The 57,671-nt window shown below is 58.6% G+C and carries 48 protein-coding genes (1 of these 48 running past the window's edge); 25 read left to right on the forward strand and 23 right to left on the reverse strand.

Features of this window, described 5'->3' with window-relative positions; all coding sequences use genetic code 11:
* Window positions 1-118: 118 nt before the first annotated feature.
* Window positions 119-865: a response regulator transcription factor gene (locus RBB47_RS24340; protein ID WP_305988510.1), complete on the reverse strand. Its 747-nt coding sequence runs from the start codon at window positions 863-865 to the stop codon at window positions 119-121.
* Entirely contained in the window at window positions 846-2,144 is a 1,299-nt protein-coding gene (locus tag RBB47_RS24345) for an ATP-binding protein (protein WP_371932847.1), read from the reverse strand. Before RBB47_RS24345 ends, RBB47_RS24340 begins: the two co-directional genes overlap by 20 nt.
* A 238-nt stretch (window positions 2,145-2,382) precedes the next feature.
* Here RBB47_RS24345 and RBB47_RS24350 point away from each other — a divergent pair, with 238 nt between their 5' ends.
* From RBB47_RS24350 to RBB47_RS24370, 5 genes are read left to right on the forward strand one after another with little or no spacing between them, the layout of a single operon-like run.
* A complete protein-coding gene (locus RBB47_RS24350; protein WP_305988586.1) occupies window positions 2,383-3,267 on the forward strand; it encodes an SMP-30/gluconolactonase/LRE family protein in 885 nt (294 codons plus the stop codon).
* Between the two features lie 7 nt (window positions 3,268-3,274).
* Window positions 3,275-4,327 (forward strand): ABC transporter substrate-binding protein, encoded by a 1,053-nt coding sequence (locus RBB47_RS24355; protein ID WP_371932848.1) that lies wholly within the window; start codon window positions 3,275-3,277, stop codon window positions 4,325-4,327.
* Between the two features lie 38 nt (window positions 4,328-4,365).
* On the forward strand, window positions 4,366-5,847 hold the full coding sequence (locus RBB47_RS24360; RefSeq protein WP_305988512.1) for a sugar ABC transporter ATP-binding protein: 1,482 nt from the start codon (window positions 4,366-4,368) through the stop codon (window positions 5,845-5,847).
* A gap of 5 nt (window positions 5,848-5,852) precedes the next feature.
* Window positions 5,853-6,791, forward strand: coding sequence for an ABC transporter permease (locus RBB47_RS24365; protein WP_371932850.1), 939 nt, complete (start codon window positions 5,853-5,855; stop codon window positions 6,789-6,791).
* On the forward strand, window positions 6,788-7,738 hold the full coding sequence (locus tag RBB47_RS24370; RefSeq protein ID WP_305988514.1) for an ABC transporter permease: 951 nt from the start codon (window positions 6,788-6,790) through the stop codon (window positions 7,736-7,738). The genes RBB47_RS24365 and RBB47_RS24370 overlap by 4 nt, the downstream gene beginning before the upstream one ends.
* A 347-nt stretch (window positions 7,739-8,085) precedes the next feature.
* Here RBB47_RS24370 and RBB47_RS24375 read toward each other — a convergent pair whose 3' ends face one another.
* The 8 genes from RBB47_RS24375 to RBB47_RS24410 all read right to left on the reverse strand — a co-directional run bounded on the left by RBB47_RS24375 (window position 8,086) and on the right by RBB47_RS24410 (window position 16,442).
* Window positions 8,086-9,141, reverse strand: a complete 1,056-nt coding sequence (locus tag RBB47_RS24375) for a sugar phosphate isomerase/epimerase (protein WP_305988515.1) — start codon at window positions 9,139-9,141, stop codon at window positions 8,086-8,088.
* A 40-nt stretch (window positions 9,142-9,181) separates the two neighbouring features.
* On the reverse strand, window positions 9,182-10,231 hold the full coding sequence (mgrA, locus tag RBB47_RS24380; protein ID WP_305988516.1) for an L-glyceraldehyde 3-phosphate reductase: 1,050 nt from the start codon (window positions 10,229-10,231) through the stop codon (window positions 9,182-9,184).
* Window positions 10,228-11,364 (reverse strand): Gfo/Idh/MocA family protein, encoded by a 1,137-nt coding sequence (locus RBB47_RS24385; protein ID WP_305988517.1) that lies wholly within the window; start codon window positions 11,362-11,364, stop codon window positions 10,228-10,230. Before RBB47_RS24385 ends, mgrA begins: the two co-directional genes overlap by 4 nt.
* Window positions 11,365-11,373: 9 nt before the next feature.
* On the reverse strand, window positions 11,374-12,120 hold the full coding sequence (locus tag RBB47_RS24390; RefSeq protein ID WP_305988518.1) for a sugar phosphate isomerase/epimerase: 747 nt from the start codon (window positions 12,118-12,120) through the stop codon (window positions 11,374-11,376).
* 31 nt (window positions 12,121-12,151) lie between these two features.
* Window positions 12,152-13,246 (reverse strand): ABC transporter ATP-binding protein, encoded by a 1,095-nt coding sequence (locus tag RBB47_RS24395; RefSeq protein ID WP_305988519.1) that lies wholly within the window; start codon window positions 13,244-13,246, stop codon window positions 12,152-12,154.
* A gap of 11 nt (window positions 13,247-13,257) precedes the next feature.
* Window positions 13,258-14,139, reverse strand: coding sequence for a carbohydrate ABC transporter permease (locus tag RBB47_RS24400; protein WP_305988587.1), 882 nt, complete (start codon window positions 14,137-14,139; stop codon window positions 13,258-13,260).
* A gap of 49 nt (window positions 14,140-14,188) precedes the next feature.
* Window positions 14,189-15,082, reverse strand: coding sequence for a carbohydrate ABC transporter permease (locus tag RBB47_RS24405; protein WP_305988520.1), 894 nt, complete (start codon window positions 15,080-15,082; stop codon window positions 14,189-14,191).
* 127 nt (window positions 15,083-15,209) lie between these two features.
* Complete coding sequence (locus RBB47_RS24410; protein WP_305988521.1) at window positions 15,210-16,442, reverse strand: ABC transporter substrate-binding protein; 1,233 nt, start codon at window positions 16,440-16,442, stop codon at window positions 15,210-15,212.
* A gap of 184 nt (window positions 16,443-16,626) precedes the next feature.
* Here RBB47_RS24410 and RBB47_RS24415 point away from each other — a divergent pair, with 184 nt between their 5' ends.
* From RBB47_RS24415 to RBB47_RS24425, 3 genes are all read left to right on the forward strand, one after another.
* Window positions 16,627-17,682: a LacI family DNA-binding transcriptional regulator gene (locus RBB47_RS24415; protein ID WP_305988522.1), complete on the forward strand. Its 1,056-nt coding sequence runs from the start codon at window positions 16,627-16,629 to the stop codon at window positions 17,680-17,682.
* Between the two features lie 414 nt (window positions 17,683-18,096).
* Window positions 18,097-18,897: a PstS family phosphate ABC transporter substrate-binding protein gene (locus RBB47_RS24420; protein WP_305988523.1), complete on the forward strand. Its 801-nt coding sequence runs from the start codon at window positions 18,097-18,099 to the stop codon at window positions 18,895-18,897.
* Between the two features lie 14 nt (window positions 18,898-18,911).
* Entirely contained in the window at window positions 18,912-21,812 is a 2,901-nt protein-coding gene (locus tag RBB47_RS24425) for a bifunctional diguanylate cyclase/phosphodiesterase (RefSeq protein ID WP_305988524.1), read from the forward strand.
* A 137-nt stretch (window positions 21,813-21,949) separates the two neighbouring features.
* Here the strand turns inward: RBB47_RS24425 and RBB47_RS24430 are convergent, their stop codons facing one another.
* The gene (locus tag RBB47_RS24430; protein WP_305988525.1) at window positions 21,950-22,966 is read right to left on the reverse strand and encodes a 2Fe-2S iron-sulfur cluster-binding protein; all 1,017 of its coding nucleotides are present in this window, start codon (window positions 22,964-22,966) and stop codon (window positions 21,950-21,952) included.
* Between the two features lie 27 nt (window positions 22,967-22,993).
* Window positions 22,994-24,781: an ethylbenzene dehydrogenase-related protein gene (locus tag RBB47_RS24435; RefSeq protein ID WP_305988526.1), complete on the reverse strand. Its 1,788-nt coding sequence runs from the start codon at window positions 24,779-24,781 to the stop codon at window positions 22,994-22,996.
* 738 nt (window positions 24,782-25,519) lie between these two features.
* On the opposite strand from RBB47_RS24435, the gene RBB47_RS24440 reads away from it, so the two are divergent.
* The 11 genes from RBB47_RS24440 to RBB47_RS24490 all read left to right on the forward strand — a co-directional run bounded on the left by RBB47_RS24440 (window position 25,520) and on the right by RBB47_RS24490 (window position 37,077).
* Window positions 25,520-26,890 (forward strand): V-type ATP synthase subunit B, encoded by a 1,371-nt coding sequence (locus RBB47_RS24440; RefSeq protein ID WP_305988527.1) that lies wholly within the window; start codon window positions 25,520-25,522, stop codon window positions 26,888-26,890.
* Window positions 26,890-27,513, forward strand: coding sequence for a V-type ATP synthase subunit D (locus tag RBB47_RS24445; protein WP_305988528.1), 624 nt, complete (start codon window positions 26,890-26,892; stop codon window positions 27,511-27,513). Before RBB47_RS24440 ends, RBB47_RS24445 begins: the two co-directional genes overlap by 1 nt.
* On the forward strand, window positions 27,510-29,303 hold the full coding sequence (locus RBB47_RS24450; RefSeq protein WP_305988529.1) for a V-type ATP synthase subunit I: 1,794 nt from the start codon (window positions 27,510-27,512) through the stop codon (window positions 29,301-29,303). The genes RBB47_RS24445 and RBB47_RS24450 overlap by 4 nt, the downstream gene beginning before the upstream one ends.
* Window positions 29,300-29,749, forward strand: coding sequence for an ATP synthase subunit C (locus RBB47_RS24455; protein WP_305988530.1), 450 nt, complete (start codon window positions 29,300-29,302; stop codon window positions 29,747-29,749). The genes RBB47_RS24450 and RBB47_RS24455 overlap by 4 nt, the downstream gene beginning before the upstream one ends.
* 9 nt (window positions 29,750-29,758) lie before the next feature.
* Window positions 29,759-30,460: a hypothetical protein gene (locus tag RBB47_RS24460; protein ID WP_305988531.1), complete on the forward strand. Its 702-nt coding sequence runs from the start codon at window positions 29,759-29,761 to the stop codon at window positions 30,458-30,460.
* 2 nt (window positions 30,461-30,462) lie between these two features.
* Window positions 30,463-31,209 carry a hypothetical protein gene (locus RBB47_RS24465; protein WP_305988532.1) on the forward strand — a complete coding sequence of 249 codons (747 nt, stop codon included), beginning with the start codon at window positions 30,463-30,465 and terminating at the stop codon, window positions 31,207-31,209.
* Window positions 31,206-33,041: a V-type ATP synthase subunit A gene (locus RBB47_RS24470; protein ID WP_305988533.1), complete on the forward strand. Its 1,836-nt coding sequence runs from the start codon at window positions 31,206-31,208 to the stop codon at window positions 33,039-33,041. Before RBB47_RS24465 ends, RBB47_RS24470 begins: the two co-directional genes overlap by 4 nt.
* Window positions 33,042-33,180: 139 nt before the next feature.
* Window positions 33,181-33,861, forward strand: coding sequence for a carboxymuconolactone decarboxylase family protein (locus tag RBB47_RS24475; protein ID WP_305988534.1), 681 nt, complete (start codon window positions 33,181-33,183; stop codon window positions 33,859-33,861).
* Window positions 33,862-34,188: 327 nt separating this feature from the next.
* Window positions 34,189-35,178 (forward strand): ABC transporter substrate-binding protein, encoded by a 990-nt coding sequence (locus RBB47_RS24480; protein ID WP_305988535.1) that lies wholly within the window; start codon window positions 34,189-34,191, stop codon window positions 35,176-35,178.
* Between the two features lie 121 nt (window positions 35,179-35,299).
* Window positions 35,300-36,598, forward strand: coding sequence for an SDR family oxidoreductase (locus RBB47_RS24485; RefSeq protein WP_305988536.1), 1,299 nt, complete (start codon window positions 35,300-35,302; stop codon window positions 36,596-36,598).
* Window positions 36,598-37,077 carry a DUF2269 domain-containing protein gene (locus RBB47_RS24490; RefSeq protein ID WP_305988537.1) on the forward strand — a complete coding sequence of 160 codons (480 nt, stop codon included), beginning with the start codon at window positions 36,598-36,600 and terminating at the stop codon, window positions 37,075-37,077. The genes RBB47_RS24485 and RBB47_RS24490 overlap by 1 nt, the downstream gene beginning before the upstream one ends.
* 81 nt (window positions 37,078-37,158) lie before the next feature.
* Here the strand turns inward: RBB47_RS24490 and RBB47_RS24495 are convergent, their stop codons facing one another.
* From RBB47_RS24495 to RBB47_RS24525, 7 genes are all read right to left on the reverse strand, one after another.
* Window positions 37,159-38,670 (reverse strand): BCCT family transporter, encoded by a 1,512-nt coding sequence (locus RBB47_RS24495; protein WP_305988538.1) that lies wholly within the window; start codon window positions 38,668-38,670, stop codon window positions 37,159-37,161.
* A gap of 131 nt (window positions 38,671-38,801) precedes the next feature.
* On the reverse strand, window positions 38,802-40,115 hold the full coding sequence (gene preA / locus RBB47_RS24500) for an NAD-dependent dihydropyrimidine dehydrogenase subunit PreA (RefSeq protein ID WP_305988539.1): 1,314 nt from the start codon (window positions 40,113-40,115) through the stop codon (window positions 38,802-38,804).
* Window positions 40,108-41,499, reverse strand: a complete 1,392-nt coding sequence (locus RBB47_RS24505) for an NAD(P)-dependent oxidoreductase (protein ID WP_305988540.1) — start codon at window positions 41,497-41,499, stop codon at window positions 40,108-40,110. Before RBB47_RS24505 ends, preA begins: the two co-directional genes overlap by 8 nt.
* Before the next feature lie 271 nt (window positions 41,500-41,770).
* Window positions 41,771-42,025 carry a hypothetical protein gene (locus tag RBB47_RS24510; RefSeq protein WP_305988541.1) on the reverse strand — a complete coding sequence of 85 codons (255 nt, stop codon included), beginning with the start codon at window positions 42,023-42,025 and terminating at the stop codon, window positions 41,771-41,773.
* 309 nt (window positions 42,026-42,334) lie between these two features.
* A complete protein-coding gene (locus tag RBB47_RS24515; protein ID WP_305988542.1) occupies window positions 42,335-43,999 on the reverse strand; it encodes a CRTAC1 family protein in 1,665 nt (554 codons plus the stop codon).
* Window positions 43,996-45,423, reverse strand: a complete 1,428-nt coding sequence (locus tag RBB47_RS24520; RefSeq protein WP_305988543.1) for a di-heme oxidoredictase family protein — start codon at window positions 45,421-45,423, stop codon at window positions 43,996-43,998. The genes RBB47_RS24515 and RBB47_RS24520 overlap by 4 nt, the downstream gene beginning before the upstream one ends.
* Window positions 45,420-46,604, reverse strand: a complete 1,185-nt coding sequence (locus RBB47_RS24525) for an ROK family protein (RefSeq protein WP_305988544.1) — start codon at window positions 46,602-46,604, stop codon at window positions 45,420-45,422. The genes RBB47_RS24520 and RBB47_RS24525 overlap by 4 nt, the downstream gene beginning before the upstream one ends.
* Before the next feature lie 350 nt (window positions 46,605-46,954).
* On the opposite strand from RBB47_RS24525, the gene xylF reads away from it, so the two are divergent.
* The 5 genes from xylF to xylA all read left to right on the forward strand — a co-directional run bounded on the left by xylF (window position 46,955) and on the right by xylA (window position 53,113).
* Window positions 46,955-47,986, forward strand: coding sequence for a D-xylose ABC transporter substrate-binding protein (xylF, locus tag RBB47_RS24530; protein WP_305988545.1), 1,032 nt, complete (start codon window positions 46,955-46,957; stop codon window positions 47,984-47,986).
* Between the two features lie 123 nt (window positions 47,987-48,109).
* Window positions 48,110-49,405 carry a sugar ABC transporter permease gene (locus tag RBB47_RS24535; RefSeq protein ID WP_305988546.1) on the forward strand — a complete coding sequence of 432 codons (1,296 nt, stop codon included), beginning with the start codon at window positions 48,110-48,112 and terminating at the stop codon, window positions 49,403-49,405.
* A gap of 24 nt (window positions 49,406-49,429) precedes the next feature.
* Entirely contained in the window at window positions 49,430-50,197 is a 768-nt protein-coding gene (locus tag RBB47_RS24540; RefSeq protein ID WP_371932851.1) for an ATP-binding cassette domain-containing protein, read from the forward strand.
* A 134-nt stretch (window positions 50,198-50,331) separates the two neighbouring features.
* Window positions 50,332-51,783, forward strand: coding sequence for a xylulokinase (gene xylB, locus RBB47_RS24545; RefSeq protein ID WP_305988548.1), 1,452 nt, complete (start codon window positions 50,332-50,334; stop codon window positions 51,781-51,783).
* 10 nt (window positions 51,784-51,793) lie between these two features.
* Complete coding sequence (gene xylA, locus RBB47_RS24550; RefSeq protein WP_305988549.1) at window positions 51,794-53,113, forward strand: xylose isomerase; 1,320 nt, start codon at window positions 51,794-51,796, stop codon at window positions 53,111-53,113.
* Window positions 53,114-53,536: 423 nt separating this feature from the next.
* Here xylA and RBB47_RS24555 read toward each other — a convergent pair whose 3' ends face one another.
* The 3 genes from RBB47_RS24555 to RBB47_RS24565 form a co-directional block, all read right to left on the reverse strand.
* Window positions 53,537-53,680, reverse strand: coding sequence for a DUF2256 domain-containing protein (locus RBB47_RS24555; RefSeq protein WP_305988588.1), 144 nt, complete (start codon window positions 53,678-53,680; stop codon window positions 53,537-53,539).
* 2 nt (window positions 53,681-53,682) lie between these two features.
* Entirely contained in the window at window positions 53,683-55,239 is a 1,557-nt protein-coding gene (locus tag RBB47_RS24560) for a deoxyribodipyrimidine photo-lyase (RefSeq protein ID WP_305988550.1), read from the reverse strand.
* Between the two features lie 82 nt (window positions 55,240-55,321).
* A complete protein-coding gene (locus RBB47_RS24565) occupies window positions 55,322-55,831 on the reverse strand; it encodes an MmcB family DNA repair protein (protein WP_305988551.1) in 510 nt (169 codons plus the stop codon).
* Between the two features lie 132 nt (window positions 55,832-55,963).
* On the opposite strand from RBB47_RS24565, the gene RBB47_RS24570 reads away from it, so the two are divergent.
* On the forward strand, window positions 55,964-56,452 hold the full coding sequence (locus tag RBB47_RS24570) for a hypothetical protein (protein WP_305988552.1): 489 nt from the start codon (window positions 55,964-55,966) through the stop codon (window positions 56,450-56,452).
* A 19-nt stretch (window positions 56,453-56,471) separates the two neighbouring features.
* Here the strand turns inward: RBB47_RS24570 and RBB47_RS24575 are convergent, their stop codons facing one another.
* Window positions 56,472-57,671, reverse strand: the 3' portion of a protein-coding gene (locus RBB47_RS24575; protein ID WP_305988553.1) for a SulP family inorganic anion transporter. The gene runs 585 nt beyond the window's last position; only the last 1,200 of its 1,785 coding nucleotides appear in the window; its start codon lies beyond the right edge, outside the window — the gene reads right to left on this strand; the stop codon is at window positions 56,472-56,474.

Genomic DNA, 57,671 nt, shown 5'->3' on the forward strand with positions numbered 1-57,671 from the left:
CTCCCCCTTGTGGGGAGGGGTTAGGGGTGGGGGTCTCCGGCAAGCTCTTCCTGCATGCACCTTCTGCAGGCGTGTGCCGCGACATAGGGACCGCGCATCCTGGGATCTGCTGCTGACACTAGTTTGAGCTCGCTGCCCCGCTTTTCAACGTCGCCCAGGCCTGGTAATCGAGTTCGGCTGCCTCGATGGCTTTCCCGTTCACAAGGCGCCGCAAAAAGGCAATGCTGACCGCGCGCGAGCGGCTGTTGTATATGGCCGCGCCGTCCGGATCGCGGTCTGAATCCTGGTCGACTCCGAGTTTTTCATAAAGTGCCTGCAGCCGGCTTTGCACGCTGCGCAGAGATATGCCCCGCCGCCGGGAAATTGTTCTGTCCGTCAGGCCAAGAGCGATATCGATCAGGACTTCATACTCCGCATCGGTGAGCCCTTGCAGCCGGTCATCCGCCCGCTGCTGCACGCCTCGCACTGTTCTGTCGATGATGCATTGCTCTTCGACAAAGACACCCTGGAGCGCGAGTTTCAAACGGTCTTCGGACGCTGATTTCAGAATGTAACCGTAAGAAGCCCCCGCCGGCACGATCCTGGAAATGCCGCGCACATAGGCTTCATCGGAGTAGTTCGACCAGAACAGAATGCGGGTCTCCGGTTCCTGGCGCCAGATGGCACGGGCGGCCTCGACACCGGTCCGGTTCGGCATTTGAAGATCCATGACGATCGCGTCCGGGCGGTGTTCGATCGCAAGCGCAATGCCCTCGTCTCCGTTGCGGGCCTCCTGGACGTCAGTGACATCAGGCAGCTCCCGTTCGACCACTTCCCGCAAGAAGGAGCGATGGAGCACATCGTCTTCAACGATCAAAATACGCATTGGTTCGTTCTGGTTCGGAGTTTAGAGGTGTGTTCGGTTCCAAGGCCGGCAGCATGACGCGCACACACGTGCCGGACATCTCTTCACACGGACAAATACTGAAATCGGCCGAAATCAGCGTTGCTCTGGTCCGCATGTTCTCGATTCCGCCCGTATGTTCGGTTTCGCCTTTCGGAAGGCCGCGGCCATCATCGGAGACGGAAAGGCAGAGCTGATCGCCAATCCTGGAATGGCGCACAAGAATTTTGGAGGCGCCGGCATGTTTGATGGCATTGTTTACGGCCTCCTGCGTAATGCGAAACAGGGCGACCTGAAGGGTTTCCTGAAGTCTGTTGCCTTCACCTCCGGTTTCGTCGGCGAATTCAACCGCAATCGGGCGTGGCTGCGAGGCGACGGCCCGTTCCAGCAGGGCCTCGATGCCCTCTTCAAACCCGAACAACTTCAAAACGCTCGGCCGCGCGTCTTCGATGATGCCTCGAAGCTCCTGCAGGCAACCTTCGAGCCGGTCGGTAAGGCCGTTCAGAGCGTCACCCGGTATCTTCGGCGTCATCCGAAGGCGCCTTAATTCGTGGTTCAGCCGCGTCAGGTCGGCCAGCGTCTGATCATGAAGATCCATCCCGATCCGCTGCCGCTCCAGTTCGAGCGCTTCGGTAAGACGCAGCGCGCCTGCGCGCAGGCCTTCCGCGTGGGCATGGATCTCGGCCTGCCGGATCGCTGCCTCTCGTGCGCGTTCACCCTGGTTCAACGCGTGGATATAGGACGACAACAGGTCGGCGACATATTGGGCGATCGTCACGTGGCTGTCCTTATAGACACCGCGCTCGTGACAGGAATAGGAAAGCGCTCCGATCACCTTGCCCTCGACCTGGAGCGGCACGTGCAAGCGGCTGCGCAGTCGGGCGTCGAAAATCGGATCGTTGAACGCGCCGTCGAAATGAAAGCGTTCGTCGCGCTGTGCGTCAGCCGTCAGGATGAAATCCTCCTGGCCCCGCAGGATGCTCCGGATTGGACTTCCCGAGATCGGCACGGGTTCCGGCGCTTCGCCCCAGCCGGTATGTAGGCGGGCTTCATAAGCGACATGCATGTCCCCTTCGCCGGTGAGAATGCAGACATCGATATGGTCGTGTGGGAGGAAGAAGCCGACCTCTTCCGAGACCTTCTGGATCAGCGATTGAAAATCCAATTGGCCGGCAACTGCCCGCGAGATCAGCAGAAACCGCTGCAGCATGGCTTCGGTGCTAATGGCACTTGCTCCGGTAGGTGTGCTTTCGTCCGTCAAGGATACCGGTCTCCGGTTTGTCGCTCCCGCGCTATTCCCGCCAAGTTGGTGTTGAAACCTGCAGCTTTCGATGCGGGTTCCCGCAAAACTCTTGTCGAAACTACAGCATACATTCTGCAAGCTGCATGGAAAGCTCTTCGGCAAGGAAACGGAACTGCACCGGATCAGGTCTCTGAAACCGGTGCTGCCAGGGAGCAAACGGCCATTGCATGACGGGATTGAAATCGCGGACGAGCGGATGCGGGATCTTGTCCTCCCCATCTGCCGCGTTGAGCGCCTTTTCAATGGGTGCCTCTGGGCGGAGGGACCGGCCTATTTCGCAGGTACGGACTGCGTGGTCTGGTCGGACATTCCCAACAACCGCATCCTGCAATGGATCGAAGGCCTTGGAACGCGGACTCTGTCGCATGTCTCCAATTATGCGAACGGCAACACAATAGACCGGGAAGGCCGGCTGGTAAGCTGCGAGCACGGAACCCGTGCGGTCACAAGACGCGAACATGACGGTGCGCGCACTGTTCTTGCGACCCATTTCGGCGGCAAGAAACTGAATTCACCCAACGATGTCGTCGTAAAATCGGACGGATCGATCTGGTTCACGGATCCGCCTTACGGGATCCTGACGGACTATGAAGGCGAGCGTGCGGACCAGGAGCAGGATGGCTGTCACGTCTACAGGGTCGAGCCGGAAACCGGTGAAGTCGAAGCCGTCGTGCGCAGCATGGTGAAACCGAACGGGCTCGCCTTTTCGCCGGACGAGCGAAAACTTTATGTTTCCGACACAGGCGTGTCGCATCTGAAAGGCGGGCCCCACCACATCAAGGTCTTCGATCTCGATGCTGCCGGACGGCCCGAAAACGAGCGCGTTTTCGCTGAAATTTCACCAGGTGTGCCGGACGGATTTCGCCTCGACGAGGACGGCAATATCTGGTCGAGTTCGGGAAATGGCGTTCAGGTCTTTTCGCCCGAAGGGACTTTTCTGGGGCTTATCTCGGTCCCCGAAGCTGTGTCGAACCTGACCTTCGGAGGCCCGAAAAACAACCGCCTCTTCATTACCGCAACGACTTCCCTCTACGCGATTTATGTCGGCGTCAGAGGCGTAAACAGGAGGGAAAATCTCTGAAGGACTGATGCAAGTAACTGATGATAGGGAGGAAATCATGAGAATATGTCAATCGATACTGCTCGCGACCACCGCCTTGGCATTGACTGTTGCCGGGATTCAGGTGTCTGCTGCCGACACATCCGACAAGCGGATCGCCTTGTCCAACAACTATGCCGGCAACAGCTGGCGCCAGGCGATGCTCAAATCCTGGGGCAAGAATGCCGAACAGGCCGTCAATGATGGCGTCGTTGCTGCCGGCGATGCCTTCACGACAGCCGAAAACCAGCCGACGGAACAGGCGGCGCAGATCCAGAACCTGATCTTGCAAGGCTATGACGCCATCGTGATCAACGCTGCTTCGCCGACTGCTCTCAATGGCGCGGTCAAGGAAGCTTGTGACGCCGGTATTGTCGTCGTCTCCTTCGACGGTGTTGTGACGGAACCTTGCGCCTGGCGTATCGCAGTCGATTTCAAGAAAATGGGTGAGATCCAGGTCGACTACCTGTCCGGTCGGTTGGCAGATGGCGGTGAGCTTCTCGAGATCCGGGGCCTTGCCGGCGTTTTTGTCGATGATGAAATTCACTCCGGCATCGAGGCCGGCGTTGCCAATCATGAAAAGTTCAACATTGCCGGGTCGGTTCACGGCGAATGGACGCAGACCGTCGCCCAGAAAGCAGTCGCTGGTATCCTGCCGAGCATGCCGGAAATTGTCGGCGTCGTGACGCAAGGCGGCGACGGTTACGGAGCGGCCCAGGCCTTTGCGGCTGCGGGACGGCCGACACCGATCATCATCATGGGCAACCGCCATGACGAACTGACCTGGTGGAAAGAGCAGAAGGACGCGAATGGCTACGAGACCATGTCCGTTTCGATTGCTCCTGGCGTGTCGACCCTGGCGTTCTGGGTTGCGCAGCAGATCCTGGACGGACAGGATGTGCCCAAGGAATTGATCGTGCCGTTCCTGCAGATTGATCAGGCTGATCTTGAGGAAGGGCTGGCCAATACCGAACCCGGCGGCGTGTCCAATGTCGAATACTCGCTCGACGACGCCAAGGCCTATCTGGCCAGCGTCCAGTAAAGCGCGCCCGTACCGTCCGTTCGAATTCCGGAGGCGCAATGACGACGGAAACTGCAGGCCCTTTGATTTCCCTCGATGGAATTCAAAAGGTTTTCGGGGCGGTACAGGCCCTGAGCGGCGTGGATCTGAAGATCCATGCCGGGGAATGCCTGGGACTTGTCGGCCATAACGGGGCCGGCAAGTCCACCTTGATGAATATTCTGGCGGGTACGCTCGAAGCGAGTGACGGCAATCTGGCCGTCGCCGGCGACGAGCTTGGCAAGGGCTATTCGGTGCAGGATGCCGGCAGGCTGGGAATTCGATGTGTCTTCCAGGAACTGTCGCTCTGCCCGAACTTGTCGGTTGCCGAAAACACCCGGATCATCCACCCCGTGCTGAAGGGCTTCGGCTGGCAAAAACGTGCCGGTGCCCTGATCATGGAACAGCTTGACCTCGTCTTTCCGGGGCACGGGATATCGCCGAACGACATTGTCGGTGACCTGACGATTTCAAAACGGCAAATGGTCGAGATTGCGCGGGCCTTCACGGTCACCGACACAAACATCCGTCTGGTCATTTTGGACGAACCGACGTCTTCGCTCGATGCACGAGTTGCCGATCAGCTTCTCGACTATGTTGGCCGCGTCACGCGACAAGGCATCAGCGTGGTTCTCATTTCCCACCTGCTGGGTGAAATCCTTCAGGTCTCGAACAAGATCTCGGTGATGAAGGACGGCCGAGTCGTCGCCTTCAAGGACGCGGCTGACTTCGACCGGGTCAGTCTTGTCGAGGCCATGGGCAGCACGGTCGTTGCAGGCGCAGCACCGCGCCGCGACCAGAACGCCACGACATCGGCAGGCGAAGAGCGCATTCATATGCGGCCGGCCGGCCAGCCTGACGATCAGAGTATTCGCGCACGGGAAGGCGAAGTCATCGGTTTCGCCGGGCTCGCCGGGCAGGGTCAGACCCAAGCCCTTTTGTCGATTTTCGAAGGCCATGGCGTTCTGCCGTCCGGAGCACAGGCATCCGGTTGTTGTTTCATCGCCGGTGACAGGCAGGTGGACGGCGTTCTGCCGCTCTGGTCCATCCGCAAGAACATTGGGGTCTCGTCTCTGAAAAGGCTGCGATCAGGCGTCCTCATTCAAAACGAACGCGAGCAGGAACTTGCCGACGCCTGGAAAGAGCGCATCGGGATCCGGGCGCCGGACGTGGAAGCGCCCATCTTGTCCTTGTCCGGCGGCAACCAGCAAAAGGTCCTGTTTGCGCGCGCTCTCGGGTCCGCAGCAGATATCGTTCTGATGGACGATCCCATGCGCGGGGTTGATGTCGGCACGAAAAACGAGGTCTACGCGATCATTCGCCAGGAGGCGTCACAGGGACGAACGTTCCTTTGGTACACGACCGAAATGGAAGAGCTGGACTATTGTGACCGCGTCTACGTCTTTCGTGACGGCGTGGTCAGCGAAACCCTGTCCGGCGGCGACATCACTGAGGAAAATCTTTTGCAGGCATCCTTCAAGCAGGTGAGCGGGGCGGCATGACCGGATTGCGTTTCTTTGCCTCTCCCCGCTTCTGGCGGGGCGCGCTACCGGCTCTTTCGCTGACCTTCGTATTGCTGGGCGTCTTCTGGCTTCAACCACGCGCGATGAGCTATTTCGGACTGAACCTTCTGTTCAATCTGGCCATTCCGATCGCGCTGGCGACGATCGCGCAGATGTTCGTGATTGCCGTGAATGACCTTGATCTGTCGATAGGCAGTTTCGTTTCGCTCGTCGCCTGTATCGGGGCGACATGGCTGCAGGAAACACCGCTTCTGGGCATTGCCGCTCTCCTGGGCTGCATTGCTGTTTATGCCTGCCTTGGCGCTCTCATCTACATCAGGCAACTCCCGAGCATCGTCGTCACATTGGGAATGTCGTTTGTCTGGTCGGGATGCGCCGTCCTGCTTCTGCCGACACCCGGCGGCAGCGCACCGGACTGGATTCGCACTTTGGTGACCTACAAGCCACCCTACGTGCCGATGCCCCTGATTGCCGCTGCTGCGCTCGCCTTGATTGTCCATTTCGCACTCATGCGCACATCCTGGGGTGTCTTGATGCGCGGCGTCGGCGGCAACGAGAAGGCCATTACCCGCGCAGGCTGGTCCGTCCTGAAGCTCAAGATGACCATGTACGCGCTGACTGCGGTTTTCGGCATTCTGGCCGGACTGACGCTGGTCGGGCTTGCAACGTCTGCGGATGCGAACATCGCTCTGCGTTACACGCTGCTGTCCATCGCCGGGGTTATTCTCGGTGGCGGCGAATTCGTCGGCGGCCGGATCTCGCCGATTGGCGCTGTCCTCGGCGCAATGACATTGACGCTGACGGCGTCTTTCCTGTCGTTTCTGCGCATCTCCCCCGACTGGCAGATTGGTGCGCAAGGCGCTGTTCTGATTATCGTTCTGGCCTTGCGGGCCGTTGTGAACCGGATGGAGGCACGCCGATGACACCGATCGGAGCCTTTATGCGTCAACACCCATGGAGCTGGTCGTTCCTGGCAGCGTTCCTGACCTGGGCGGCAACGGCCGCTTACATCAGCGGCACGGGTGGTCTCGCGCTGGCGTCGACGGCGCTGTCCTTTTCGACCTTCTTCGTGATGGTCGGGATCGGCCAGATGTTCGTGATCACGCTGGGTCCGGGCAATGTCGATCTGTCTATCCCCTCGACCATCACACTCTCCGCGGTGGTTTCGATGATGGTAATGGGTGGTTCGGACGCGATGATCCTGACCGGCTTCCTGGCCGCGATTGCGGTCGGCCTGCTGGTCGGTCTGTTCAATTATGGCCTGATCAGGGTCCTGAGCATCCCACCCATCATCGCCACCATGTCATCGAGTTTTCTGATCCAGTCGAGTGCAATTGCGCTCGGGCGCGGCGTTAAGATCAAACCGCCCGAAACACTGGAATGGATATCGACCGCAAAAGTTGCCGGTGTTCCCATCCTGTCACTGTGCGTGATTGCGCTGGCGGTCGTGATGGCGGTCGTGTTGAACCGCACTGTCTATGGGCGGTCCGTGACTGCCTTCGGCCAGAACACACGGGCGGCCCGCCTTGCCGGCGTTCCCATCGAGCGCATCCGGTATCTGACCTACTCGCTGTCTGCTGTCATGGCTGCGGTCTGCGGGGTTTTCCTGGCAGGCTTCTCGGGCGGCTCCTCGCTGAATATGGGGGAAGAATACTTGCTTGCCTCAATCGCGGTCGTCGTCATCGGCGGATCTTCGATTGCCGGCGGCAACTCCAACGTCCCCGGTGTCTTCGGCGCGGCACTGTTCCTGTTCCTGCTGGTTGCCATGCTGAACACATTCGGCGCCGCCGCAGGTCTCCGACTGATCCTGACAGGCCTGATCATTGTCGGTGTCGTAACGTTCGCCGGCGGCCGCAGGGAGAGCCGGTAGCTCTCATATGTTCCTTCCAGCAAGGTTTCCTCCGCCTTGCCTTGACCCGGTGTCTGTTTCAGGGCGCCGGGTCTTTTTTGTCAGGTGGTATGAAGTGGCGGTATCCGGTGGAAGGAGCTGACCACGCGCAAAGTATGTGTGAACCCCCACCCCTAACCCCTCCCCACAAGGGGGAGGGGAACCAGGCTGTGTATGACGTAATTCAACTCTGTTCAATCGAACTCAACACTGATCCCAGACCGTCTTCATGGCACGGCAAAATTCCCCTCCCCCTTGTGGGGAGGGGTTAGGGGTGGGGGTATGCAAGAGGCTGAGCTCGCGCACAGCACCACCAAGCGCCCTGAACGTCAGAGCCCGAGCATCTTGCGGATCTGCTCCTGATCCGTGTCGCCGCCAGCGAAGTCGTCAAACGCCTTGTCGGTAACCTCGATGATGTGGCTCAAGATGAACGGGGCGCCTTCGGCGGCACCTTGTTCCGGAGATTTCAGGCAGCATTCCCATTCCAGGACGGCCCAGCTTTCGTAGCCGTACTGGGCAAGCTTGGAAAAGATCCCGGAAAAGTCGACCTGGCCATCGCCGAGCGAACGGAACCGGCCAGCACGATTGACCCAGCCCTGGTAGCCCGAGTAAACGCCCTGGCGCCCGTCGGGGTTAAATTCTGCGTCCTTCACGTGATAGGCGCAGATGCGCTCGTGGTAGATATCTATGAAGGCGAGATAGTCCATCTGCTGCAGCAGGAAATGCGACGGGTCGTAGTTGATCTGGCATCGCGCATGTCCGCCGAGCGCTTCGAGGAACATCTCGAACGTGGCGCCGTCAAAAACGTCCTCGCCCGGGTGTATTTCGTAGCCGACATCGACACCGTGATCCTCGTAGACGTCGAGGATCGGTTTCCATCGCCGCGCAAGCTCGGAAAAAGCCTCCTCGATGAGACCGGCGGGACGCTGCGGCCAGGGGTAAAGATAAGGAAAGGCCAGCGACCCGGTGAAACTCACCGACGCGTCAAGGCCAAGTTTCCGGCTCGCGATCGCCGCTTTCTTCATCTGGTCGACCGCCCATTCCTGACGGCCTGCCGGGTTGCCGTGCAGATGCGCCGGAGCAAACCCGTCAAAGGCAAGGTCATAGGCCGGATGCACGGCGACAAGCTGGCCCTGCAAGTGGGTGGACAGCTCTGTGATCGCGACGCCCGCATCCGCACAAATGCCCTTGACCTCGTCGCAATAGGTTTGGCTCTCCGCTGCCTTGTCGAGATCGAACAGGCGGCTGTCGAAGGTCGGAATTTGCACGCCTTCGTAGCCAAGATCCGCCGCCCACTTTGCAATGGCGGGCAACGAGTTGAATGGTGCGTCGTCCCCGGCAAATTGCGCCAGGAAAATTGCAGGTCCTTTGATCAGTCCGGCCATGACTTCCTCCTCATGTGTCTGGCGCCTTTTGCGCAGGCGTTCATTTGTTGCGCGACGGTCCCTCTCGCTCGGAGGACGCCGCCCACAGGTTAACGTTTGCGTCGCGCGTCGTCGCGTCAATTTCGGCAAGTTCGGCGTCCGTAAACTCGAGATTGCCCAGGGCACCGACACAGTCCCTGACCTGTTCCGCCCGGCTGGCTCCAATCAACGCGGTTGTCACCCGGCCGCGGCGCAGCACCCAGGCCAGCGCCATCTGGGCGAGATTCTGACCGCGGCGCTCGGCAATTCCGTTCAGCGCGCGGATCGTTGCAAGGTTTTCCTCACTGAGGAACTGGTCCTGAAGGGATTTTCCCTGGGTGGCGCGGCTGCCCTCCGGGATCCCCTTAAGGTACTTGCTTGTCAGCATTCCCTGTGCCAGCGGCGTGAAGGCGATTGAGCCAATACCGAGGTCATCAAGCGTATCAAGCAGACCATCCTCTTCGACCCAGCGATTGATCATCGAATAGCTGGGCTGATGGATCAGGCAAGGCGTTCCGAGGTCTTTCAGGATCGCAACGGCCTCGCGGGTGCGCCGGGAATTGTAGGAGGAAATACCAACATAAAGAGCCCGGCCCGAGCGCACGATATGGTCGAGCGCCATCATGGTTTCTTCAAGCGGCGTGTCTGGATCGAAGCGGTGCGAATAGAAGATGTCGACATAGTCGAGCCCCATGCGCTTCAGCGACTGGTCGCAGGAGGCAATCAGGTATTTGCGGCTGCCCCATTCGCCGTAGGGACCTGGCCACATGCCGTAGCCGGCTTTCGACGAGATGATCATTTCGTCGCGATAGGGCGCAAAGTCGGTCTTGAGCAGGTCGCCGAATGCTTCTTCGGCCGAACCGGGGGGCGGTCCGTAGTTGTTTGCAAGGTCGAAATGGGTGATGCCGAGATCGAAAGCGGTTCTTGCGATGTCCCGCTTGCGCTCATGCGGCGTGTCCTCTCCGAAATTGTGCCAGAGGCCGAGCGAGATCACCGGCAGCTTCAGGCCGGATCTCCCGCAGCGGCGGTATTCCATAGTCTCATATCGCGCTTGCGATGCTTGAAAGGTCATGATGTCTCCGATTGAGCCAACAGGTCCTTTGCCGCTTGGGGACCAAGGGCTGCAGGACGCTCGCATGTGGTGAGAATGTCTTTGTACGCGCCCGTCTCGCCGGAAGCGAGGATCGAGGTCATCACATCTACGACATGGAGGGAAAATTCAAGCGAACAGCGGTGCGGCCGTCCCTGAAGGATCGCCAGCGCCATGTCCGCGAGGCCGGCGGTCCTGTAGTTGGCGTGCGAACCGTCATTGGCAACGGAAAACGGGTGCTTCCAGTCTTCCGAAACGGTGATGAAGGAGTCCTTTTCGGTCAGCCGCACTTCGCCGCCGAAGAAATTCGGGTCCGGCACGTGCAGCGTGCCGTCGCGCCCATAGAGCTCCATGTTTGAATGACCGTGCTGCCAGACGTCCCAGCTTGCGCAATAGGTGACTTGGGCTCCGGAGTGGAACTGCATGATCGCATGGATCGTGGTCGGTGTTTCCACCTTGATCTTTTCGCCATGGCGGGGCTGCGAGGTGATGGTCCGGTAGTCGGACCCGGATGAACTCATGGCGGTCACCCGCTTCACCGGGCCGAGCAGTTGGACAAGATTTGAGACGTAGTAAGGGCCCAGATCGAGGATCGGTCCGCCGCCGGGCTTGAAGAAGAAATCCGGGTTCGGGTGCCACATCTCCATTCCCGGGCTCTGGACGAAACAGGTTCCGGACGTTACCCGGCCGACAGCGCCTTCGTCGACAAGGTGACGCGCGAGCTGATGCGCGCCGCCCAGAAACGTGTCCGGAGCCGATCCGACACGAAGTCCTTTTTCAGCCGCCAGTGCGGCGAGTGCTTTGCCCTCTTCAACGCTCAGGACGAAAGGTTTTTCGGAGTAGACATGCTTGCCTGCCTCGAGCACGGTCCTGGAAACTTCGAAATGGGCCGCGGGCACTGTCAGATTGACGATGATGTCGATGTCGCCGGCTGCGAGCAGGCCGTCGACGCTTTCAGCCCTGAGGTTGAATTCCTCGGCGCGTGCCTTGGCGGCCGCTTCGTTCAAATCGGCGCAGGCTCGCACTTCAATGCCACGAAACAGCGGTGCAAGACGCATGTAGGCAGCCGAGATGTTACCGCATCCAAGGATGCCGATGCCAAGTGTGTCAGTCATGTTGAATCCTTAGAATCTCTGGAATGTCTCGATGGAGCGGCTTGCAAACCGTTCGAAATCGGAAGGGTTGTCGTGTTCCATGATGAAGAGATCAACGCCGATCCCGCGCAAGGTCGCCGTAAGCGTCTTCCAGTCCATAACGCCATATCCGACGTCGGCCCAGCCGTCCTCGTCGATGCATTCATCTTCGGGAGCGATATCCTTCACGTGAGCTGCCGTTATCCGCGCTGCGTAGCGTTCGATCCACTGAAGCGGGTCCTGTCCGCCGCGAACGATCCAGGCGATGTCCGCTTCCCATTCGATGGAGGGTGCGCTTTCCAGGAGAATGTCCATCGGCAAACGGCCATCGGTGCAGGCGGCGAACTCGAAATCGTGGTTGTGCCATCCGAACCTGAGGCCTGCGTCCCGGACACGGTTGCCGATTTCCTCCAGCCGATGACCAACCGAGACCCATGCCGCCGGATCTGCAACGCGCTGCTCAGGTGGCAGTGCGGGGCAGAACAGACGGTTCATGCCAAGCGTGCGAGCCGTCTCAAGAACGCCCGCGAAGTCGTCCTCGAACTGTTCCAGCGGGAAGAAATGACCGGACGGCATCGTCAGCCCGTGTTTGTCGAGCAGGCCCTTGAAGGCGGCAGCATCTTCGTAGGCGGCACCGAAGCCCTCCACCTGCGTGTAGCCGAGATTGGCCAGATGCTGGAGAACGGTATCCCAAGGTGTGAAGTTGCGGGCGGAATAAAGCTGAAAGGAAACATTCATGACCGTTGTCCTGAAGGTTGGAGGAAGTCTGTCAAAGTCGGTTTTCGTGTGATTTGTCAAACAGATTTGCGCGTGCCGGGTCGAAGCCGACGACAATGTCGTCACCGTCGCGAATGTTCGCCTGCCCGTCCATCCGGACCCAGAGCGAACGGCCGTCGACTGCGACGCGCGCGAGCGTATCCGAGCCGAGGGGTTCCACCAGCTCAACCTGTCCCGATAGCCGGATCCTGGCGCTCTCGGCTTTCGTCCCGGTGACCATGTGTTCCGGGCGGATGCCGAACCAGGCCGGTCCCTGGACCGCGAGCCCATCACGGAAATCGTAGCCTTCCAGCGGAAAGGCGTGATTGCCGACGGCAAATCGCAACCCGTCGCCGCCCACGATCTCGCCGTCGAAGAAGTTCATTGTCGGTGAGCCGATAAACTCAGCGACATACTTGTTGGCGGGCCGGTTGTAGATTTCGTTCGGCGAGGCGAGCTGAAGGATTTGCCCGCCGCGCATGATGGCAATGCGGTCGGCAAGCGTCATCGCCTCGATCTGATCGTGGGTGACGTAAATCATCGTGTTGCTGAGCTGCTGGTGCAGCTGCTTGATCTCGACCCTGAGATCCGCGCGCAGCTTGGCGTCAAGATTCGACAGGGGTTCGTCAAACAGGAAAACGTCTGCGTCGCGCACCAGGGCGCGGCCGATGGCTGCGCGCTGCCGCTGACCGCCGGAAAGGGCGGCAGGCTTGCGGCTCAAGAGCGGTTCGATCTGCAGGATCTTCGCCGCCCGGTTCACCCGTTCCTCGATCTCAGGCTTCGGCAGTCCGGCATTCTTGAGACCGAAGCTGAGGTTTCCGGCAACGGTCATCTGCGGATAAAGCGCGTAGCTTTGAAACACCATGCCGATGCCCCGCTTGGAAGGTTCCTCCCAGGTCACGTTGCGCTCGCCGATGAAGATCTGGCCGTCGGAGACATCAAGAAGGCCGGCAATACAATTGAGCAGCGTGGACTTGCCACAGCCGGAAGAGCCGAGCAGAACCAGAAATTCACCACGGCCGACGTCCAGGTTGAGATCCTTCAGGACATCGAGTGCGCCGAAACTCAATCTCAGGTTCTTGATGGAGATGCTGTGCTTGGTTTCCATGATCAGTCCCGTCAGCCTTTCACAGCGCCGGCGGCAATGCCGCGGACAAAGAGTTTACCGGAGATGAAGTAGATCGTGAGCGGGACCAGGCCGGTCAGGATCGTTGCCGCCATGTTGACGTTGTATTCCTTCACACCCTGGGTCGAGTTCACGATGTTGTTCAATTGAACGGTCATTGGATAGAGATCCGGCTTGGTGTAGATGACGCCGAACAGGAAATCGTTCCAGATGCCGGTAACCTGCAGGATCATGGCCACGACAAAGATCGGCAGGCTCATCGGAACCATGATCTGGAAATAGATTCCCCAGAAGCCGGCGCCGTCGACACGCGCGGCCTTGAAAAGCTCCTGCGGCACGGAGGCAAAGTAATTGCGGAAGAGCAGCGTGAGGATCGGCATGCCGAAGATCGTATGCACGATCACCAGGCCTGTCAGACTGCCGTAAAGCCCGACTTCCCGAAGCATGATCACGATCGGATAGATCATCACCTGATAGGGAATGAAGGCCCCGACGATCAGGATGGTGAAGAATGTCTCGGACCCTTTGAAGCGCCAGTTGGCGAGTGCATAGCCATTGACGGAGGCAATGGCGATAGAGAGCACCACGGACGGAATTAGAATCCTGACCGAATTGAAAAAGCCTCGTGAAAGACCGTCGCAATTGAGCCCTGTACAGGCCTCCGCCCAGGCCTTGACCCATGGCTGGAAGGTGATCTCCACGGGAGGCGAAAAGATGTTGCCGAGGCGGATTTCCGGCATGCCTTTGAGCGAGGTCACGACCATCACGTAAAGCGGCAGCAGATAATAGAGCGAAACGACGATCAACGTGCCGTAGATCATGATGTTGCGGCGCGAGAGCGTCCGGCCGGGTTTCGGTCCACGCGGCCCGGTCATCTCCTGGCGCGCGGGTGCGAGCTGGATTTCAGCGGCGGTTTTGGTCACGTTACCCACGGCGCTTGCCTCCGAATTCGAGATACGCCCAGGGCACGACGATGATGATCACCGTGAGCAGCATCATGGTGGAGGCGGCAAAGCCCTGTCCAAGGTTCTGCGACAGGAACATAGCGTCATAAACGTATTTTGCAGGGACTTCCGAAGCGATGCCCGGGCCGCCGCCCGTCTGGGCAACGACAAGGTCGTAAACCTTGATGATGCCGGATGCGATCAGCACGATCGCGGTGATGAAGATGCCGCGCATCATGGGGATGACGATAAAAATGTAGGTCTTCCACATCGGTATGCCGTCGATTTTCGCGGCCTTCCAGATGTCTTCATCGATGCCGCGCAGCCCTGCGAGCATCAGGCACATGATCAGGCCGGTTCCCTGCCAAAGGCCAGCGATGAGAATGCCGTAGATAACGATGTCCGGGTCGTAGAGCGGGTCGAAGGAGAAACTCTCCCAGCCGAGACTGCGCACAACATGCTGGATGCCGAAGTCTGGGTTGAGGATCCATTGCCAGGCAAGACCCGTGACGATGAAGCTCAGGGCGAAGGGATAAAGCAGGATCGTCCGGAACGTGTCTTCAAAGCGGATCTTTTGGTCAAGCAACGCTGCCAGCATGAAGCCGATCAGCAGTGAAAAGACAAGCGAAAAGACGCCATAGATCGCTAGATTTTCGATTGAGATCAGCCACTTGCTGCTGCTCCACAGGCGCTCGTATTGGGCCAAGCCGACGAATTTCTCGCGGGGCAGGAGTTTTGAGCTGGTAAAGGAATAGAGCACCGTCCATGCGGTTCCGCCGATGAAAACGACCAGTGCAGTCGTGATCATGGGAATTGCCGCGATCTTGGCACTCAGGTTCCGGTGCCATCTCACCGGTCCAGTTGCTGCAGCCATGTTGCTGTGTCCTTGTCGAAAATGCGGCCTCCAAGGGGCCCTGCGCGCATCGCTGCGCACAGGGCGGGAGGACGCCGCCCGGGTGAGACTTCACGACGACAGTCCGGGCGACGGAGCGGAGCCGGGATCAGTCAGCGCTGCTGATGATCGACGCGAACTGTTTCTGCGCGTCTTCGGCAGACATTTCCGGGTTGTTGAAGAACTCGACAAACAGATCGTTGACCTGCTGGTTGCTGTCAGCGGACATAAGCTGGTCGGTGCCGGGAATGATGTTGCCCTTGGCCAGAATGTCGAGGCCCTTGCGCATGCAGTCATTGGCTGCAGACAGGTCCACGTCTCCACGCACGGGAAGGGAGCCCTTTTTCAGGTTGAACGCGACCTGTGTCTCCGGCGACATCATCACCTTGGCCAGTTCGCCTTGCGCCTTGGTTGTGGCTTCGTCATCGACCTTCGGGAAATAGAAGGCATCGCCACCGGTCTGGATCACCTCGTTGACGCCAAGACCCGGCAAGCAGGTGTAATCCGTGCCGGCGACCTGGTTGGCGACCTGGAATTCGCCTTGCGCCCAGTCACCCATGATCTGGCCCCCGGCCTTGCCGGTGATGACAAGGTTGGTGGCATCGTTCCAAGCCTGGACATTGGAGTCCTTGGACAGTTCGCGGGCGATCGCTGCGGCTTCAAAGACCTTTGCGAGTTCCGGACCGGCTGCGAGGTCTGCGTCCTTGTCGCCGAAAACCTTGGTGTAGGTTTCAGGCCCTGCCAGGGCGGTCAGAAGGGTTTGGAAGGCAAGTGTCGTCTGCCAAGGCTGCTGTCCGATCGCAAGCGGCACGATGCCGGCTTCCTGGAGTTTCGGAGCGGCGGCAACAAATTCGTCCCAGTTGGTCGGAACGGCCAGCCCATTGTCTTCAAAAGCAGCGTTGTTCAACCAGAGCCATTGTGGCGAGTGAATGTTGACGGGCACGCAGTAGATCTTGCCGTCGAGCGTGCAGCTGTCGAGCAGCGACGGCGGAAAGACGATTTCCTTCCAGTTGCCTTCTTCTGCGATATCGGTGAGGTCGCGCATGAGGCCGGCTTCGACCAGTTCTTCCGCCTGGCGGCCATGATTGAATTGCGTGGCGCCCATCGGATCGCCGCCCGTTATCCGGCTGATCATGATCGGACGGGCCGTGCCGCCGGATCCTGCGATCGCACCGTCGACCCATTTGTTGCCGGTTGCGTCAAACGCCTTGGCAAATTCGGCGACAGCCGCGGCCTCTCCGCCGGACGTCCACCAATGGGTGACTTCAAGATCGGTTGCCAGTGCGGCGGTTGTCGCGCAAAGGGCGGTGGTTGCGGCAAAAACTACGCGTAGTGCTTTCATGGTGTCCTCCCATCGAACCCAGATTGTTCGATTGTCGTCGGTGTGCGGCTTTCGCCACGCTTTGTAATCGATTACAATTTGTTGTATCATTCATGTAATCGATTACATTTATCATTCTCGGGAATCGCCCTTGTGTCAACCCGGAATGTGATCAAAGAGACAAACAAACGCTCCGGAGAGTAATTTGGTCCAGAAAAATGCACGTATTCGAGACGTGGCGGAAAAGGCAGGTGTGTCGACGGCAACCGTAAGCCGGGCCCTGAGCAATCCGGAGCTTCTGACCGAGGCAACACGCGAGAGCGTTTTTGCGGCGATCCGGGCGACAGGCTACCGCGTCAACAAGGCTGCGCGTACGCTGCGGACCCGTCAGACCGGTGCCGTACTTGTCCTGGTCCCCAATCTCGGCAATCCGTTTTTTTCGCAGATACTTGCAGGCATAAGCGAAAAACTCGGCGATCACGACACGTCTGTTCTGATTGCAGACACCAATGACCATTCGACCACGGGCAAGCGTCTTGTGGACTATTTTCTGGATTCCCAGATCGACGGCATGATCTGTCTGGACGGCGGGCTTTCCGACTTCGAACTCGGGCAGTTCCGGGACAAAGGTGTCGCCGACCGGATTGTCTTTGCCTGCGAATGGGTGCAGGGCGCAGACCTACCGTCGGTAAGAAGTGACAACGTCCAGGGCGCACGGTTGGCCGTTCGGCATCTGCATCAGCTGGGACACCGGAAGATCGCACATGTCACTGGGCCTTCGGACAATGTCCTGACCCACGCGCGGCGCCAGGGCATGATCGAGGAGCGCTCGCGGCTCGGATTGCCTGTTCGCGACGAGTGGATCATCCGGGGTGATTTTTCGCTGGAATCGGGACGCATGGCCGCGCAGAAGATCATTGCAATGAAAGAGCCGCCGACGGCCGTGTTCTGCGCGTCCGACCAGGTTGCTTTTGGACTGATCTCCACGCTCATGGGCAACGGGATCAACGTGCCTGAAGATATGTCCGTTGTCGGGTTCGACGACATCGAACTGTCGGAACACTACGTTCCGGCGCTGACGACAATCAGGCAAGACAGGCGTGCGCTCGGGGCAAAAGCTGCTTCCTTGTTGCTGGCATGTATCGATCCGCAGGCGAATTCCAAAGCAGACCGGAAAGAGCCGGTCGTTGTTGAGGTTGAACTGGTTGTGCGGCGAAGCGCGGGCTTTGTGCCCGACGAGCACGGTGACGCTGCGAGCTAAAGCCATTTTGCCGTCCGTACCCTGGAGGGTGCAAAATTCAGCCTTGAATTGTGGGCCTATCAGCAAAACTGCCACTGATATTTACGTGCATGACCAGAGCATTCTAATTCTGGGTTGTCTCAAGGCGCATACCCATACATCTGTCTGCACTGCCCGAATGTAGTTCCATGTTTCAAACAGATTGAAAGCTGCCCTTAGGTAATTAGGGGCTGCGAACTAGGTTAATGAATTAACAAAACAAAATCATTTTCAAGAAGTATACATTGATAAGTTGTATCGAAGTTGTAATAGGCTTCGTATTTATTGCATTCATGAATTCTTACAACATGTTAATTGTAAAAAATGGCGGTACTTTAGTTTTTAATTAACTTGGATAGGGCACTTTGATTGTCAAAATAAACACGGGTGGTCAAAATGCGTATACTAGCTTTTGGATTGGCGCTGTCACTTGGCGTCATGGTTCAAACAGAGATTGCCAGCGCGGATTCCGGACTGACTGTCGTTGGTACCGGCGATGGACTTGAGATGCTCAGGGAGATCGGCGACGGCTTCGCAACCCAGCATCCAGAGATTGAAATCGAGATCCCGCCGAGCATTGGTTCCGGCGGTGGCATTGCAGCCGTCAGTTCCGGCGCGGAGCGGCTCGGCCGCGTCGCCCGTCCGCTCAAGGACAGCGAAGTGCAGTTCGGTCTGATTTACCTGCCGATTGCAAAGATCCCGAGCGCGATTTTTGTGCATCCCTCGACCGGTGTGTCCGAGGTCTCGAGCGACGATCTGGTGAAGCTCTTTTCCGGTGAGATCAAGAACTGGTCCGAAATCGGCGGGTCCGACATGCGCGTCAAGCTCGTGCGCCGGGAAGATGCCGACAGCACGCTCCAGGTCCTGCGCGCCTCGATGCCGGGCTGGGGAGATCTGAAGTTCTCACCCCGCTCGAAAACTGCGGTAACGACCCAGGAAGCGATCAACACGGCCATGGATGTGGAAGGCGCAATTGCGTTCGGCCCGTATTCGAAGCCGCTCGAAGAAGGGCTTTCGGTTCTGAAAGTCGATGGAAGTCACCCGACCGATCAGAACTATCCGAGCGCGGTCACGCTGGCCCTGATTTACAAGGATGGGTCAATGGATGCCCAAATGGAAGCTTTTGTCGACTACAGCATGTCGGACAAAGCGCACGAACTGATCGAGAATTTTGGTGGCGTCCCGGTAACCAACTAACGCCCTGGACATAGATGATACGTCACTCGTCACTTCTCTGGCACTACACATACGGCGCTGTTTTCACAGCGCTGTGTGCTTTTGCTGGCCTGATCGGACTGGTGGCGTATCAGCTTGAAGACAGCATGGCGCGGCAGGAAGGGGAACTGCTGAAGCTATCGCATTCCAGGCTCCTCGAAACGCTCACGGCGGACGTGGCCCTTGCCGGAAAACGGCTCGAGTTTCTTTTCGAGGACAGGCTGCGCAGGCTAAGCTCCATTGCGGCTGACGAGAACTTGGTCAGGGCAATCGAGTCGCGGAACAACGTTGCCATTTCCGAATTGCTCGGACCGGCGGCCGAACTGGACGATATCGACGGGATCGTCGTCCTCGATGAAGAGGCCCGGATCATCGGGGCATCTTCCTACGAGACCGATATGGTCGCGCTCGGGTCGGAGATTACAAGTCTCGGATTCTATGACGAGATGAAGCGCTCGCTGCTGGAAAGTTTTCCGGGCGACCCGATTACTTATTCTGAAGTTCTGCCGGTGTCCGACTCGCAGGTTTTCGTTCCCGGCAAGAACGTAAATGCGGTGTCACAAGTGACATTCGTGCCTGTGTTTGATGATTTCGGTTACGTCGTCGGAGGGCTTTTGGCTCAGCGTTGGTTGCGTGAGAACGAGCCGATGCTGATCGACCTGACGACCATCAATTCGTTCGGTCTGGTCATAACGTTCGACGACAACGTGATTTCGAGAGCGGGATTCGATGGACAATATTCGGACCTGAAGACCGCTTCAGACACGTCGAACATCACGGCGAACGGTAGCCACGTGATCAAATGTGGAATGCCGATCACACCGATGACGTTTTGCGCGCTTTTGCCCATCGAACAGCTGACGGAAACGCAAAACGAACTCACCCGGATTGGCACGGAAGAAGAATCAAAACTCCTGAAACGCCTGTTCCTGTTCGGCCTGTTGGCGCTGGCCGCATTTGCCAGTGTCGCATTTCTTCTGTCGCGCCAGATCACCCGTCCGCTGACCAAGATCACCAGGGTTCTGTCAGGCATTGCCGCCGGAGATTTTGAAAACAAGGTTGCGGGAACGGAGCGCCTCGATGAGGTCGGCGACATCGCACGATCAGTCGTATCGCTGCAGCGTTCGGTCAAGGAACGCGACGCGTTGCGCGTCAGGGTCCATGAAAAGAACACCATTTTGAAGTCGCAGGAAGCGAAACTGCGCGAGCAGAATGTTCTGTTTGATGCGGCGTTGAACAACATGTCGCACGGGCTGTGCATGTTCGATTCCAAGGGAAAGCTGATCGTTTCGAACCAGCGTTACACTGAATTGTTTGAGGTGGAACGCGACAAGGTAAAGCCCGGCATGACGTCTTCGGAGCTCTCGGAGGTGCTCGATGTCGATTGCCTCGAGGCGGAAAAACCAAGTCTGCTGGAATCGAAGTTTCCGCACGTTCGTTCAGGAGCAGGCTCGCAAAGCACCGAAATGGTCAAAATCCCGTCGGGCAGGATCGTTCTGACCACCCGCCAACCGCTGACCGACGGCGGTTGGGTCGCAATTTCGGAAGACATTACAGAGCGTCAGGAAGCCCGCGACAGGCTGGCCTTCCTTGCACGGCACGACATTCTTACTCAGCTCCCGAACAGGATCGAATTCAGGGATCAGCTGGAGGCTCTTCTGAATCGACAGCAGTCCCAGGGTGGAGAATTTGCGATCCTTTGCCTGGACCTGGACGAGTTCAAGACGGTCAACGACTCGCTTGGGCACCCGATCGGCGATGAATTGCTGCGCAATGTTGCAGAACGCCTGAAAAACCTGATCAGCGAAAGAGAGCTTGTTGTCCGCCTGGGCGGTGACGAATTTGCGATCCTCTCCGATTTGCCGACCGATCTTTTTGCGGTCGACGAACTTGCGCAATCGGTTATCTGGGAACTGTCGAAGCCGTTCCGCATCGCCGATCATGAAATCGTCATCGGTGTCAGCGTCGGAATTTCGATCGCCAAGGGCAAGGACATTGAGGCCGACGAACTTTTCAAACAGGCGGACCTTGCCCTCTACCAGGCCAAGGAAGACGGCCGGAACACCCACAGGTTCTTCGAAACCGACATGGGTACCGCGGTCAACGAGCGCAGGGAGCTGATCACCGACCTCCGTCATGCGATCGCAAATGACGAATTGGAAATCTACTTCCAGCCGCAGTATTCGCTCGAAAGCCACACAGTCTCCGGGTTCGAGGCTCTGGTGCGCTGGGATCATCCGAAGCGCGGCATGGTTCCCCCCATGGAATTCATTCCGCTCGCCGAGGACACGGGCCTGATTGTGCCGCTTGGAGAATGGGTCCTCAACGAGGCGTGCCGTCTGGCCGCAGGCTGGCCGGATCATCTGCGCGTCGCCGTCAACCTGTCGCCGCGCCAATTGCGCGGACACGGCTTCGGTCCGGTCTTGATCGGCGCACTTGCAAAGTCAGGCCTGCGGGCGGACCGGCTGGAGCTTGAGGTCACCGAAAGTGTTCTGCTGATTGAATCCGAAGAAATCCTGGACGCCTTGCATCAGGCGAAAACACTTGGCGTGAAGGTGTCCATGGACGACTTCGGAACAGGCTATTCGTCGCTCAGCTACCTGCGCCGGTTCCCGTTCGACAAGATCAAGATCGACCAGTCCTTCGTCCGCTCAATGGCGTATTCCGACGAATCCGTTTCGATCGTGAAAGCGGTCATCGACCTGGCCAAGAACCTCAAGATGACCACGACGGCCGAAGGTGTCGAGACCGAGCTGCTTCTGGAAATGCTGAAGGATATCGGCTGTACCGACGCACAAGGATACTTCCTGGGTCACCCGATGCCGGTCTCGCAGATGCAAGACCTCATATACGCTTGCGGCGACAAGGCACCCCTGGCCGTAACGGCTGCTCAATAAAGCTTGAAACTTGTATCTTCCAGATGAGGCAGGTCAGATTGATCGAACCTGACCTTCAAACGCACTGGATGGGCTCAATTGCACCACCGAAGGCCCGGAGGCCGCGCCCGCTGGACGCTGTTGCACCCTACCTGCGGTTAACCGGCAGGCGCAGGTGCAAAAGGTGTCTTTGCCTTGCGCAAGAGACTGTTGGCCAGCAGCTTCAGCCCGCCGCTTTGTTCTGCAACGTAGAAAGGATCGGCGTAGAAAGTTGCCCCAGCCTGCCGGGCGACGTCCCGTGTCGCCTCCACATGCGAGGGCGCGCCGGCTGAATAAATCACATGATCCGGGGTAAGGTCGCCGAGAACCTCGTATGGTCTCGCCGACAGGACCGTATCGTCGTCACCGTCACTTGCTGTCAATGTGATCGGAATGTCGCGGCTTTGCAGCCAGCGCACGGCGTCACGCATATAGAGCCCGCCCCGCGTTCTTGATCCCACGATCAGTCTCACATCACGGCCCGGTTGACCCAGGACTGCCGCAACTGCAATCGACCAGATCGGGGCAAAACCGGTGCCGGTCGACGTCAGGACAAGAGGTTCGGGCTGACGGCGCAAAAACCCGTTGCCAAACGGGCCGCGCAGCTTGACGCTGTGGCCCTTCGCGATGTTGCTGCCAAGCTGCGACGAAACGATGCTGTTGGGATAGACCTTGATGTGAAAGACAATCACATCCTGCTCTGCATCCAGATTCAGTGGCGTGGTCGGGCTGTAATCGCGCGCTGGATACCCTGAAAAGGTGACGCGAAGGTACTGGCCGGGAAGCCATGTAACAGGCCTGACCGTCCGGATACGCACTTCCAGATAGTCTTCCTTGATCGCACGAATGCTCTCGACCGTGCCCTTTGTGTTCTTCACGATGGGCACCGGATCGTAGGAGATCTCCGCGTCTCCTTCCAGCAAAGCCAGACAGCCGAGCACAGTGTTCTTTTCTTCTGTCCCCTGGCCATCAACATTACCTCCGAGGACCCGAACGCGGCAGGTTTCACATTGCCCCGAACAGCAATCATGGGGAAGAACGAGGCGGCCGCCCAAGCCCGCATCGATTAATGTGTCGCCGACATTTGCCTTGATCTTCTTACCGTTGATCGTGACCGTACAGGTGCTCTTCGACATGAGGGTGATCCGTGCTTTGTCTAAGACTTAGTTATTGATTGTCAGGCGCACAGGGCGCGAATGCCGTGTGTGCCGTGTCTGGTTGTGATCGAAGACGGATACCCAGACGAAAAGGCCGTCTTCCATGGCGAGGTCCTGGTCGTGACCCGTATCCATGTCGCGGACAACTTCCAGGGTCCAGTAGCCGTCTTCCCACTTGGCCCCGCCATCAAGGTCCGCGCGGCTGCCCAGATACTCACCGGTGATCAGGACACCGGGAATAATGGTTCCAACAGGGATCTCGGCGTCTTTTTCCGGTGAATAGGGAACGCTTTCCGCGTCGAACATCCACCACTGTGATCCGGCATCGTCTGTTGCCTCAATAGCCAGATCGATGTGGCCCATGAGTTCGCTGGTCTTCACGTGATCTACCGGCAGGCGGAGCACATCGACGGTGCCATGGTAGTTGGACCCGGGCTGTTTCTTGTAATTGTAGACATAAAAGGACTTGCCCTCGTCGGCGCCGTAACCTGCACTGTAGCGCTTGGTGCCGGCGACCTGGGCTTCGTTTGGCTCCAGCGGTGTGCCGAACCACATGTCGTCGACCTTGCCAAGCATGCCGCCGCGAGACGCCTTCCATTGCCAGACATCCATCAGGCTGCCGTCCGTCATGTAGTGCAGGCCGCGTTTGTGGAGCGAGGCGGGTTTGTCGCCGAGGGGTTTGGGGCCCATGTGTGTTGAGCCGCCGCCACCGAAAGCATCTGTCTTGGAAAAGGCAACCGAGAACTTGTCTTCGTAGTAGGCCGTTTCGTCCGAAATGTCGGCCCGGTTGTTGAGCATGCGCCAACCGTTTTCGGTTTTTTCCAGCGGATGGCGTTTCAAGGAGCGGTTGCTGTCGTCCCACCTGAATGCAAACGCGATCTTGTCGCCGACCTGCGCCGCGCGGACTTCCACGGTCGACTCTCCCGTACCGTCCAGCCCGGTTCCCTGGTGCGTTCGCACGAAGACGGGCCGCGCGTTCTGCCAGGCGGCGTCGTCGAGGACGCCGTCAAGTTTCGGCAGCTCCGACGCCTGGGAGACAATCAGGTCTCCGCGCGTGCCGTAGTCGAGAGCAACTGCGCCGGCAATCACCACGGCACCGAGAGCTGAAGACTTGAGAAGCGGATGGCGGCTCATGCCGGCAAACTGCCGCAAGGGCTGCGGCCGGAACAGGCGTAGCAACTGAGCCAGACCGCCATAGAAGTAGTGCAGAACGACATGCACCACGATGTAGGTCAGAACGGTAAGTGCCGACACATAGTGGACCGTTACCCAGATGCCGCCGTGGCCGAGATAGAGCAAAACGCCGGTTGCGGTGAGCACAAGAATGGCAGCAAACAGGATCCAGTAGGCAATCACGTTGATTGCCGCAATTCGAAGCTTGTTGCTTGCCGGCAGGGTCAGCACCACGACTTTCTTGGACGAGATGCGGCGCTTGAGGCGAGCCGCCGTCATATAGGTTGCGTAGGCGAAAATCAGGGCCAGCACGAAAACGGCCGAGACATAGTGCCAGGTCCATATTTCGCCTTGGGGCAGGATCGGGTCGAGCAGAATGGCGAAGCGCGACCCTTCCGCATCGGAGGACAATCTGAGACCCGTCAAGAGACTGGCGACGATCGCGACAACAAGCGTCCAATGAAGGAGAATCGTTCCGATATCGCTTCGCACGACGGCTTTTGGGGCTTCCGGTGATCCGAAAGTGCCGGAACCGCCTCGGGAATGACCGGGCGCTGCGGGATTGGATTTGTTTGGCGGGGGGGTGAGTTCAAGCGTGTGTTCTGTCGCCTGGTCCGTCAAAATGCCCTCCAATTGTTGCGTTGCCTAGCACCAAGGTTGTTGTCCGTTTGTGCGCAATTTACTAATTGAAGTTTAATTTTTTAAGTTAAAAAAACATCAATTCAAGCGAAAAATGTAGAAAAAACGATGAATTGAGGCGCGCAAGTGAAATGAAAGACACAACAATGAATACATTGAAGTGCTTCAAAAACTTAGAAATTTGCGGCAATAACCTAAAATTGTAGGATAGGTTGTATTATAGTCTATTTTCTATCCGTCGGGCTTGTCAGCGCACTCGAGCAGCTCTTACGCGAAGCGAAACATAGTTAATTTCAATACTGTTAAAATTTTCTGACCGAAGCGCAGCCGCTGCAAGGTCCGTTGCATAAGAAAGGAAATGCAGTTCCGAGTTGGCTGATGTCGATCCGAGCCGTCCCCAGAACAGCTTGCCGGTAGATCTTATTTCCGGGCGTGACCGTGCTGGTGGATCCGCAAACCCACCTGTCAAATTTACCGCTGCGTCGAAATGGCCATAGCGCCAATGATCAAAGTCATACGCACGTAACCTGTTATCCTCTAACATCATTCTGGCTTGGGATCCGTACCCAAGACTGGCTCGGTGCAGTGCGGCAGGTTCAGGTTGTGCATTGCCAAAGAACCCGCATAAGATACCGGGTCGAGGTAAAGCCACTGCCAGGTCGCGCCAAGTGTGGAAATTGTGCAGACCATTGAACGTGTTCCATTCCCAAGAGGGCAATCATGCTCGTCTCCCATACCCGTATTGTTGATATCGTCGGCGACATCATTCGAATTCAGGTGTCATCGTCCAAATCGGAGTCGGAGGGACGACCGTGCCTCGGGGATCTTGCCGTTGTCGAAACAGGAGACGGCGCGACTTCCCTGGCTCAGGTTATCAACATTGACGCGGACATGGTCTCGCTGCAGGTCAATTCCGGCACGAAGGGCCTTGCCAACAACGCGTCCGTCCGGTTTCTGGGCGAAGCGGCCAAAGTGACCTATTCGGACAACATATTGGGCAGGGTCTTTGACGGTGCCGGACATCCGATCGATCAGGGCCCCGATCTTGCGAGTGATCCGATGGTCCCGATCGGTGGCCCCTCCGCCAACCCGATGAAACGTGTTCTCGCGTCTCGGATGATCCGCACTGACGTTCCCATGATCGATATCTTCAACTGCCTCGTGGAGAGCCAGAAGATCCCGATCTTTTCCGTTTCCGGTGAGCCCTATAACGCATTCCTGGCGCGCATCGGTATCCAGGCCGATGCCGATATTGTGGTGTTCGGCGGCCTGGGACTGATCTTCGACGACTATGCTTTCTTCCGCAAACAATTCGAAGACGCGGGCGTGTTTCCGCGTACGGTGATGTTCATCAACCAGGCGTCTGATCCTGTCGTGGAACGCCTTCAGGTTCCCGACATGGCGCTTGCTGTCGCCGAAAAATTCGCGGTCGAGGAAGGCAAGCGCGTTCTGGTGCTGCTGACCGACATGACAGCATTTGCCGACGCCATGAAAGAGGTCTCGATCGCCATGGAGCGTGTGCCCGCCAACCGCGGGTATCCAGGCGATCTCTATTCACAGTTGGCACGCAGATACGAAAAAGCCTGCGATTTCAAAGGCTCAGGGTCGGTGACCATTCTGACTGTAACGACCATGCCGGGCAACGATGTGACACATCCGGTCCCGGACAACACCGGTTACATCACCGAAGGCCAGTTCTATCTTCATAGCGGCGTGCTTGATCCGTTCGGCTCGTTGTCGCGTCTGAAGCAGCATGTCATCGGCAAGGTGACGCGCGAGGATCACAACCAGATCATGAACACGATGATCCGGTTCTATTCCGGCGCCCGGGACGCCGAGCAGAAACAGTCCATGGCGTTCGAATTATCCGATTACGACCGCCAGCTTCTGAAATTCGGAGCCCTGTTCCGCGAACGCTTCATGGATATCGAAGTCTCCAAGCCGCTCGAAGAAGCGCTGGATCTGTGTTGGCAGACGCTTGCGGAGTGTTTCGAGCCGGAGCAGCTTCTGATGAAGCAGGGCCTGATCGACAAGTATTTTCCGAAAAAGACAGGATCGGCGGACGGCCCCGATGAGGAGGCGGCCGCCTGATGGCCAAGCTCGCGCTCAACAAGTCCTCTCTTGCCAGGGAAAGTTCGCAGCTTGCCGAGTACAAGCGCTTCTTGCCGTCGCTCGAGCTCAAGCGGCTCCAGATCATGGCGGAGAGGGCCAAGGCGAAGGAAACCCTGGCGCGGCTGGAAAAGGACTATGACAAGCGTTTCAGTGAGCTCGCGGCGGCATTGCCCATGCTGGCAAACAGGCAGGTGCCTCTGGAAGGCCTTGTCAGGCTGAAAGACGCCGTCATCGGCGAGCAGAATCTATCTGGCACTGTCTTGCCTGTTCTGCAGGAAATCGACGTAGAAACCGAACCTTATTCCCTGCTCGCACGGCCGCACTGGGTCGACCCTTATGTAGAGGGCATGCGCGAACTGTTGCGTCTGAACAGGGAGCGGGATGTTGCGCGTGAGCGTATCGAAAAACTTATAGAGGCAGAGGCCGTCATTTCAAGACGGGTCAATCTCTTCGAGAAGGTTCTGATTCCAAGGGCAGAACGCAACATCAAGAAAATCCGCATGGCGCTCGCCGACGCAGAGCGAGATGCCGTTGTGCGCGCAAAAATATCCAAACGAAAGACCGCTGCCCGCAGCGCTTCGGAAAGGATGGCCGAGCTATGACCATCGTTCCGCTGGTCAAGGTCAACTTGATCGGAATTCTCGATGACAAGGATAAGGTGCTCGAGGCAGCTCAGGCATTCGGTTCCTTGCACCTGATCCCGCTGACATTGGCGCAAAAGGAGCTGGAAGCAGTTCCGGCCGGGCTGGGGCGCGAGGCCGTCGAGGCCTTGCGCTGGCAGGTGGAATGTCCCGCGCAGCGTCGCCCGGTGACGGTCCCGGACGATTTTGATCTTGAATCGGTTGTCGCTCAAACCTTGAAAAACCGGTCGGCGCTGAAAGATTGCCAGGACCAGTTGGCGCAGCTCAGCCGCCGGATACAGGACGTCGAACCCTGGGGTGAATTCAGCTTTTCTGAACTGGCGGATATCGGCGACAACCGGCTCTGGTTCTATGTGGTGCCAGTGGGCAAGCTCAAGCTGATCGATCCGGCCGACAAGATCATGGAAATCGTTCACCGCGACAAGTATCGCACCTATGTCGTGCTTCTTGCGCCCGAGGAGCCACCTGTCAGCGCCATGCCCGTTCCCCGGGTGCATATCGGTGCGCTTTCACTTTCACAGCTGAAGCTCCGATATGAGCAGGTTGCGGTTGAACTCGAAGAGCTGGAGCTGGAGCGCCAGTCTCTTACGAAATGGCGCTATGTTCTTGCGCAAAACCTGGCGGCGGCGCGAGATCACTCCGCGCGCAGACGGGCAGCTCTGGAGACTGCGGACAGCGAACGGGTATTCGTGCTTCAGGCATGGGCCCGCAAAGACGAGTTTGATGAGATCAGCAAACTTGCTGCCGAACTCGGTATTGCCGCCGTTTTTGAGGACATCTCGGACAAGGACAAGCCTCCGACGCTTCTGGACAACGCACACGCCATGGAAAGCGGTGAGGACCTCGTACAGTTTTACCAGACACCCGGCTATCGGGACTGGGACCCGTCGGCGATCGTCTATGTGTCGTTTATCGTTTTCTTCGGCATGATCATGACGGATGCAGGCTACGGCCTTCTGCTGCTTTTGCTGCTTTACCTGTTCCGCAATCGCTTCGCCGGATCTGAACTCGGCCGGCGCATGTTCCGCATGTCGGTCTGGCTGATGATCTCGACCGCAGCGTTCGGCGTTGCCACCGGCAGCTACTTCGGCATCACGCCGCCGGATGGCAGCTTGCTCGCGCGTTTGAAGGTGCTGAACCTGAAGGACGTCGACACGATGATGAAAATCACGCTGACAATCGGCGTCTTTCACATCGTCCTTGCAAACGTCATGCGGGCAATCCACGAGAAGACGCCAAGCGGGCGGTTTCAGCCGGCCGGCTGGTGCATGGTCGCGCTCGGCGGCCTTGCGACATTCCTGGGCCAGGGCACAGTCGTCGCCACCATCGGGCCTGTCGCGGTCGTCGCGGGTCTGCTCGTCGTGGGCTTCTTCGGCAGCGACCGCAAGGTAGATTCCGTAACGTCGGGAGGGCTGCGGATCTTTGACGGGCTGGCAGCGCTGGCCAGGATCGTCAACATCTTCTCCGATGTCTTGAGCTATATGCGCTTGTTCGCGTTGGGCCTTGCAGCGGCTTCGCTCGCGGAAACCATCAATTCGCTGTCCGGGCAGCTCCAGCACTTTGTTCCGGGTATCGGCATCCTGATTGCAATCCTGGTTCTGGCCATCGGACATGCGATCAACATCGGGCTCGGTCTGATCGCCGGCTGCGTGCACGGACTGCGCCTGAATGTCATTGAATTTTTCAATTGGGGTCTGAAAGACGAGGGCACGCCCTTCCGTCCGTTTAAGAAAGAGGAGACACGCCTGTGAACGAATTCGTTGTGGCTCTCGGTTGGTTCGGGCTTTATGCACCGGTTGCTTTGGGAGCGATCGGCAGCGCCTGGGGCTGTGCGCTTGGCGGCAGTGCCGCGATTGGTGCAATGCTGGACAGCGAAGGCGGCTACGGCCGTTTCATCGGTGTCTCCCTGATGCCGTCGTCCCAGGTAATCTACGGCATCGTGATCATGTTCTCGTTGCAACAGCCAAGTGTCGATGCGGCCAACGGCGCCGCGCTGTTCGGCATCGGTGTGCTTTCCGGCTTCACCATGCTGGTCACCGGCATCCGTCAGGGCGAGGTCCTTGCGTCCGCCATTCATGCCTCGAAAGCCAAACCCGAAATTTTCGGCATCTCGCTGGCGCCCGCTGCGGTGCTGGAAGGCTTCTCGGTGTTTGCGCTTGTTTTTGCGCTGGTTCTGGCCGGCTCGATCCCGTCCTAGGAGGTTGCCATGTCCAAACAAGACGGAACAACCGAACTTGAGAATGCCGCCGGCGCCGGTGTCCAGGCGCTCATCGACCGGTTGAAATCGGAAGGTGTCGAAGCCGGTCAGAGTGAACGCGACGACATACTGGCCAAAGCCAAGGCCAAGGCGGACGAAATCGTAACCGAGGCGCAGAAAAAGGCAGATGCCCTTCTGGCGGAAGCACGCTCCGAAGCCGCCAAGGAAAAAGCGGCGACGGAAGATGGATTGAAAGTCGCCGCGCGGGATCTGGTTCTCACGCTCAGAAACGAACTCGGAGACAGGATCCAGCAGGAAGCAGGACGCCTGGTCGGCACGACCCTGAATGACCAGGAATTTCTGCAGAAGCTCATTCTGGCAATGGCGGGCAATGCCAGGGAAAACGCTTCGGTGAGCGACGAAGAACCGATGGAGGTCGTGCTTCCGGAAAAAGTCGTCACGTTTGAAGAACTCAAACAGTCCCCGGAAGCCGTGGAACCCGGCACGCTGACCCATTTCGTCATCGCACTGGCGGGTGAGGTCTTGAGGGAAGGTGTGACATTTTCCACCGCGCCGGGGTTCGACGGTATCAAGGTGAAACTGACCGACAGGGATGTGTCGATCGACCTGACCGAAGAAGCGATTGCGACCTTGCTCAAGCGTCATCTGCAACCGCGCCTGCGTGCGGTGATGGAAGGGGTGCTCAGGTAACCATGTCGCGGCCCCATCAATACATCGCCCTGGTCACCAGCCTGCCGCATCTCGGCAAGCTGTTCACGCGCAAGGAAGTGCCGATTTCCGAATTCCGGCTGAAACAGCGCATGTCGATGCTGGAGGAGGAGCATCGCAGGCTGCTGCGTGAGTTGGTGGAGATCACGGCCTGGGCAGGTGTCGCCAGGTATGATCGGGACGATGAAGTCATCAGCCGCGCAAAACAGGTGATTGACGATCTGAAGGACTATCCGGATCTGCAGCATCTCGTTGGCACGCGCATGGAAACCCGCACGTTGATCGCAGCGCTGCGCCGCAGGCGTGACGGCCAGGAAACGGCCGGTGACATTGTAAGCTGGGGCTACGGCCGCTGGTGCGGCTGGATCAAGGCGAATTGGAACGATCCGGCATTCGGTCTCGGTCACTTCATGCCCTGGATCACCGAGGCCCACCGCCTGATGCAGTCAGGCGACCATATCGCAATGGAACGGTTGTCACTCACACAGGTTTTTCAGCAACTCGATCACTACGGCGCTCTTCACGAATTCGATTTTGAGGCCGTCGGCATCTATGTGTTGCGCTGGGTCATTGTCGAACGCTGGTCACGCTACAACGAGGAAGACGCAAAAGACCGTTTGCAGTCACTGGTGAGGGCGGCGCTGGATGGTGTGGCGACGGCCTCAGGTGGCGAAGCCGCGTCTGGAATATTCAACGACAACACCTTATCGCTCGAGGGAGCCACGTCATGACAAGCCATGTTCAGCTTCCAGAACCAACCGCCGAGATCATCGCAGTTCAGGATGATCTCGTGACGCTTGCCCCGCTTGAAAGCGCACCGCTAATCAAGAACGAAGTGGTCTATATCATTCCTCACGGGCCGGAACGCGAGGGCAAGCCGCGCGAATATCTGAAGGCCGAAGTTCTGCGTGTGCGCGGCAAGTCGGCCGAGGCACAGGTTTTCGAAAGCACCGCGGGTGTGAGGGTCGGCGACAAGGTGATCCAGAGCGGAGAAATGCTCTCCGTGGCGCTCGGACCGGGACTGCTCAGCACAGTTTTCGATGGCCTTCAAAACCCGCTTGCCGACATCGCCGCCGAACACGGGTTTTTTCTGCCAAGAGGCGTTTTGACCAACGCGCTCGATCAGAAACGAAAATGGGCCTTCGAACCCAGGGTAACGTCCGGAGATCCGGTCAAGGCTGGTGACACCCTCGGCACGGTTCCAGAAGGCCGGTTCGAGCACAAGGTCATGGCGCCGTTTTCGCTGACAGGAAGCTGGTCGGTGGAGCGGGTGCGCGAGGGCACGTTCACCATCAACGAAGTCGTCATCACGCTCAAGAACGACCGCGGCGAGACGCGCGACCTGACCATGGTGCAGCACTGGCCGGTGCGCCGGGCGATTCCGGATGCCCTCGTCAGGTCTGGCCAGAGCGAGCGGCTTTATCCCAACGAACCGCTGATTACCACCTTGCGTCTGATCGATACGTTTTTCCCGATTGCGCGCGGCGGCATGGGCTGCATTCCTGGCCCGTTCGGGGCCGGCAAGACGGTGCTGCAGTCGCTGATTTCGAGGTTCTCTGCGGTCAACATCGTGATCGTGGTCGCGTGCGGCGAGCGTGCCGGTGAAGTGGTGGAGACCATCACCGAATTTCCGCACCAGCCTGACCCTTCGGGGGACGGCACGCTGATGGACCGCACGGTTATCATCTGCAACACCTCGTCCATGCCCGTCGCCGCGCGCGAGGCGTCGATCTATACCGGGATTACGCTGGGTGAGTACTACCGCCAGATGGGCTATGACGTGCTCTTGATCGCAGACAGTACCTCCCGCTGGGCGCAGGCGATGCGTGAGACTTCCGGGCGCCTTGAGGAAATTCCGGGCGAAGAGGCGTTTCCCGCCTATCTGGATTCGGCCATTAAGGGGATTTACGAGCGCGCGGGCGTCTTGAAGACCGCGACCGGTGACACGGGCAGCCTCACAATGATCGGAACGGTTTCACCTGCCGGCGGCAACTTCGAGGAACCCGTCACCCAATCGACACTCGGCACGGTCAAGACGTTCCTAGGTCTCTCGTCCGAACGGGCCTACAAGCGTTTTTACCCCGCCGTTGACCCGCTTTTGTCCTGGTCCCGCTATCACGCACAGCTTGGCGACTGGTACCAGGAGCATATCGGCCCGAATTGGGTGCCGCGGGTCGAGGAGATGATCGATCTCCTCAGGAAGGGTGACGAGATCACACGCATGATGCAGGTGACGGGCGAAGAAGGCGTGTCGACCGAAGACTTCGTGCTTCAGCAAAAGGCGCTGTTTCTGGATATGGTCTATTTGCAGCAGGATGCGTTTGACGATGTCGATGTGTCTGCTCCCCTCGCGCGCCAGCAGGAGACGTTTGATCTGGTTTACCGGATCGCCACGACGGACTTTGCCTTCGAGGACAAGGAGGCCGTGCGCAAGTTCTTCACCGAACAGACCTCGCTCTTTAAAAACCTGAACTATTCGGCGGACGGCAGCAACGAACGCAAGGACCTCCTGAACCGGATCAATGAGAATGTAAGCGCAGCGCCGACCCACGTTACAGGGTGAAGCCGGTCAGTCTGCGACCCTGATTGGTTTGGGTGCCATCAAGTGGCTTGATGCCACGCATTAGGAACAATGTTTTCGGCCGCAATTGGCCTCCTGTTACTGTCGATCGATCAATCGGTACAGGCGAGGAGGGAATTCGATGTCGCAAAGATTGTCTGGTATGAGCCACGCAGAAGCCACCGGGACGGCCAAGCTCGTTTTCGAAGCGTCGGACCGGTTTTTGGGCCGCACCGCCAACCTCCAGAGGATCCTGGCAACGCACAGCCCATATCTGGCCCGCTGGTTCGGCGGCCTTGTTGCCGCGGTCCGGCAACCGGATCTAGGCGCAACGACCGAGCCGCGGCTGCGCGGATTGGCCTGCATCAAGACATCGATGACGAATGCTTGCGAATACTGCACGGCCCACACATCGGTGTTCGGCCAGGGGCTCGGCATTTCGGACGCGGAGCTGGAGGCCATGATGGACGACAGTTACAAGACCAGCCCGCTTTTTGACGCCCGGGATCGGGCCGCGATCGCCTGGTCCGAAGCCATGACCAGGAATACGGCGCAGCGCGACAAGGCTGCGTGGGACGACATGAAGGCGAACTTCACCGACACGGAAATCGTGGAGATCTCCATGGCGTGCGCCATGTTCAACATGATCAATCGTCTCAACGACAGTTTCTGGACCGATCTGGAAACCGCCGAGTACAACCAAAAACAATGGAACGCCGTTGAAGGTCTTTCGATTGAGGAGATCGAAGCCTTTGCGGGACGATTCGCCGAAGTCGGCGCTGCCGAGCGCAAAGCCAGCGAAGTCAGCGCTGCAGCTGTTTAGCCAGCTTCAGATTGTTCAGCGTTCCTGTCTCAAATGCAGGAACGCCTCGTTCCCGGCGGGGACAAATCGGGAAAAAAACTGTCGCATCCCCCTCTGATTAAAAAATAACCTTGACCAGCCCTAGGGCAGCTTCCTAGATTTTCTTGACCATTTGGTCAGACGTGCGCATTCAGAAGGCAAGATGCCCATGTGTGCATTTGCGGCCAAATTGCCGGGACCCGTGGAACAGTGGGGAGCTGTTTGTTGGCCGGGTTCGGTAAGAGGTTAATAAAATCCAGAGAGGACCCGACCGCTCACGTTGGGTCCAAAACCAGTAGGGGAATGGCAATGAAGACAATAAAAAGTCTCGCGCTTGTATCGGCATTAGGAGTAGGCCTGATTTCCGGCGCTGCTCAGGCGGCCGATGAACTGACACTGCAACTGAAATGGGTTACGCAAGGCCAGTTTGCCGGCTATTACGTCGCCAAGGACAAAGGTTTTTACGAGGAAGAAGGCCTCGATGTGACCATCAAACCGGGTGGTCCGGACATCGCGCCTCCTCAGGTGATTGCCGGCGGCGGTGCCGACGTGATCATCGATTGGATGCCGTCCGCGCTGGCATCTCGTGAAAAGGGCGTGCCGCTCGTCAACATCGCGCAGCCTTTCAAAAAGTCAGGATTGATGCTGACTTGTCTCAAGGAACATGGAATCGAGTCTCCATCTGATTTTCCAGGCAAAACGATTGGAACTTGGTTCTTCGGAAACGAATTGCCCCTCCTGTCCTGGATGTCCAAGTTGGGTTACGCAACTGACGGATCTGATGGCGGGGTCACGATTCAGAAGATCAATTTCAACGTAGATCCACTGCTTCAAAAACAGGTCGAATGCGCTACGACCATGACCTACAACGAGTACTGGCAAGTGATCGACGCAGGAATCCCAGAGAGCGATCTCGTGGTGTTCAAATACGAAGATCATGGCGTTGCGACACTCGAAGACGGCCTTTACGTACTGGAATCCAGTTTGGAAGACGACGCCATGGTCGACAAGCTGGCTCGCTTCGTCAAAGCGTCCATGAAAGGATGGGCTTACGCCGCTGAAAATCCGGACGAAGCGACTGAAATCGTTTTGGAAAACGACGCGACCGGTGCTCAGACCGAAAAGCACCAGAAACGGATGATCGGTGAAATCGTCAAGCTCGTTGATGGTTCGGACGGCAAGCTTGATATGGACGCGTACAATCGCACGGTCGAAACCCTGCTGTCGGCAGGTTCCGATCCGGTCATTACCAAAGCGCCGGAAGGTGCAACGTCGACCGCAGTGACCGACAAGCTTTAAGCTTTTCGGAGCATTTTCCAAGGAATTGAAGGGCCGCCCGAAAGGGCGGCTTTTTGTTGTGTACTGAACGCGCAATTGGGCCTAAGACACAACCGAGACTGTTTCCGACTGGGCATTGCCGATGACGAAGAAAGCTGTCGTGCTCGGAGCTTATGGCTTCATTGGCGCCGCCTGTGTCCGGGCGCTGCAGACACGGGGCTATTCGGTTTGCGGCGTCGGGCGTTCGCGGGCGGCCGCGCAAATGGTTTTTCCGGAGCTGGTCTGGGTCATTCGGGACATTGGCGCAACGACCGTAGAGGACTGGCAGGATATCTTCCAGGATGCGGATGTGGTGGTGAATGCCTCGGGCGCGCTGCAGGACGGAGCGCGGGACAACCTGGCCGCTATTCATGAGACGGCGGTTGATCGCATTTGCAAGGCGCTGTCCGGAACGCCAACGCGCCTCATCCAGATCTCCGCAGCCGGTGTGTCGGAAGACGCACCAACAGAGTTCTTCCGCTCCAAGGCCAGGGGTGATGCGACGATCATGGCGTCCGAACTGGACTGGATTGTCCTGCGTCCGGTGCTTGTTCTCGGACCTCAGGCCTATGGCGGCACTGCCTTGTTGCGGGCAGCGGCTGCTTTCCCGCTCATTGAGGCGCGCGTGATGCCCGGCTCTCAGATTCAGACTATCCATGTCGATGATCTGGCAAGCGCTGTTGTTCAGGTGGCCGATGGAGACCGGGGAAGCCGTTTCGTTGCGGACCTAACGGAAGACGGCCACCAGACATTTTCCGAACTGACCGCAACGCTCCGTTCCTGGCTTGGATATCCGCAATGGCGCTATCGCCTGACTGTGCCGCAATGGGCTCTGTCGCTTGTTGGAAAGTGTGCCGATGGGCTCGGCTGGCTTGGCTGGCGTTCGCCGCTCAGAACCAATGCCTTGTTGTCGCTGAAAAACGGTGTCATCGGCAATCCGGACACGTGGACAGAACGGGGCGGCCAATCCGTGAAGTCCTTGCGCGAGACGCTCGAGCATATCCCGGCAACCGCGCAGGAGCGCAGTTTTGCCAGATTTTACCTGGCGCTGCCCGTTGCAATTGGCTGCCTGTCGCTGTTCTGGGTCCTCTCGGGCCTTTTCGGCCTTGTGTCGTTCACGGCCGCAAAGGCAGTGCTGACCAGCCAGGGTGTTTCTGAAGCGGTCGCCGGGGCAGCGGTTTTGGGCGGGGTGGCAGCAGATCTGGTTTTGGGCATTGGCGTTTTGCTCCGGCGCTGGACCAGACGCGCCTGCTTCGGAATGATTGCCGTTTCTGCGTTCTATCTCTTCATGGGCACGATCCTGACGCCGCATCTTTGGGCCGATCCGCTCGGTGTGTTCGTGAAGGTTCTGCCGTCGATTATCCTGGCGATGCTGGTCGCAATGGTCTGGGAGGAGCGCTGATGGTGTATGAGCTGCTGCGTTTTGCCCACGTGATCGGCGCCTGCGTGCTTCTTGGAACCGGTGCGGGGATCGCGTTTTTCATGGTCATCTCGAACCGGTCTCAGGATCCGGTGCTCATTGCCCATGTCTCGGGCATCGTCGTCCTGGCTGACACGGTGTTCACGGCAACGGCCGCGATCCTTCAGCCGGTCACCGGGTATTTTCTCACGCGAGAAGCCGGTTGGCCGCTTTTTGAAGGCTGGGTGTTTGTGTCATTGATCCTCTATGTGGTTGTCGGGCTTTTCTGGCTTCCTGTGGTCTGGATCCAGATCCGATTGCGCCGGCTGGCGCAAGAGGCCGCGCTGGCGGGTGCTGCGCTCCCCGACGACTATCACAGGCTCTACCGCATCTGGTTCGCCTGCGGGTTTCCGGCCTTCGCCGCAGTCCTTGCCATCATCTGGCTGATGCTGACGCGCCCGGACCTGTCGTCTTGGATCTAGTTTGAGGACTTCCGCATCAAGATCCAGATCATGGCACCGATAAAGGCGAATGTACCGAGATTGAGAAATGTATCGACGGGGTCACCGATCAGCATGCTCGGCCTCCATTTTTGCATCCTGTAAAAGCGCCCGGATCAGACAGACCATCAGCAGAACGGTGATGAACACGAAGGGAAGGGCGCCGAGTGCGATCAGGGTCTTCACCGCCTGTATGGAGCCAGAAAGGATCATCGCAGCTCCCAGGATGCCCAGGAGGCCGCCCCAGATGACCCGCACCTTGGCGCTCGGGTCAGGATTGCCGCCGGTGGAAAACATGCCCAGCACAAAAGCCGCGCTGACAACGCTGGTGACGATAAACAGAAAGGCAGCGGCGATGGTCGCGATTGTCGTGAGCGTTGTGAGGGGGAGCCTGTCCAGCAGCGCAAAGGTCATGCGCTCAACGTTGGTTTGTGTGAGCGCCAGCAGTTGGCCCTGGCCGTTCAAAGTGTCATAGAGACCGACGCCGCCAAACGCCCCGAACCAGATCATTGAAAACAGCGTCGGGCCGATCAGCACGCCGAGAACGAATTCCCGGATTGTGCGTCCCTTGGAAATACGAGCAACAAAGACCCCGACAAATGGACCCCAAGCGATCCACCAGACCATGTAGGTCAGTGTCCACTCCCGGAACCACTGATTGACCTGGTCGCCGAAGAACGTGAAGGTTTGCAGGCCCCTCGGAATGACCACGGCTACATAACTGCCGATCCCGCCGATGATGGAGTTCATGAGATACTCCGACGGTCCGAGGATGATTGTATAGGCGACCAGCCCGATCGCCAGGGCCATGGCGATGTTGGAGAGCTTGGCCATGCCGCTGCCCAGATCGACCAGCAGTGGCGGGATATAGGCGGCAACCATGATCAGGAAAACGATGGTCACGAGATAGGGAGGCGTCGTCTCACCGCCGATGAGAACCGTCACGCCGTCGGCAACCTGAAAAACGCCCATGGCGACCGACCCGCCGACACCGATCGCAATGGCTGCGATCGCCATGAAATCGGAAAACCAGCCGACGGTTGTCGCCCATCCTTCACGCGGAAACAGGTTCTTGACCGGGGCGCTGACCAGCATCGGCGTTCCGCGCCGGAAGCTGAAATAGGCGATCGTCAACGCGGTCGTGCCGTAAATTGCCCAGGCGTGAATGCCCCAGTTGAAGTTTGCCGCCAAGAGGGCTTGTTCCGCCGCGATGGGTTCGGGCAGATATTCGCTGATAACGCGATAATGGGTCAGCGGCTCGGCGACCGCCCAGAACAAGAGACCGACACCCATGCCTGCGGCAAAGAGCATGGCAATCCAGGTGGGCGTTGAGTATTCCGGGCGGTCCGTGTCCGCACCAAGACGGATATCGCCGAATTTCGTCACCGTCAGCGCCAGGCAGAACACCAGCATGAGGGTTACCGACAGCATGACGAACCAGCCGCGGCTGACGAAATACTGATCGACGATGGTGCTAGCCATGCTCTGCAGGCTGCCCGGATCGACAACACCCCAAATGCCTATGAAAGCGCATAGGGTGATCGATGCTGCCAGAAGCAAACGGGAGTTTTGCATAAGTCGCCACCTAGAGCCCTTTTGGAGAATACAGGCTAACGGCAGCAAGGGAGGACATCAACGCCTGCTGAACCGAAAAAGCGCAGGCATTTGTGGGACTTGCCTGCGCCTTGTCGAAATTGCGGATCCGATTATTCCGCTGCGTCTTTCACCGCCATCGGGTTGTTCGGGTGGGTCGTCCAGTTGGCGTAGTCCTTTTCCACCACCTTCTTGGTCCGCGGATCGATGCTTCCAGGTGCCATGGCGTCCATGGTGATGCAGTTTTCGACCGGACAGACGCTGACACACAGGTTGCAGCCAACGCACTCCTCATCGATCACCTCGAACCGGCGTTCACCGTCGACCATGCTGGTAATCGCCTGGTGGGACGTATCCTCGCAGGCAATGTGGCAGCGGCCGCACATGATGCACAGGTCCTGATCGATCTTGGCCTTGGCGATGTAGTTGAGGTTCAGATACTGCCAGTCGGACACGTTCGGAACCGCGCGGCCAACGATCTGGTCAACCGACGTGAAGCCTTTCTCGTCCATCCAGTCGCTGAGCCCGTCGATCATGTCTTCGACGACCTTGAAGCCATAAGTCATGGCAGCAGTACAGACCTGGACGGAGCCAGCGCCGAGGGCCATGAATTCGGCCGCATCGCGCCAGTTGGTGATGCCCCCAATGCCGGAGATGGGCAGGCCGTGGGTTGACGGGTCGCGGGCAATCTCGGCAACCATATTGAGCGCGATCGGCTTGACGGCCGGCCCGCAATATCCACCGTGAGCCCCTTTACCGTCGACGGAAGGCGACGGTGACATGATGTCCAGATCAACACCCATGATCGAGTTGATGGTGTTGATCAGGGAGACGGCATCTGCGCCGCCTGCCTTTGCCGCCTGCGCAGGTTTGCGAATGTCCGTGATGTTGGGCGTCAGCTTGACGATGCAGGGCATGCGCGAGTGCTGCTTGACCCAGCGGGTCACCATCTCGATATATTCGGGAACCTGGCCGACCGCCGATCCCATGCCACGCTCGCTCATCCCGTGAGGGCAGCCGAAATTCAGCTCAACTCCGTCCGCACCGGTTTCCTCGACGCGCTTCAGGATGTCGATCCAGTTCTGTTCCTCGCATGGAACCATGAGAGAAACGACCAGCGCGCGGTCCGGCCAGTCCCGCTTGACCTGCTTTATTTCGCGCAGGTTAACTTCCAGCGGCCTGTCGGTGATCAGCTCGATATTGTTCAGACCGATCAGTTGCCGGTCCTTGCCGTGAATGGCGCCATAGCGCGGACCGTTGACATTGACGATGGCCGGGTCTTCGCCGAGTGTTTTCCAGACGACCCCGCCCCAGCCGGCCTTGAAGGCTCTGACGACATTGTATTCCTTGTCCGTCGGCGGCGCCGATGCCAGCCAGAACGGATTCGTCGATTTGATCCCGATGAAATCCGTGCGCAGATCAGCCATGGGTATTCTCCCTCGATTCCGCAGTCGCTTGCGCTTGTCCGCTCAGGGCAGCGTGAATGCTCTCAGCGGCTATCTTGCCGTCTTCAACGGCAGTAACCGTGAGGTCTTCGCCGCCAAGGACGCAGTCGCCCCCGGCCCAGACATCGCCGAGGTTGGTCTTGCGATCGGCGTCGACGACGATGCGCCCCCGTTCGGTCTTGATCGACGCATCCAGGTCGTCCAGCACCAAAGTCTGCCCGACCGCCTTGAACACCATGTCTGCCGGCAGCGTCAGAAATTCGCCGATGCCCTGAAGACTACCATCTTCTGCGGTTCGGGTCCTTTCCAACTCGATCGAGTTGACATGGCCGTCTTCGACAACAAGCGCATGTGGTTGTGCACTGGTCAGGATTTTGACGCCGGTGGTTTGAGCAAGTTCCTGTTCAAATTTCGACGCATTCATCCGGTCCTGTCCGCGCCGGTAGACGATCGTAACGTCGTCGGCACCGAGCAGTTTCTTCTGGACCGCGATATCAACTGCCGTCATGCCGCCGCCGATGACAACGATGTGCCGGCCGACGGGAAGCGATGCCAGATCGTCCGTCTGCCGCAGATCGGCGATGTAATCGACTGCGTTCAGAACGCCGTTGTGGCCTTCGTTGTCCTTGTTCAGCGCGTTCACGCCTCCAAGTCCGACACCAAGAAACACCGCGTCATAGGTTGCACGAAGCTCTGCGAGATCGAGTTCCGCCCCAAGCCGCATGCCGGTTTTGAGTTCGATGCCGCCGATTGAAAGAATGAAGTCCACTTCACGAGCAGCAAAGTTGTCGACGGTCTTGTAGGACGCGATGCCGTATTCGTTCAGCCCGCCCGCCTTTTCGCGAGCGTCGAACAGCGTGACGTCATGACCGTGCACGGCCAGACGGTGGGCGCAGGACAAACCCGCTGGTCCGGCACCGACAACCGCGACTTTCATGCCTGTCGGCGCGGCACGGTTGAATGGGGTGGTGTCGTGCCCGGCCATATAGTGGTCTGTCGCATGACGCTGCAATTGCCCGATCTTCACAGGCTTGCCTTCAGCAACTTCGCGCACGCACACCTGTTCACACAGCGTTTCTGTTGGGCAAACCCTCGCGCACATGCCGCCGAGGATGTTCTGTTCAAAGATCGTCTTTGCCGAACCGTCAGGATTGCCGGTTGAGATCTGGCGTATGAACTGGGGAATGTCGATGCCGGTCGGGCACGCCTGCACGCACGGCGCGTCATAGCAAAAATAGCAGCGGTCGGCCTCGACCTGCGCCTCATGAGGTTCCAGCAACGGATGGAGGTCGCTAAAGTTCTCCGCGTATGCATCCCTCGGCAGGCGTCCGGGCGAGATATCCGGGCCGGCTTTCGTCTGGGTCATGTAGATCTCCGGAAGGTTGGCGATCGTATTTCAAGGGCGGCTTCCTTCGTTTTTTGAGGAAGCTCGAAAGCCTATTGGGCAAAAATTTGAACACTTAGTCAAATATTTTTAGAACAATTAAAAACTTGAGGCTGATATTCAGCAATTAAATTGCTGCGAACACAGTGGGTTAAGCCAATTAAGTGGCATGATTAAATTATAGTCAAAGTTCCGGATTCTCCAAATCGCTTTGGGACTTGAGCGTCAGACCTGCGCATTTTGGAAAGTCGGCTTAGATAGAGCGCTGAAACAGAAGAAATTCGGACGATCCATTTGAGCGCAAGATCGGTCTACCGAAACGGACAAGGAGCGCGCGCACCGCCAGTACCAAAAGGCTCACTGGCCAAAAAACGGAAATCAGAAAGACGCGCATCAGGCGCGATGGAGTGCTCGCGACATTTTCCAAGAGTTCCGCGGAAGAGACAATCAGGAACACCAATGTGAACGCGCCATAGAGTATGGCGCCGGCCAAAAATCCAAAAAACATGTTACTGCCCACCTTCGGCTACGCGACGCCGCAATCCGGAGCCTTTGCCCATCTGCCCGGATGCGGAGTTTACCGTTACGTCAGGCTTTCGATCATAGCGCGGTTTGTGGCTGAAACGCCGCACGGAAGGGCGGGGAAGGATTTGGTTTGAAGTTATACCCAGAAAAGGCCGAATTGTTTCAGGGGCATCTTTAGAGAGACAATCAGAAGTTTATTCAAGGTTGTATTGACGGATCTTCGCACCACAAACAGCTCGCTTTGGGGAACAAAAATCGTCAGCGGTCCGGTGCATAAACTGACGACCCGCGGTCACTCGGCATACCAGAGACGCGCCTTTTCAGCGCCACGTTCAATGATGACATGACCATTAGCAAAAACGCGGTAGCTGTGGCTCCAGTCGCCATCCGGCCACTTGATCCTGACATTTGCCCTTTCCGCGACACCAAGACCGAAATGAACGAAACCCAGTTGACCGGAGGCGTGGCCCGCACCGATCTGGATGTCCTTTACGAGGGTGCGGTTGCCTGTCTTCACACTGATCTTGGCCCCAACGGCGCGGGTATTCGAACGGCCCGGCTGCCGGACATCGACGGCCAGCCAGTTGCCGAGCGGCCTCGGAGTATCGGCCTGTCCCTGACCAAGGTTTCGGAACAGGCTGACCGGCGCCGCGCGGTTGACGACAACGAGATCGAGCAATCCGTCGGCGTTGAAATCCGCAAGACCGGCGCCACGGCCCCTGCGGTCCAGTCCGATCCCGGCATGGTCGCCCGCCTCGGTGAACTTTCCTGACCATTGCCCAATCAGCAGATTGTCCGGATCGAAGGCAGCAAAATCGGGCATCGCTTCAACATTGCCCTTGGCGATGTAAAGATCCCAGAGACCATCATTGTTGACGTCCTGGAACTCGGAATGCCAGCCGGTGGAAGGCTTCAGGTCTTCGCCCTTGTAGGGGCGATGCGCGGTCACGCCGAGATCGAACGCAACATCCTGATAGACCGGGACCGTTTCGTCGGTTTCAGCGTCCAGTTTCTGGAGCTTTGTATCGCCCATGCTTGTCAGGGCGTATTCGGGAAAACCATCCACATCGAGATCGATGGAGGCAATGCCCATGCCCCAGATCTTCAGGTGTTGCCAGCCATCTGTCTTGCGATAAGGGCGCGGTGGCCGCCCGGGCGGGACAGCCCAAAGCTGCTCCTGTCCACCCCTGTAGTAGTGGCGGTCGTTGGAAATACGCAAGGCGGCTTCGCCGGAGCGGTTCCAATCTGTAAAGAGGATGGAAAGCGCGCAGTAGCCCGGTGACAGCCGGGTTGCATTGGGAAAGGTGACGCTGCCGGTTTCACCCTGTTCCGGGCGGTACAGGTAGTTGTCGTGACAGGTGCCCCAAGGCGATCCCGGCTGCGAGCGGTCGACATAGTTTCCGAAGGCCAGGGTCGGATAATCGAGACCCGCCTCGTAGGTTGCGGAAAACGCGGTCGTCCAGTTGCGGCCGCCATCAAAGGCCAGAGCGCGGTTGGCCACCTCGAATGTGCAGTCGCCCTGTCCTTTCAACAGAAGGTTTTCGCCGAGCCGAAGCAGGACCAGGTCGAGCACATCGTCATTGTCGAAATCGAGTGGATATGCGCCAAGCACCCTTGTTGACTGTTTGTCGCCAAGGCCACTTGGCACGGGCGAGAATTCCAGCGGACCGGCTGTGGCTCCAGTGTTTCTGTAAAGCTGCGAAGGGTTCTTTCCGCCGGCCAGAAAAAGATCCGGTCGCCGGTCGCCGTCACAATCGAAGATCGCGACACCGCCGCCTACAAAGAACTCCCAGGCGCCGTCATATGTGTGATCGACGCCCGCATCCAGCGCTTCCTCGACAAACGCCGGCACCGGTGCGAGGGAGGCTTTTGCTTCTTCAGCCGTTGCAGGAGAAAAAGCTGATAGCGACGCGATTACCGGTGACAAGCCGGCGGCCAAACGGATCAGACGGGTCATTGGGAAATCTCCAGGGCGCGCAGGAAGGCGATGACCGATTGCCGGTCCTTTTCGTCGAGCGCCGAGTAGGTTTTCCGGCTATCGGCTGCCGCGCCACCATGTGCGAGGATTGCCTCGTTAAGCGTCGTCAGGTCGCCGCGATGCCCGTAAGGCGCCGTGCTGCCGATGCCCCAGAGTTCGGCAGTGATGAAAACATCCCTTGCCACGAACCTTTGCGCGAGAAGCTCGTTGCCGAACGTGTCTTTTTGCGCATCTGCAATCTGGTGCCGCTTCAGGTCTCCATAGAGCGGTACAAGCACGCGCCCCTCGCTATCGCGCGGCAGCTCCTTGACCCAGTCAAGAGTTGAAAGATCGAGGGCCAGCGGCGTGTCCATGTCGCTTTGTCGCAAGGTCCCGGCGGTGTCGAGCGGCCCCGGATCGTGAAACACGAGAGAGTCGAGCGGAAGCGCCGGAATGTGACAGGAGGCGCAGCCAATGTCGTTGAAAACCTTCTCGCCGCGTTCGCTGGCTTGGAGCCAGATGTCGGGAAGGTCATCTTTTCGCGTCGGCGCGGGCAAGGTCGCCTGCCAGGCAACGAGAGCGGAGATCTGGCCCGGTGTCATTTCCGACGCAACACCATCGCCATCGAAATCGTCTGTACCTGTCCACTCGGGGCCGAACCGCTCGCTCGGCTGAATGCCGTGATGGGCATTCATGGCATTGACGGTAAACTGCCGAAGCGAGGCAAAGACGCCTTTCTGGCTGAAGGGCCGAATGGTGAGGTCGTCGTCAACTCCGTCAAGACCGGAAACATCCAGTGTTCCATCCGGATAAGCCGTGAGCTCTCCGAAAGTGACACCCTTTGTCTGCAACGACGTCTTTTGGGGCTCTGCGCTGCTGCGCGCAGCTGCGAGCGCGTCTTTCCTTTGTCGCCGCAAATCATGGGTCATTTCACGGGCAAGCAGCTCGATCAGCCCGGCGCCCTGGATCGCGTTGGTGTTGCGCTCGTTTGAAAATTGCGGGTCTATCGTGTCGAAATCGGCACTCTCGAACCCTTCCGATACGAACACGTTCGCGGTGAAGGACCCGGCGCCGCCGACGACAGGCTCGTTGTGGCAGGAGGCGCAGGCATTGGCGTCCGGTCCGGCTAGCCTTTGAAACGTCAAATGAGACTGGCGGCGAGGCTTCGTAGGAACAATGGCGCCTGTCGCATCCGGTCGCCCTGCTCCGTCAAGGCTTGTGAACTTGGCGGAGAAGAGGTGCTCGCCAAGCGGCTGAAGTATGGGGATCGGGTCTTTGCCCGAGGCCGCAAGGGCTTCAATGTCAATGTCTTCCTGGATCGCCTTTTCGCTCCAGGGTGGCAGACCCGGGTCGGCGAAAGCAGTCGCAAGGACACCCTGTCCGGCAACGAAAATTGCGAATGCCAGTCTGGAGAAACGCGTCACGCGAGCACCCCCGTGCTGTCCGAAGGCGAGGGGGTCTTCATCGGGCGCGATGCAAACCCGAGGAAGTCCTTGTCCAGCCGTTCCATGGATTGCGCAATGAGACCGCTGCGGATGAAGTCTTCGTTCCAGGGCATGACATCGAGCGTGAAATTGTTGCGAAGGTCTGCGACCAATGCTTCTTCAAGGCCCTCCCACATACCGTTCTCCATGAACGAGAACGCGCGTACGGCGGCGCCCGTCAGGACAAGCCGCTTCGGGTCGATCATCGCGACGACCCGGGCAATCCCGTAGCCAAGCACGCGGCCGGCATCTTGAAAGGCTTTGAGCGCGTCCTTGTCGCCAGCGGCTGCCTTTTCGAGCAACTTGGCCAGTCCGCGGACGCCGGCCCTGATGGTGACCGGATCGGTGTCTTCAGGCAAATGGCTTGCAGCCCGGACGAGTGCATAATCTGCAAGATAGGCTTCCAGGCACCCCCGCTTGCCACACCGGCAGAGCGCACCGCCCGGAACGTGGTTGGCGTGACCGAACTCAGCGGCGCGTCCGCTGGCACCTGGAAAAAGCTGGTTGTTGAGGTAGAGCCCCATGCCGACGCCGTAGTCGAGCATGATCACAGCGAAAGTTCCGCTGTAACGGCCGGGATCCGACCAGTGCAACGCTTCGGTGATCATGTTTGTGTCGTTGGAGATATAGCTCTGCGCTCCGAAGGCGCGCTGCAAGGGGGCCACAATCGGGATCTTGCGGCCCGCAAAGGCTGGGCTCCAGGCGACCTGGCCTGTTTCCGTCTCAACAACCCCCTGCGCGGCAACGCCTATCTCCTGGACGCGGCTCGCTTCAACACCGGCCTCTTGCAGAAAGTCCCCGATCGCATCGACCAGCGTTTCCGGAAAATTGGCTGCATCGGCTTCGGTACTGTCGAATTTGCAGCGTTTTTCGCGCATGACATTGCTGGAAAAGTCGACCAGCGACAGGTCGATATTGTTGACCGAAATTCGGGCTCCGATGATGAAAGCGGCATCCGGATTGAGCTTCAAAAGGGTTCTTGGACGACCGCGCGCCTGGTGCGTTTTGGGCTCCTCGCTCTCCAGGCTCAGGATCAGCCCCTGGTCGAGAAGATCTGATGTGATCGCCGTGACCGTTGCCGGACTCAGCCTGGTGATCTGGCCGAGATCGATCCGGGCCATCGGACCGCTCCGGCGCAGGGCCTGTAGAACAATACTTCGGTTTTGTCGCCGGATCTGATCCCGGTCTGCCTTGCGTTTCATGCTCGCTCAGCTCTTCCCAAGGTGTTTCCTCATCACCGGGTTTTTCCCGGTTTTTCGCTGCTCGTCGACGATTATCATGTCCCGAGGAGCAAAGTTTTGCAAAACCATGTTGACAGGAGCGGCCCTTTCCTGCAACTTTTTTTCGGACACCAAAAAAAATAACAATAAGGCTGTCCTATATGTGGCACCGCACAAATGGTGCCCACGAAGAAGACGCATTTTTAGGCGCGGCCGAAAGAGTAACCGCGCCAACTGGAGGAAACATCGCAATGCGTAAGATCACCATTTTGTTGGCGGGCGCCCTTATGTCCGCGACCGCTCTGACAGCAGCACAGGCTGCCGACGTTGTTGTTGGCGTGAGCTGGTCGAACTTTCAGGAAGAGCGCTGGAAAACAGATGAAGCTGCCATCAAGTCCGCTCTGGAAGCTGCTGGCGCAAAGTACATTTCTTCTGACGCCCAAAGCTCGTCCGCGAAACAGCTGTCCGATGTTGAAGCTCTGATCGCTCAGGGTGCAACAGCCCTCATCATCCTGGCGCAGGACGCACAGGCCATCGGCCCGGCCGTCCAGGCTGCAGCGGACGAAGGCATCCCGGTTGTCGGTTACGACCGCCTGATCGACGACCCGCGCGCCTTTTACCTGACCTTTGACAACGTCGAAGTCGGCCGGATGCAGGCTGCCGAGGTTCTGGCTGCTGCGCCCAAGGGCAACTACGTCATGATCAAGGGATCGCCGACCGACCCGAATGCGGATTTCCTCCGCGGCGGTCAGCAGGAAGTCCTGCAGGCTGCAATTGATGCTGGCGACGTCAAGATCGTCGGCGAAGCGTACACCGATGGCTGGCTGCCGGCGAACGCACAGCGCAACATGGAACAGATCCTGACCGCCAACGACAACAATGTCGACGCAGTCGTTGCATCGAACGACGGCACCGCAGGTGGTGTTGTTGCCGCATTGACGGCACAGGGCATGGACGGCATTCCTGTCTCGGGGCAGGACGGTGACCATGCCGCCCTCAATCGCGTTGCCAAGGGTACACAGACCGTTTCCGTCTGGAAGGATGCCCGTGAACTCGGCAAGGCTGCAGGTGAAATTGCCGTTGCCCTCGCCGGTGGTTCGAAGATGGGTGACGTTGACGGCGCCGGTCAGTGGACCTCGCCATCGGGCACCGATCTGACCGCCAAGTTCCTTGCACCGCTTCCGATCACCAAGGACAACCTGAGCGCTGTCGTCGACGCGGGCTGGATCTCCAAGGACGATCTGTGCCAGGGCGTGTCCGGCGGTCCGGCTCCCTGTAACTGATCGATCTGAAACGCTCGGCCCCGATTGCACGATCGGGGCCGTTCACCGGAACTCTGCTAATCAGTTCCGCGGGTGGACCACCCGGCGCGAAAGCGCAATGGTCTCCAAGCAGGAGTTACCTCGATGTCCGACAGCGCCCTGCCCGGCGAAAAGAGCCCGGCAGCTAGAAACATGTTTGCCGCACTGCAGCTCGACACCCGTCTTCTGGGCATGATCGGGGCCTTTGTTGTTCTGTGCCTTGTGTTCAATTTTGTGACGGATGGCCGGTTCCTGACACCGCGCAATATTTTCAACCTGACGATCCAGACCGTTTCCGTGGCAATCATGGCAACCGGCATGGTCTTCGTCATCGTTACACGGCACATCGATCTGTCCGTTGGCTCCCTGCTCGCAACCGTCGCCGCCGTCATGGCGGTGGTTCAAACTGATATTCTCGCCCACCCCGATGTCCTTGGTCTCGGCCATCCCGCAATCTGGGTGCTGGCATTGATCGCCGGCGTTCTCGTCGGTGTGGCAATCGGTGCTTTCCAGGGCTGGATGATCGGCTATCTCGGCATTCCGGCCTTCATCGTCACGCTTGGAGGCTTGCTCGTCTGGCGCAACGTTGCCTGGTTCATCACGTCCGGACAAACTATCGGCCCGCTGAACGAAACCTTCACCATGCTTGGCGGCATCGGTGGAACGCTCGGTGAAAGCGCGTCCTGGATTTTCGGTATTCTTGCTGTCGCCATGGCCCTTTGGCTGCAGATCGCGTCGAGGCGGCGAAAGGCGTCACACGGTTTCCCGGTCAAACCGGCCTGGGCCGAGATCACACTTGGCCTTATCACCTCCGTCGCGATTCTCGGGTTTGTCGCGATCCTGAACGCCTATCATATTCCTGCGGCACGCTTGAGACGCATGTTCGAAGCGGCGGGCGAAACGATGCCGGAAGGACTGCAGGTCGGGTACGGCATTCCTTACTCGGTCGTCTTGCTCATTCTGGTGGCGGTCGCCATGACCGTGACCGCGCAGCGCACGCGACTTGGCCGGTACATTTTCGCAGCCGGCGGCAATCCGGACGCGGCGGAACTGTCGGGCATCAACACCCGCTTCCTGACCGTCAAGATCTTCGCCATCATGGGCGGCCTCTGCGCACTTGCTGCTGCCGTCGCCTCGGCCCGCCTCGGGTTTTCAACCAACGACATCGGCACGCTCGACGAGCTGCGCGTCATTGCTGCGGCAGTGATTGGCGGAACCGCCCTGTCCGGCGGAGTTGGCACCATCTACGGCGCTATCCTTGGCGCTTTGATCATGCAGTCGCTGCAATCCGGCATGGCCATGGTTGGGGTCGACGCGCCTTTGCAGAACATTGTCGTCGGTGTGGTGCTGGTCCTGGCTGTCCTGGTCGACATCATCTACCGCAAGCGTACGGGGGACTGAGACATGGAAACGCCTCTCGTAGAAATGAAGAACATGAGCATCTCCTTCGGTGGGGTGCGTGCGGTCGACAATGTCACTGTTGATCTTTTCCCGGGCGAAGTGGTCGGCCTGCTCGGCCACAACGGTGCGGGCAAGTCGACTTTGATCAAGATCCTCTCCGGGGCCTACAAGGCCGATAGCGGTGAGATCCTGATCAACGGCGAGGAAGTGCACATTCACTCACCGCGCGACGCGCGGTCCTACAACATCGAGACGATTTACCAGACCCTCGCTCTGGCAGATAATCTGGATGCAGCGTCCAATCTGTTCCTGGGCCGGGAAATGACCACGCCGTTCGGCTTTGTCGACGACGATGCCATGGAAGCCGAAACCCGGAAGATCATGGGCAGGCTGAACCCGAACTTCAAAAAGTTCCATGCACCGGTGAAAGCTCTGTCTGGTGGTCAGCGCCAATCGGTCGCCATCGCCCGGGCAGTCTATTTCAATGCCAAGATCCTGATCATGGATGAACCCACGGCGGCGCTCGGTGTTCATGAAACCCAGATGGTTGCGGAGCTGATCCAGGAACTCAAGAAACAGGGCCTCGGCATCTTTCTGATTAGCCATGACATCCATGATGTTTTCCAGCTCTGCGACCGGATTGCGGTCATGAAGAACGGAGAGCTGGTCGGAACCGCCAAGACAACAGACGTCACCGATGACGATGTGCTTGGCATGATCATTCTCGGCAAGTGCCCCCCGGGAGCGACGCCCGGACCGGGTGCGCTGGTCGAAGAAGCCGCCGCAAGTTAGGCAACCCGGCCCGCGGGACACTCGCGGGCAATCAGACCTCTGTTGCCGGATGTTTTCAGCCTGCAACACACACGACCCGCCGTAACCTCACAGCAGGCATTGGCATTCTGATTCGTATTTGAGGAACGCACCTCATGTTTATCGGTCTCGACATCGGTACCAGCTCCGTCAAAGCCATCCTGATTGGCGAGGACCAGTCCCTGATCGCTTCCGCGACTGCCGAACTCACCGTCCAGCGTCCCCATCCGGGCTGGTCGGAACAGGATCCGGAAAGCTGGTGGACGGCCTGCCAACTCGTCATGGACTCGCTGAAAGATCAGGTTCCTGCCGAAATGGCTGCAGTTACCGGAATCGGGCTTTCCGGTCACATGCACGGCGCCACGCTTCTGGACGAAACCGGAAAGCCGCTGCGCCCCTGTATCCTCTGGAATGACGGCAGATCCGGACGCCAATGCACCGAGTTGGCCGAGAGGGAACCGAAATTCATGAGCCTCGGCGGCAATCTCGTCATGCCGGGCTTTACGGCGCCCAAACTTCAGTGGGTGCGCGAAAACGAACCGGAGATTTTCGCCAAAACCGCGATGGTTCTCCTGCCGAAAGACTATGTCAGGTTCAGGCTGACTGGTGAGTATGCAGGAGACATGTCCGACAGCGCCGGCACGCTGTGGATGGATGTTGCCAGGCGTGACTGGAGCGACGACCTGCTGACAGCCACCGGTCTCAGCCGGGAAAACATGCCGCGCCTCGTCGAGGGGTCTGAGAGTTCCGGTAGCCTGACCGGGGATCTTTGTGCGCGCTGGGACTTCGAGACGGCGCCGGTTGTTGCCGGCGGCGGTGGCGACAATGCCGCCTCTGCCTGCGGCGTCGGAGCCGTCGATCCCGGATCCGCCTTTGTCTCGCTCGGAACGTCCGGCGTGCTATTCGTCACCAATGACCGGTTCTCGCCCAATGTCGAAGGTGCGGTCCATGCCTTCTGTCACGCTGTCCCTGACACCTGGCATCAGATGGGTGTGATCCTGTCGGCGACCGACAGTCTGAACTGGCTGTCCGGGCTTGTAAAAGCTTCGCCGGAGACCCTCACGTCCGGCCTCGGCCGGGTTGCCGGACCGTCTTCTGTTGCGTTTCTGCCTTATCTCGGCGGTGAAAGAACGCCGCACAATGATGTCGAGATTCGCGCCGGATTTGCCGGGATTTCGCACGAGACCGACGAAAGCGCCCTGACCCATGCGGTGATGGACGGTGTCGCCTTCGCCCTGAAAGACTGCCTGGAAGCACTCAGCGTGGCCGGGACCAGGATTGACCGGCTGCTCGCCGTTGGGGGCGGATCGCGATCCCGCGTCTGGCTCGAAATTATCGCCAGCCTGTTGCACGTTCCCGTCGATGTCCCCGTTGACGGAGACTTCGGCGCATCTCTCGGCGCGGCCCGTCTCGGGCAGGCCGCGGCTCTTCAAACAACGGACGGGATCTTCGGCAAGCCGGCGCTCAAGACCAGCATCGACCCGATCCGCGATCTGACTGAACCTTATGCCGAGGCCTATGGCCGTTGGCGCAAACTTTATCCGGCCTTCAAGCAGGCCGGCTTCTGAGGAGCGAAAAATGAGCACTGGATTCTTCGGCGATCTTCAACCGATTGCCTATGCCGGCCCGGAGAGCCGCGATCCGCTGACATACCGCCACTACAACAAGGATGAAATTGTCCTTGGCAAACGCATGGAGGATCACCTGCGGTTTGCCGTCTGCTACTGGCATAACTTTTGTTGGCCGGGCGGCGATCCTTTTGGCGGCGAGACTTTCCTTCGGCCCTGGATGGCGCCCGGTGGCGATCCGATGGATCAGGCTCGGCTCAAGGCTGACGTCGCCTTTGAAATGTTTCAGATCCTCGGGATGCCGTTCTTTACCTTTCACGATCGGGATATCGCTCCCGAAGGCAGCACGCTGGCCGAAAGCAATGCCAATGTGAACGCCATAGCCGACGTCTTTGAAGGGAAAATGGCAGACACCGGCATTGGGCTTCTGTGGGGCACGGCCAACATGTTCTCCAACCGCCGTTACATGGCAGGCGCGGCAACCAACCCGGACCCGGATGTGTTTGCCTATGCTGCCGCGCAGGTGAAGAATGCCATGGACGTGACCCATCGCCTGAACGGAGCCAATTATGTGCTCTGGGGCGGTCGTGAGGGCTACGAGACGCTGCTCAACACCGACGCGAAACGGGAATTGGACCAGCTTGGCCGCTTCCTCAACATGGTCGTTGAGTACAAGCACAAGATCGGGTTTTCCGGCACGATCCTGATCGAGCCGAAACCTCAGGAGCCGAGCAAGCATCAGTACGATTATGATGTCGGGACGGTGTTCGGGTTCCTGCAAGCCTATGGCCTCGAAAACGAAGTCAAGATGAACATCGAGCAGGGTCATGCCATCCTGGCAGGCCACTCTTTCGAGCATGAACTGCACATGGCGCGGTCCTTCGGCATTCTCGGCTCCGTCGACATGAACCGGAACGACTATCAGTGTGGCTGGGATACGGATCATTTCGGCATGAACGTGCCCGAGCTGGCGCTCGCCTATTACGAGATCTTGATGGGCGGCGGGTTCACAACCGGCGGAACCAACTTTGACGCCAAGCTGCGCCGCCAGTCGCTCGATCCGGTCGACCTGATCCAGGCCCATGTCGGCTCGGCCGATGCGATCGCCCGTGGCCTCAAGGCAGCTGCAGCGATCATCGAGGACGGCCGCCTCAAAGGATTCGTCGACGACCGCTATGCCGGCTGGCAAAAACCTGAAAACGCGGACATCCTGAACGGCGGCTCCTCTCTCGAAGCCCTCGCGGAACGCGTCCATGGCAAGGATCTGGAACCACAGCCGAAGTCAGGCCGCCAGGAATATCTCGAAAGCCTCGCGAACCTGTTTGCGTGACTTGGGTTTAAGGTCAGGTCGGGGTCGCTGATTGGGCTGGTGTTGGAGTTTGGTCGCAAACGTCAGTGTCGTCAGCTCATAAGTGCCGCGATTGTTGCGATCCTTATGGATACGCCAATGCGACCCGTTTTTGCCGAACGTGATCCACTGCTGTCCGGGTGAGCGAAAATTGGCGCTGTGGAGTGACCTGCAAACCGAGCGATCGTTCCGCGTCCCGGCCTGCTGCCGACCGGTATTGTGCCGTCATTTCATCGATATGCGCTCAAACGCACTCTCTCAATAGGACGGCAGTGGACTTGACCCAGGAAATGGAGCGTCAAGGGTCCCATGGTCTTCCCATGGAACGACTGCAGAAAAGAGACACAGTTTGTGCGTGCGTCATCGGCACAATGGGCCGAAGCCAATAGTCGACGTGAGAAACCATCACCGTTGCGCCGACTTCTGCCGTTTGCACCGTTCCGAGCAATACCGAACCGCGTCCCAGTCCCGCGCCCATTTCCGGCGCCAGACGAAGGGCCGGCCACACGTGGCGCAGGTCTTTTGCGGCAGATTGGCCTTTTTGCGCATCTTCAAGGATTGTCTCCGAAAAGATCGATTTGCGTTGTCTCGGTTTGCTTGCGCGTCTTGCGACGGGCGCGCTCCTGTCCACGCATTGGAATGCCGCTTTTTCGGCTGCCATGTTTGTGCTGGATGTCTGAAGCCCTTCCTCTGAACGCCTGTCCCTTGCGCACGGCCCAGACTTTCTCCCGTGCCTCCTTGGCGGCACTCAGGTAGTCGACCACTGGGAACGGGTATGATTTTCCGAGCACTTTGCCGGCATTGTCGGCTTTCCAGGGTTCGTGAATGTGGTCCGTTTCTATCTGCGTCAGCTCGGGAACCCATTTGCGCACAAAGGCACCTTCAGGGTCCTGATCGAGCCCCTGCTTGACCGGATTGTAGATCCTGATTGTGTTGATCCCGGTGGTGCCGGACTGCATCTGAACCTGCGGCCAGTGAATGCCAGGTTCGTAGTCGGTGAAAAGGCGCGCAAGATGCTCGCCCGGAGCGCGCCAGTCGAGCCACAGGTGATAGCTCGAAACGGCCACGAGCATTGCACGCATGCGGAAATTCATCCACCCGGTCGCCGCCAGACATCGCATGCAGGCATCGACAAATGGCAGACCCGTTTCGCCGGCCTGCCATGCCCTTAGCCGGTGCCGGTCTGGGTCCTTCGGACGAAGGTTGTCATAGGCGCGGTGCAGGTTTTCGAATTCGAGCCGGGGTTCGTCTTCAAGCTTCTGCATGAAATGGCAGTGCCAGTGCAAACGGCCGGAAAAAGAGCGCATGGCACCCTGCCAGGTGCTGCGGCCGGTAAACTCGCTTTGCTTGAGCTCTTGTTGCCGCGCCCATGTGGCCTGGGCGACTTCCCGCATGGAGAGCGTTCCGAAAGCAAGGTGCGGCGAGAGCCTTGAACACGCACCAAATGCACGGACTGGCGTTGCCATCGCCGCGCGGTAGGGTTTGCCGCGCTTGAACAGAAAACTCTCCAGCGTCGAAAGCGCGGCATCGCGTCCGCCTGTTTGCCGGTCGGGGCAGGGATCGTCTGCAAGACGGAGGTCCTCGCGCGCCGGCAAGGGGCCGATTTCAAGGCCGGTCAGGGGTTCTAGAACAGGAGGGTCGATTGGCGCCTCGGCCATGAACCGGTCCCATTTCTGAGCCCAGCCATCGCGGTTCTTGAGTCTGCGCATGACACCGCTCTGGCGGCACTCGGTCCAGTGGATGCCCCGCGACCTGCACCAGTCTGCGACGCACTTGTCGCGCTCGAATGTCCACTGGTTTCCGGTCTCCTCGTGAGACCAGAGGCCTTCAATGTCGACCTGCCGCGCAAGCGTTTCGAAAACTTCAGTTATCTCGCCCGTTCGCACAACGAGCGGCTGTCCTTGAGCGGCAAGGTCCTGCCGCAGTTCCTCCAGGCACTCTTTCAGGAAAGCGAATTGCCGGCCGGAGACATCCGGTTGTTGCCAGAGACCGGGTTCGATCACGTAAAGCGGAAGGATAGGGCCGCGCAGGCTTGCCCGCTTGAGCGGCGCATGGTCCTGAATACGAAGGTCTCTTTTGAACCAGACAACCTGAACGGCAAGTGACACGGGCAGCAACGCTCATCAACTAAATTGAATTGCTTAGTCTACGCACGATCCGGCCGGTGGATCTTGCCCTGAAGGGCATTGATCAGAGCCCTTCAAAAAACCGCCGGCCATCTGGATCTGACAAGTCGTGCAGCCGGTTGGCGGCGTGGCGTGCGAACCGGTGCGTTACGGATTTGCGCGTGGCAGCGGCAAGCTTGTGCTCCGGCGCTTCGCGCAGGATTTCCGCGCCGAACCCGTCAGAGACGATCAAACCGGTCTCTTCCGGAAAAATATCAAGTGGCACATCCGGATGCGTTGCGAAGAAGAGCCGGTCGCAATGCTGGCGGTAGTCCGGCCACTTGGTATCCGCCCTGAAGTCTGCAATCGACGATTTAACCTCAACAATCCAAAGCTCGTGCTTCGGGCCGAGTGCAAGGAGGTCTGCCCGGCGCGCTGAGGCAAGCGTGACTTCCGGCAGGCAGGCGAAGTCGAACTGGCGCAACAGACGCGCGGTTCCACGCCAGACCTTGAGCGCTGTGTCCGATTGCCGGCCATCCGTCAGCGGATCCTCAAGCTGAATGCGGCCTGCAGGCTGGGAGGTTTTGGTTGCCATGCTTGATTTGTTCCATCTTTGTTCACATAATTCAAGACTTCGTTCACGGGATTGTCTTCAATTTTGCCAAATGGCGTGTTTCGGGATTGGAAACCCGCGGGTATGTTGAAAGGCGTCGATCCGGGAGGAAATATGCGTTTCGATCTTGCACTTTGCGGCGTCTTGTCTGCGGTACTGGTTCTGGCATTGCCGGGTTTGGGGCATGCCGCCAAGGGCGATCTGAAGATCCAGGTTCCAAAGTCAGCTCCTCTCTTGAAGGGACGGACACTCGATCTCAGGTTCGCCGAATTCGCGCAGGGAATTTGGGTGCGTGACCTGAACGATTGTCCCGCAGCGCGCATCGATCAGGGAGCTCCGGGAAGCATGCTTGCAATCTATCGCGGCCTTTGGGAGATGCCCGACCGGATCTGCCAGGTCTACGGTGCCGAACTCGGGCGCCTCGACACGCAACGCGCGGCCATCAACTGCCTTCTGAAAAACGGGGCGCAAGCAATCGAGCTTGTAACGGTTCAGCCGAGGGGATCGAATGGCCTGATGGTGCAGGAAGGCGAAAGGCCGCCGGTGCATTTCCGGTTCTGCGAAAAGATCACGCCGGTGCTGAGAGCTGCCGACAACAAATAGGCATCACGTCACTTTGGTCTCAGATTTCGGGTCCGGCCCAGACTTTTGACTGGGCTGCCTTCTTCGGTGTTCTGGATTCTGCGATATGCGCCGTCACGGGATCCAGGCTGCAGAGCGCGTCATACTGGCTGAGGAACACCTGACCCGTCAGGTGATCGATAAAGTCTGTACGTTTCAGCCGATCCATAACGGGTCCTTTGACCTCCGAAAGATGAAAGGCAACGCCGGAATCTGAAAGGCGGTGGTTGATTTCTTCCAGGCTCTCAAGGGCACTGGCATCGATTGCGTTGACGGCCGGGCACATCAGCACGACATGTTCGATATTCGGTCTGTCCGCTACCAGAGCGTAAATCCGATCTTCCAGATAGCGTGTATTTGCGAAAAACAGGCTCTCATCAACCCTGAGCGTCAGGACGCGATCACCGGTGATGACGGCATGCCGGTCGACATTGCGGAAATGCTCCGTCCCCGGAACGACACCGACAATTGCCGTGTGCGGGCGGCTGCTTCGGTATAGATAGAGCGCAATCGACAGGGTGACCCCGGCGACGACACCGGATTCGACTCCGAAAAACAATGTGGTGCCGATCGTTGCCGCCATCGCGGTAAAATCGCTTTTGGAGTAGGTGTAGGTCCTCTTCACGGCACCGAGGTCCACCAGCGAAAGCACGGCGACGATGATCGTTGCCGCAAGCGTGGCTTGCGGAAGATAGGTCAGGAGCGGTGTCAGAAAAAGCGTGGCAATTGCAATGCCTGCAGCGGTGAATGCTCCGGCGGCAGGCGTCGCGGCGCCTGCGTCGAAATTGACGACCGAGCGCGCAAAACCGCCGGTGACCGGATAGCCGCCGGAGACGGCTGACGCGATGTTCGACGCGCCGAGCCCGATGAGTTCCTGATCGGGTTCGATCCTTTGGCGTTTTTTCGCTGCGAGTGTCTGCGCGACGGAAACGGACTCCACAAAGCCAATCACGGATATCAGGAGGGCCGGACCCGCCAGCGCCAGCCAGAGCTCGCTGTCGAATGGCGGAAGTTGTGGCGCCGGCAGGCCTGACGGAATGTCGCCGACGAGGCGGACTCCTTCGTCGCCGAGATCGAAGACAGCGGCTGCCGTCGTCGTAACGGCAACGGCGGCAACCGGACCGGCCTTGGTCAAAACGTCGGCCAGAAAGGGTTTAAGGCCTGCGCCCAACAACTGGACCTTGAGCCCTTTGCGAACCCA

The organism is Roseibium sp. MMSF_3544 (assembly GCF_030732845.1).
GTDB lineage: Bacteria > Pseudomonadota > Alphaproteobacteria > Rhizobiales > Stappiaceae > Roseibium.

Excerpts from the sequence above, each read along its gene's own strand:
- RBB47_RS24340 (WP_305988510.1), bottom strand. The coding sequence starts at position 865 with ATGCGTATTTTGATCGTTGAAGACGATGTGCTCCATCGCTCCTTCTTG.
- RBB47_RS24350 (WP_305988586.1), top strand. The coding sequence starts at position 2,383 with ATGCGGGATCTTGTCCTCCCCATCTGCCGCGTTGAGCGCCTTTTCAAT.
- RBB47_RS24355 (WP_371932848.1), top strand. The coding sequence starts at position 3,275 with ATGCAAGTAACTGATGATAGGGAGGAAATCATGAGAATATGTCAATCG.
- RBB47_RS24360 (WP_305988512.1), top strand. The coding sequence starts at position 4,366 with ATGACGACGGAAACTGCAGGCCCTTTGATTTCCCTCGATGGAATTCAA.
- RBB47_RS24370 (WP_305988514.1), top strand. The coding sequence starts at position 6,788 with ATGACACCGATCGGAGCCTTTATGCGTCAACACCCATGGAGCTGGTCG.
- RBB47_RS24375 (WP_305988515.1), bottom strand. The coding sequence starts at position 9,141 with ATGGCCGGACTGATCAAAGGACCTGCAATTTTCCTGGCGCAATTTGCC.
- mgrA (WP_305988516.1), bottom strand. The coding sequence starts at position 10,231 with ATGACCTTTCAAGCATCGCAAGCGCGATATGAGACTATGGAATACCGC.
- RBB47_RS24385 (WP_305988517.1), bottom strand. The coding sequence starts at position 11,364 with ATGACTGACACACTTGGCATCGGCATCCTTGGATGCGGTAACATCTCG.
- RBB47_RS24390 (WP_305988518.1), bottom strand. The coding sequence starts at position 12,120 with ATGAATGTTTCCTTTCAGCTTTATTCCGCCCGCAACTTCACACCTTGG.
- RBB47_RS24395 (WP_305988519.1), bottom strand. The coding sequence starts at position 13,246 with ATGGAAACCAAGCACAGCATCTCCATCAAGAACCTGAGATTGAGTTTC.
- RBB47_RS24400 (WP_305988587.1), bottom strand. The coding sequence starts at position 14,139 with ATGACCGGGCCGCGTGGACCGAAACCCGGCCGGACGCTCTCGCGCCGC.
- RBB47_RS24405 (WP_305988520.1), bottom strand. The coding sequence starts at position 15,082 with ATGGCTGCAGCAACTGGACCGGTGAGATGGCACCGGAACCTGAGTGCC.
- RBB47_RS24410 (WP_305988521.1), bottom strand. The coding sequence starts at position 16,442 with ATGAAAGCACTACGCGTAGTTTTTGCCGCAACCACCGCCCTTTGCGCG.
- RBB47_RS24420 (WP_305988523.1), top strand. The coding sequence starts at position 18,097 with ATGCGTATACTAGCTTTTGGATTGGCGCTGTCACTTGGCGTCATGGTT.
- RBB47_RS24425 (WP_305988524.1), top strand. The coding sequence starts at position 18,912 with ATGATACGTCACTCGTCACTTCTCTGGCACTACACATACGGCGCTGTT.
- RBB47_RS24430 (WP_305988525.1), bottom strand. The coding sequence starts at position 22,966 with ATGTCGAAGAGCACCTGTACGGTCACGATCAACGGTAAGAAGATCAAG.
- RBB47_RS24440 (WP_305988527.1), top strand. The coding sequence starts at position 25,520 with ATGCTCGTCTCCCATACCCGTATTGTTGATATCGTCGGCGACATCATT.
- RBB47_RS24445 (WP_305988528.1), top strand. The coding sequence starts at position 26,890 with ATGGCCAAGCTCGCGCTCAACAAGTCCTCTCTTGCCAGGGAAAGTTCG.
- RBB47_RS24450 (WP_305988529.1), top strand. The coding sequence starts at position 27,510 with ATGACCATCGTTCCGCTGGTCAAGGTCAACTTGATCGGAATTCTCGAT.
- RBB47_RS24460 (WP_305988531.1), top strand. The coding sequence starts at position 29,759 with ATGTCCAAACAAGACGGAACAACCGAACTTGAGAATGCCGCCGGCGCC.
- RBB47_RS24465 (WP_305988532.1), top strand. The coding sequence starts at position 30,463 with ATGTCGCGGCCCCATCAATACATCGCCCTGGTCACCAGCCTGCCGCAT.
- RBB47_RS24470 (WP_305988533.1), top strand. The coding sequence starts at position 31,206 with ATGACAAGCCATGTTCAGCTTCCAGAACCAACCGCCGAGATCATCGCA.
- RBB47_RS24475 (WP_305988534.1), top strand. The coding sequence starts at position 33,181 with ATGTCGCAAAGATTGTCTGGTATGAGCCACGCAGAAGCCACCGGGACG.
- RBB47_RS24480 (WP_305988535.1), top strand. The coding sequence starts at position 34,189 with ATGAAGACAATAAAAAGTCTCGCGCTTGTATCGGCATTAGGAGTAGGC.
- RBB47_RS24485 (WP_305988536.1), top strand. The coding sequence starts at position 35,300 with ATGACGAAGAAAGCTGTCGTGCTCGGAGCTTATGGCTTCATTGGCGCC.
- RBB47_RS24490 (WP_305988537.1), top strand. The coding sequence starts at position 36,598 with ATGGTGTATGAGCTGCTGCGTTTTGCCCACGTGATCGGCGCCTGCGTG.
- RBB47_RS24495 (WP_305988538.1), bottom strand. The coding sequence starts at position 38,670 with ATGCAAAACTCCCGTTTGCTTCTGGCAGCATCGATCACCCTATGCGCT.
- preA (WP_305988539.1), bottom strand. The coding sequence starts at position 40,115 with ATGGCTGATCTGCGCACGGATTTCATCGGGATCAAATCGACGAATCCG.
- RBB47_RS24505 (WP_305988540.1), bottom strand. The coding sequence starts at position 41,499 with ATGACCCAGACGAAAGCCGGCCCGGATATCTCGCCCGGACGCCTGCCG.
- RBB47_RS24510 (WP_305988541.1), bottom strand. The coding sequence starts at position 42,025 with ATGTTTTTTGGATTTTTGGCCGGCGCCATACTCTATGGCGCGTTCACA.
- RBB47_RS24515 (WP_305988542.1), bottom strand. The coding sequence starts at position 43,999 with ATGACCCGTCTGATCCGTTTGGCCGCCGGCTTGTCACCGGTAATCGCG.
- RBB47_RS24525 (WP_305988544.1), bottom strand. The coding sequence starts at position 46,604 with ATGGCCCGGATCGATCTCGGCCAGATCACCAGGCTGAGTCCGGCAACG.
- xylF (WP_305988545.1), top strand. The coding sequence starts at position 46,955 with ATGCGTAAGATCACCATTTTGTTGGCGGGCGCCCTTATGTCCGCGACC.
- RBB47_RS24535 (WP_305988546.1), top strand. The coding sequence starts at position 48,110 with ATGTCCGACAGCGCCCTGCCCGGCGAAAAGAGCCCGGCAGCTAGAAAC.
- RBB47_RS24540 (WP_371932851.1), top strand. The coding sequence starts at position 49,430 with ATGAAGAACATGAGCATCTCCTTCGGTGGGGTGCGTGCGGTCGACAAT.
- xylB (WP_305988548.1), top strand. The coding sequence starts at position 50,332 with ATGTTTATCGGTCTCGACATCGGTACCAGCTCCGTCAAAGCCATCCTG.
- xylA (WP_305988549.1), top strand. The coding sequence starts at position 51,794 with ATGAGCACTGGATTCTTCGGCGATCTTCAACCGATTGCCTATGCCGGC.
- RBB47_RS24555 (WP_305988588.1), bottom strand. The coding sequence starts at position 53,680 with ATGCGCAAAAAGGCCAATCTGCCGCAAAAGACCTGCGCCACGTGTGGC.
- RBB47_RS24565 (WP_305988551.1), bottom strand. The coding sequence starts at position 55,831 with ATGGCAACCAAAACCTCCCAGCCTGCAGGCCGCATTCAGCTTGAGGAT.
- RBB47_RS24570 (WP_305988552.1), top strand. The coding sequence starts at position 55,964 with ATGCGTTTCGATCTTGCACTTTGCGGCGTCTTGTCTGCGGTACTGGTT.